At 43.0% G+C, this 45,270-nt stretch carries 39 protein-coding genes; 9 read left to right on the top strand and 30 right to left on the bottom strand.

Annotated features, from left to right (window positions below; translation table 11 throughout):
- Positions 1-404: 404 nt before the first annotated feature.
- The 5 genes from guaA to LFUMFP_RS00465 form a co-directional block, all read right to left on the bottom strand.
- Positions 405-1,958, bottom strand: coding sequence for a glutamine-hydrolyzing GMP synthase (guaA, locus tag LFUMFP_RS00485; RefSeq protein ID WP_106482821.1), 1,554 nt, complete (start codon positions 1,956-1,958; stop codon positions 405-407).
- A 134-nt stretch (positions 1,959-2,092) separates the two neighbouring features.
- On the bottom strand, positions 2,093-3,022 hold the full coding sequence (gene coaA, locus LFUMFP_RS00480; RefSeq protein WP_025083007.1) for a type I pantothenate kinase: 930 nt from the start codon (positions 3,020-3,022) through the stop codon (positions 2,093-2,095).
- A gap of 184 nt (positions 3,023-3,206) precedes the next feature.
- Positions 3,207-5,501 carry an RNA polymerase recycling motor HelD gene (helD, locus tag LFUMFP_RS00475; RefSeq protein WP_106482820.1) on the bottom strand — a complete coding sequence of 765 codons (2,295 nt, stop codon included), beginning with the start codon at positions 5,499-5,501 and terminating at the stop codon, positions 3,207-3,209.
- Positions 5,502-5,582: 81 nt separating this feature from the next.
- Positions 5,583-5,936 carry a fluoride efflux transporter FluC gene (locus tag LFUMFP_RS00470; protein WP_025083009.1) on the bottom strand — a complete coding sequence of 118 codons (354 nt, stop codon included), beginning with the start codon at positions 5,934-5,936 and terminating at the stop codon, positions 5,583-5,585.
- Positions 5,933-6,340 (bottom strand): fluoride efflux transporter FluC, encoded by a 408-nt coding sequence (locus LFUMFP_RS00465; RefSeq protein ID WP_106482819.1) that lies wholly within the window; start codon positions 6,338-6,340, stop codon positions 5,933-5,935. The genes LFUMFP_RS00470 and LFUMFP_RS00465 overlap by 4 nt, the downstream gene beginning before the upstream one ends.
- Positions 6,341-6,713: 373 nt before the next feature.
- Here LFUMFP_RS00465 and LFUMFP_RS00460 point away from each other — a divergent pair, with 373 nt between their 5' ends.
- Positions 6,714-7,616, top strand: a complete 903-nt coding sequence (locus LFUMFP_RS00460; RefSeq protein WP_106482818.1) for a proline-specific peptidase family protein — start codon at positions 6,714-6,716, stop codon at positions 7,614-7,616.
- A gap of 436 nt (positions 7,617-8,052) precedes the next feature.
- Here LFUMFP_RS00460 and LFUMFP_RS00455 read toward each other — a convergent pair whose 3' ends face one another.
- Positions 8,053-8,502, bottom strand: a complete 450-nt coding sequence (locus tag LFUMFP_RS00455; protein WP_106482817.1) for a MarR family winged helix-turn-helix transcriptional regulator — start codon at positions 8,500-8,502, stop codon at positions 8,053-8,055.
- A 259-nt stretch (positions 8,503-8,761) separates the two neighbouring features.
- Here LFUMFP_RS00455 and LFUMFP_RS00450 point away from each other — a divergent pair, with 259 nt between their 5' ends.
- Positions 8,762-9,418 (top strand): histidine phosphatase family protein, encoded by a 657-nt coding sequence (locus LFUMFP_RS00450; RefSeq protein WP_106482816.1) that lies wholly within the window; start codon positions 8,762-8,764, stop codon positions 9,416-9,418.
- Between the two features lie 60 nt (positions 9,419-9,478).
- Here LFUMFP_RS00450 and LFUMFP_RS00445 read toward each other — a convergent pair whose 3' ends face one another.
- Positions 9,479-11,302: an FtsX-like permease family protein gene (locus LFUMFP_RS00445; protein ID WP_106482815.1), complete on the bottom strand. Its 1,824-nt coding sequence runs from the start codon at positions 11,300-11,302 to the stop codon at positions 9,479-9,481.
- 14 nt (positions 11,303-11,316) lie between these two features.
- On the bottom strand, positions 11,317-12,075 hold the full coding sequence (locus tag LFUMFP_RS00440; protein WP_025083014.1) for an ABC transporter ATP-binding protein: 759 nt from the start codon (positions 12,073-12,075) through the stop codon (positions 11,317-11,319).
- Positions 12,076-12,299: 224 nt separating this feature from the next.
- On the opposite strand from LFUMFP_RS00440, the gene LFUMFP_RS00435 reads away from it, so the two are divergent.
- Positions 12,300-13,736, top strand: a complete 1,437-nt coding sequence (locus tag LFUMFP_RS00435; protein ID WP_025083015.1) for an APC family permease — start codon at positions 12,300-12,302, stop codon at positions 13,734-13,736.
- A 39-nt stretch (positions 13,737-13,775) separates the two neighbouring features.
- On the opposite strand, the gene pgmB is transcribed toward LFUMFP_RS00435, so the two are convergent.
- The 11 genes from pgmB to LFUMFP_RS00380 all read right to left on the bottom strand — a co-directional run bounded on the left by pgmB (position 13,776) and on the right by LFUMFP_RS00380 (position 29,313).
- Complete coding sequence (pgmB, locus tag LFUMFP_RS00430) at positions 13,776-14,447, bottom strand: beta-phosphoglucomutase (RefSeq protein ID WP_025083016.1); 672 nt, start codon at positions 14,445-14,447, stop codon at positions 13,776-13,778.
- Between the two features lie 22 nt (positions 14,448-14,469).
- Positions 14,470-16,713, bottom strand: coding sequence for a glycoside hydrolase family 65 protein (locus LFUMFP_RS00425; RefSeq protein WP_106482814.1), 2,244 nt, complete (start codon positions 16,711-16,713; stop codon positions 14,470-14,472).
- 347 nt (positions 16,714-17,060) lie between these two features.
- Entirely contained in the window at positions 17,061-18,692 is a 1,632-nt protein-coding gene (locus LFUMFP_RS00420; RefSeq protein WP_106482813.1) for a glycoside hydrolase family 13 protein, read from the bottom strand.
- Positions 18,682-20,322, bottom strand: coding sequence for a glycoside hydrolase family 13 protein (locus tag LFUMFP_RS00415; RefSeq protein ID WP_106482812.1), 1,641 nt, complete (start codon positions 20,320-20,322; stop codon positions 18,682-18,684). Before LFUMFP_RS00415 ends, LFUMFP_RS00420 begins: the two co-directional genes overlap by 11 nt.
- A 14-nt stretch (positions 20,323-20,336) precedes the next feature.
- The gene (locus LFUMFP_RS00410; RefSeq protein ID WP_106482811.1) at positions 20,337-22,082 is read right to left on the bottom strand and encodes a glycoside hydrolase family 13 protein; all 1,746 of its coding nucleotides are present in this window, start codon (positions 22,080-22,082) and stop codon (positions 20,337-20,339) included.
- Between the two features lie 115 nt (positions 22,083-22,197).
- Positions 22,198-23,067, bottom strand: coding sequence for a sugar ABC transporter permease (locus LFUMFP_RS00405; protein WP_106482810.1), 870 nt, complete (start codon positions 23,065-23,067; stop codon positions 22,198-22,200).
- A 3-nt stretch (positions 23,068-23,070) separates the two neighbouring features.
- Complete coding sequence (locus tag LFUMFP_RS00400) at positions 23,071-24,420, bottom strand: carbohydrate ABC transporter permease (RefSeq protein WP_025083019.1); 1,350 nt, start codon at positions 24,418-24,420, stop codon at positions 23,071-23,073.
- A 34-nt stretch (positions 24,421-24,454) separates the two neighbouring features.
- On the bottom strand, positions 24,455-25,705 hold the full coding sequence (locus tag LFUMFP_RS00395; RefSeq protein ID WP_025083020.1) for an extracellular solute-binding protein: 1,251 nt from the start codon (positions 25,703-25,705) through the stop codon (positions 24,455-24,457).
- Positions 25,706-25,867: 162 nt separating this feature from the next.
- The gene (locus LFUMFP_RS00390; RefSeq protein WP_106482809.1) at positions 25,868-26,815 is read right to left on the bottom strand and encodes a LacI family DNA-binding transcriptional regulator; all 948 of its coding nucleotides are present in this window, start codon (positions 26,813-26,815) and stop codon (positions 25,868-25,870) included.
- Between the two features lie 200 nt (positions 26,816-27,015).
- Entirely contained in the window at positions 27,016-28,353 is a 1,338-nt protein-coding gene (locus LFUMFP_RS00385; RefSeq protein ID WP_408609863.1) for an APC family permease, read from the bottom strand.
- Positions 28,354-28,428: 75 nt separating this feature from the next.
- A complete protein-coding gene (locus tag LFUMFP_RS00380; RefSeq protein WP_056950011.1) occupies positions 28,429-29,313 on the bottom strand; it encodes an ROK family protein in 885 nt (294 codons plus the stop codon).
- 191 nt (positions 29,314-29,504) lie between these two features.
- Between LFUMFP_RS00380 and LFUMFP_RS00375 the strand changes: the two genes are divergently transcribed.
- The gene (locus LFUMFP_RS00375; protein ID WP_056950009.1) at positions 29,505-30,674 is read left to right on the top strand and encodes an iron-containing alcohol dehydrogenase; all 1,170 of its coding nucleotides are present in this window, start codon (positions 29,505-29,507) and stop codon (positions 30,672-30,674) included.
- Between the two features lie 476 nt (positions 30,675-31,150).
- Positions 31,151-32,431: a GTPase HflX gene (gene hflX / locus LFUMFP_RS00370; protein ID WP_025082739.1), complete on the top strand. Its 1,281-nt coding sequence runs from the start codon at positions 31,151-31,153 to the stop codon at positions 32,429-32,431.
- Positions 32,432-32,496: 65 nt separating this feature from the next.
- On the opposite strand, the gene LFUMFP_RS00365 is transcribed toward hflX, so the two are convergent.
- The 7 genes from LFUMFP_RS00365 to LFUMFP_RS00335 all read right to left on the bottom strand — a co-directional run bounded on the left by LFUMFP_RS00365 (position 32,497) and on the right by LFUMFP_RS00335 (position 40,402).
- Positions 32,497-32,934: a hypothetical protein gene (locus LFUMFP_RS00365; protein WP_025082740.1), complete on the bottom strand. Its 438-nt coding sequence runs from the start codon at positions 32,932-32,934 to the stop codon at positions 32,497-32,499.
- A gap of 114 nt (positions 32,935-33,048) precedes the next feature.
- Entirely contained in the window at positions 33,049-36,507 is a 3,459-nt protein-coding gene (locus LFUMFP_RS00360; protein ID WP_025082741.1) for a SpaA isopeptide-forming pilin-related protein, read from the bottom strand.
- Between the two features lie 29 nt (positions 36,508-36,536).
- A complete protein-coding gene (locus LFUMFP_RS10040; RefSeq protein WP_025082742.1) occupies positions 36,537-37,217 on the bottom strand; it encodes a hypothetical protein in 681 nt (226 codons plus the stop codon).
- Positions 37,214-38,665, bottom strand: a complete 1,452-nt coding sequence (locus tag LFUMFP_RS00350; protein WP_025082743.1) for a helix-turn-helix domain-containing protein — start codon at positions 38,663-38,665, stop codon at positions 37,214-37,216. Before LFUMFP_RS00350 ends, LFUMFP_RS10040 begins: the two co-directional genes overlap by 4 nt.
- A gap of 19 nt (positions 38,666-38,684) precedes the next feature.
- The gene (locus LFUMFP_RS00345) at positions 38,685-39,503 is read right to left on the bottom strand and encodes a DUF6681 family protein (RefSeq protein WP_025082744.1); all 819 of its coding nucleotides are present in this window, start codon (positions 39,501-39,503) and stop codon (positions 38,685-38,687) included.
- A 20-nt stretch (positions 39,504-39,523) separates the two neighbouring features.
- Positions 39,524-39,955, bottom strand: coding sequence for a hypothetical protein (locus LFUMFP_RS00340; protein WP_025082745.1), 432 nt, complete (start codon positions 39,953-39,955; stop codon positions 39,524-39,526).
- A gap of 21 nt (positions 39,956-39,976) precedes the next feature.
- Positions 39,977-40,402, bottom strand: coding sequence for a Fur family transcriptional regulator (locus tag LFUMFP_RS00335; RefSeq protein ID WP_025082746.1), 426 nt, complete (start codon positions 40,400-40,402; stop codon positions 39,977-39,979).
- Positions 40,403-40,707: 305 nt separating this feature from the next.
- Here LFUMFP_RS00335 and LFUMFP_RS00330 point away from each other — a divergent pair, with 305 nt between their 5' ends.
- Positions 40,708-40,893, top strand: a complete 186-nt coding sequence (locus LFUMFP_RS00330) for a hypothetical protein (protein ID WP_025082747.1) — start codon at positions 40,708-40,710, stop codon at positions 40,891-40,893.
- A 60-nt stretch (positions 40,894-40,953) separates the two neighbouring features.
- Here the strand turns inward: LFUMFP_RS00330 and LFUMFP_RS00325 are convergent, their stop codons facing one another.
- The 3 genes from LFUMFP_RS00325 to LFUMFP_RS00315 form a co-directional block, all read right to left on the bottom strand.
- On the bottom strand, positions 40,954-41,508 hold the full coding sequence (locus tag LFUMFP_RS00325) for a guanylate kinase (protein WP_025082748.1): 555 nt from the start codon (positions 41,506-41,508) through the stop codon (positions 40,954-40,956).
- An 83-nt stretch (positions 41,509-41,591) separates the two neighbouring features.
- Positions 41,592-42,779, bottom strand: coding sequence for a C40 family peptidase (locus LFUMFP_RS00320; protein WP_199190545.1), 1,188 nt, complete (start codon positions 42,777-42,779; stop codon positions 41,592-41,594).
- 134 nt (positions 42,780-42,913) lie between these two features.
- On the bottom strand, positions 42,914-43,093 hold the full coding sequence (locus tag LFUMFP_RS00315) for a type II toxin-antitoxin system Phd/YefM family antitoxin (protein ID WP_025082750.1): 180 nt from the start codon (positions 43,091-43,093) through the stop codon (positions 42,914-42,916).
- Between the two features lie 103 nt (positions 43,094-43,196).
- Between LFUMFP_RS00315 and tpx the strand changes: the two genes are divergently transcribed.
- The 3 genes from tpx to LFUMFP_RS00300 all read left to right on the top strand — a co-directional run bounded on the left by tpx (position 43,197) and on the right by LFUMFP_RS00300 (position 44,482).
- Complete coding sequence (tpx, locus tag LFUMFP_RS00310) at positions 43,197-43,691, top strand: thiol peroxidase (protein WP_025082751.1); 495 nt, start codon at positions 43,197-43,199, stop codon at positions 43,689-43,691.
- Between the two features lie 110 nt (positions 43,692-43,801).
- Entirely contained in the window at positions 43,802-44,284 is a 483-nt protein-coding gene (locus LFUMFP_RS00305; protein ID WP_106482806.1) for a MarR family winged helix-turn-helix transcriptional regulator, read from the top strand.
- Positions 44,285-44,305: 21 nt separating this feature from the next.
- Positions 44,306-44,482, top strand: a complete 177-nt coding sequence (locus tag LFUMFP_RS00300) for a VanZ family protein (protein ID WP_233210601.1) — start codon at positions 44,306-44,308, stop codon at positions 44,480-44,482.
- A 34-nt stretch (positions 44,483-44,516) separates the two neighbouring features.
- On the opposite strand, the gene LFUMFP_RS00295 is transcribed toward LFUMFP_RS00300, so the two are convergent.
- Complete coding sequence (locus LFUMFP_RS00295; protein ID WP_106482805.1) at positions 44,517-44,942, bottom strand: PPC domain-containing DNA-binding protein; 426 nt, start codon at positions 44,940-44,942, stop codon at positions 44,517-44,519.
- Between the last annotated feature and the right edge of the window lie 328 nt (positions 44,943-45,270).

Raw genomic sequence — 45,270 nt, 5'->3', positions numbered from 1 at the left:
TCCTTGTCTATTGAAAGTTAGTGGTAACTTCAATATAACATGAAATTCACGTGGCGTTTTTTAGTTAGCGGTGGCTAACTTCATTATAAAATTCACCGAAAATTTATAAATCAAAAATTTTAAATCCTGTAATAACTTTAAATTTGTTTGTATTTTGTTTTCCATCATGTATCTCCCCCTTAAAATCTGTATAGACTTTAATTCTAAGCAAAATAAAAAACCTATCAAAATTAAATTAATTTTGATAGGTTTTTTGGCAACATTTTGGCAACAAACAAAAAATTAAGATGCGTTTTGGTCACATTTTGGCAACAAATGAGGTCCTTTTTCGTTAATTTTGAGTAGGGTTCATTCACGTAAATGCTGTTAAATCGGCATTCGTCAATTAAGCACCCTCATCTGTTTTATTCCCACTCTACCGTTGCAGGTGGCTTGCTCGTAATGTCGTACACGATGCGGTTAACGTGATCGACTTCGTTGACGATGCGGACTGAGACTTTTTGTAAGACGTCCCAAGGTAATCTTGAGAAGTCCGCGGTCATGCCGTCAATTGAGTTGACAGCGCGAATGCCGACGGTGTAATCGTAAGTGCGGCCATCACCCATGACGCCGACACTGCGGATGCCAGGTAAGACGGTGAAATATTGCCAAACTTCTTTATCGAGGCCGGCTAAAGCAAATTCTTCGCGGAGAATGAAATCACTGTCGCGGACAATCTTCAACTTGTCTTCAGTGACTGCACCGAGAACCCGAATCCCAAGACCAGGGCCTGGGAATGGTTGGCGCCAAACAAGTGGATGTGGCATGCCCAATTTTTCACCTAATTCACGAACTTCATCTTTAAATAACGTCTTTAAAGGTTCGATTAAGCTAAATTGCATGTCGTCTGGTAAACCACCGACGTTATGATGTGATTTGATGGTCGTGGCAGTACTCGTTCCACTTTCGATGATATCGGTATACAAAGTCCCTTGGGCTAAGAAATCAATCCCGTTTAACTTCGTGGCTTCTTCATCAAAAACTTGGATAAATTCGTTACCGATAATCTTCCGTTTCTTTTCAGGATCAGAAACACCCTCCAATTTAGTCATGAAACGTTCACGCGCATCGACTTGAATGATATTCAAACCGAATTTGCCGCCTAAACTAGTCATGACGTCTTCAACTTCGCCCTTACGGAGTAAACCGTGATCAACGAAGATGCTGACTAATTGGTCACCAATCGCGCGGTGTAACAAGACACCAACGACTGATGAATCAACGCCGCCTGATAAACCAAGCAAGACTTTTTTGTCACCGACCGTTTCGCGAATCTGAGCGATTTGCATGTCGATGAAATCAGACATTGTCCAGTTGTTTTCAGCACCACAAACGTTGAAGGCAAAATTCTTAAGAATTTCGTTCCCAAATTGCGTGTTTTGAACTTCAGTATGGAATTGAATGCCGTAAATCTGTTTAGCTCGGTTTTCAATGGCTGTAAATGGCGTGTTATCACTTTCAGCAACGGTGACGAAACCGGCTGGAATTGACGTTACTTTATCGCCATGACTCATCCAAACGGTTTGTTTTTCAGGAAGGCCCTTGAACAAATCGCTGTCTTTGTCGGTCACGGTGATTTCAGCTTTACCGTATTCACGTTCAGTTGACGCTTCAACGCTGCCGCCATTTTTATAACTGATCAATTGCATCCCGTAACAAATTCCGAGAATTGGAATCCCTAATTCAAAAATTTCAGGATCCACTGAAAAAGCACCATCATCATAGACGCTCATTGGGCCGCCTGAGAAAATAATCCCTTTAGGGGCGATCTTCTTGATTTCTGCTGCGGTTGTCGTATTAGGCATCAATTCTGAGAAGATACCAAATTCACGAATCCGACGGGTAATCAGTTGATTATACTGACTACCGTAATCCAAGACGATAATTTTATCAAAATCTTGCATGTCTGTTTGGGCCAAACCACTCACTCCTTTTTTATAAAAGCTGCATACTACTAACGCTAATTAATTATTTATATTGTATTTATTTTACTGATAGTTTATGAAAACGTCAATGGATTGACAGCATTACTTTGAAAAATCTCATTCTAAGATCAATATTTCCGTAGAAATACCTTGTCAATCACGTGATGTTTCGTTTTATGCAAAATAACATCGGCCCGATTGCGGGTCGGTAAAATATAATCGTTCAGATTACGCAGGTTAATATCGCGCCAAACCCGTCGCGCCATTTTAAAGGCGCTGGCCCGGTCACTAATCGCGTACGGATAATAATAATTGGTCGGATCATCCTTGGCCAAATCGAGTAACAAATCAAAGCGTTCCAAAAACCACTTTTCAATCAACGTCGGTTGCGCATCGACGTAGACCGAGAAATCGAAGAAATCACTGATGTAAATTTGTTCCGTCGACGGTAGCTGTAAAACGTTGATGCCTTCGACAATCAGGATATCCGGATCATCAATCACGTCGAATTCATCGGGCACGATATCGTAAATCTGGTGTGAATATTGGGGTGCTTTGACCGGCCCGATATTATTTTTGACTTCATTCATGAAATTAATCAGTTTTGGCATATCATAACTTTCGGGGAAGCCTTTTTTATCCAGAATCCCCTTTTGTTTGAGAACGGTGGTTGGGTACAAGAAGCCATCGGTCGTAATCATCTGGACCTTTTTATCCGGATAGACCCGGCTCAATAGTAATTGTAGTAAACGGGCCGTCGTACTCTTGCCGACAGCGACACTGCCGGCAATCCCGATGACAAAGGGTGTCTTGTGTGATTGAATATTCAGAAATGTTGATTTCTGGGTTTGTTGTTGTTGGAATTGATCAAAATTAATTTGTAATAAATGACGGAGTGGAATGTAGATATCGCTGACATCGGCCAGTGAGATCCGATCGTTCAAACCACTGATCTGTTGCAATTCGGCAGCGGTCACGTCGGTAAATTCTTGGCCGTGACCATGAAACGTCTGCCATTCATCCCGCGAGATTTCGTAATAATTCATCTCGTTTTTCATGCTGGTTATCCTCCTGGAAATTAACTAGGTGCTAAACGTTTTCATTCTACCATAGTTCGGCCAAAATCAACGCGAAAATCCCGAAAAAACAACGATTTGTCACTTTTATCTGTAAAAAGACAAGCGTTGGCGCGCGTTCAATAAAAACGGCCCGCATCCTTAATCGGATTTGCGGGCCGTTCGTCTAATCACGATTCACGGTGTATAAATCAGCACTAACCGTTTCTAAGAGTGGTGATAGTTCATCAGTTGCGAGCAACGTTAAGCGATGCATCGCGCGTGAACAAATCGTATAGAGCAATTGACGTTGGTCTTCGTGATTGTAATTAGCGGCACTAATTTGCCAACCAATAATCGCATCGAATTCCAAGCCTTTCGCTAAGAAGCTAGGGACAACCAAGGTGCCAGCCGCTAAGCGTTGATTTTCGGAACGAATCAACGTGACTTGCGTGCCGGCCGCCTTGAGTTGTTCAGTCAACGCCTGGGCTTGTTCCAAGGTCTTGGCGATAATTGCCGTCGTCAACTGTTCAGCCGTGTTGGCCGCTACTTGGCGTTGCACGTCCGCCACTAAATCAGCTTCTTGTTGACGCACAATTAAGTTTGGTTTGTCGCCAACCCGGTTGAAGGCTTCGATTTTTTGACCACCCTTTAGGAGGCCCTTGGTGAAGTCGGTGACTTGTTGCGTCGAACGGTATGAACGGGTCAATTGAACGACTTTCGTATTTTGCGCGTCGAATAATTGTTGGACCTGTTGTAAGAGATTCGAACTATTGCCTTTGGTGAAAATGGCTTGGTTTAAATCCCCTAATAGGGTGAATCGCGCCTTAGGAAAGTGGAGTTTTAAGAACGCCAATTCGTACGGCGTATAATCTTGAATTTCATCGATAAAGACGAAACGCATGTCGCGTTCGCCGTGTTTACCGGTCATTAAATCGTAGAGATGGAGATAAGGTGTGACGTCAGCCAAGGTGATCTTTTTGGCCTTTAATTGGGCCACAAAATTGGTGACGTGAGCTTGCCAATCGGCTTCAGTTAAACCGAAATCAGCTAACTTAACTAACTGGGGCACGACCCGCATAAATTGGACGTATTGGGCTTGAATACTCAAGAAACGGTTGCGTTGAATTGATTTTTGTAACGGTTTGAAGGCCTTTAAAACGATTTGCTTGGCGATGTATTGGTTCTCATCCCCACCGGTTTTAAAGTCCTTGCCAGCCATCAATTCGCGTAATTCTTCATCGCTGAGATTTTCAGCCCGTTCAGCCACCCACTCAGCCTTGGTTTCATGACTCATCTTGTGGCTCAAACTCCGCAATAGTTTTTCTTTGGTACCGTCTAATCGATTGCCGAGATGGTAATTCTCGTTGAAGCTATAGTAAACTTCGGCAATTTTTTCTTTCGTAATGATTGGCCGATCGCCAACTTTCAAATCCCGGAAGCGCATGCCTTCGGTTTCCAAAAAACGCGCGTATTTCTTGACGGCTTTGTAGAAGACTAAGCTTTCTTTCAAACGGCTAATCCGACCGTCCGTTTCTGAAATCGGTGTTTCGAATTGATCAAATAAACTTTGTACGTCGAGATTCGGCAAACGCCGCGCGACGTACTGGAAATAGGTCATCTGAATCATATTTTGTTCGCCTAATTCAGGTAATACATCGGCGATATAATCGTTAAATAATTGGTTCGGTGAGAACATGATGACTTGGCTTGAATCCAAGTTACCGCGATACCGGTATAACAAGAAGGCAATTCGTTGGAGAATCGCAGACGTTTTCCCGGAACCGGCGGCGCCTTGAACAAATAAGAGATCGGCATCAGTATTACGGATAATCTGATTTTGTTCGCGTTGAATCGTGGTCACGATCGTCTTCATCTGCGTATCGGACTTTTCACCGAGGACTTCGAGCAACATTTGATCGCCAATCGTTTCTTGCGTATCAAATAACGCCTTAATCTGGCCGTCTTCGATTAAGAATTGGCGTTTCAACGAAATATTGACGTCTTGCGGACCATCTGGTGTTTGGTAAGTGACATCGCCCGTCCGACCTTCATAATAAATCGATGAAATCGGCGCCCGCCAATCATAGATTAAGAAATGATCGTCGCTATCCGTAAATGAACCCAAACCGATGTAGATTGATTCCGATTTTGGTTCGCCTTTTTCTTTAAAATCAATCCGCGCGAAATAAGGCGTCTTTTCCATTTTCTGTAAAGTCGCTAATTGGCGAGAAGATTGTTGCCAAGAATGATTTCGTTCTTGTAGCATTTGCCGTTGTTGTTCAATTGAGACGGCAGTTTCAGTCATCGCTGAATCGTTATTAAAATTAAGGCGAACATCATTAAAGAAGTTTTCGTTAATTTCTTGTTCTTCCGATTTAGCGCGTTTAACCGCACCCTCAAAATGCTTTTCAGCCGTTTTGACCAGGGCCACAATTTCGTTTAAACGGCTTTGTTCTAATGATTTTTGTACGTCAGTCAAAGCAAATGCCTCCAAATTTCTAAATAAACAGTTTAAATAGTTTAACACTTATTTCACAAGAGTGCGAGTAAAATCACTCGTTTATGGTTGGCCGATTAAATAGCCTGCCGCGGCGACCAAAATCCCTAGCCCGTAAGTTAATCCTAAATAGCCAAAGAAAATATGATATCGCTGGCGGAACCACAATTGACTCAACTCGCTATTGAACGTGGAAAACGTCGTATAGCCGCCGAGCATGCCGGCCCCGAAAAAGGTCGTTAATGGTGAACCGAGTTGGGCCGCGGTCAACCAACCGAGTGCAAAGCTCCCGGTTAAGTTAATCAAAAACGTAATTAATGGAAATTCGCTAGCAATCTGAGTGCCGACTCTAGTTAATTGATAGCGTAGAATCGCCCCAATTGCCGCACCACAGCCGACTAGTAGAATCGTTATCATTTGACCACCTGCGCTTCGCCGTGCTTAGCAAGCAGCTTAACGGCCCAATAATCGGCTAATAAACTGCACGCGACCCCGCCAATCAGACTAATACCGAGATACCAACCAAAAGCAGCCAGTTGATGACTCTGTAATAACCGCAACGCATCGACGCTAAACGATGAAAAAGTCGTAAAGGCGCCGAAAAAACCGGTCCCGATTGCTAAAGCCAATTGGTCGTTCAAATGATAATGGCCGATGATGTAGCGCATTAAAAACGGCAGACAAAACGCGCCGATTAAATTGACCGCTAACGTCCCGTACGGAAAACCACCGCTGGCATTGAAGCCTAAGCCGATTAAATAGCGGCTAATGCCACCCAAAAAAGCAAATAACCCAACGGCACAACTTTCTTTAATTTTCATCTAACCGACCCCGTTTTCCAAAATATCGTACCTTCCATTTTAGCATGTTAATTTCATTTGTAAATTGACCCAAAGGATGACCTTTAATTTCTCAACTAACTAGTATATGCCTCCAAACAACTTATTAGGTGTCGAAAGGCTTTTGAACATGGCAAACCGCGCATGAGTCATCGTCTTAATCACACCACGTGGGACACCCAAATTCAGCTCAACGATCATTTAATTTTGACTGGTAATAACCAAGCGATTCCGACCGTTCGTCAATAACTTGAAAAACAGAATTAAATGCTTGTGATACTTTGCGCTTTTGGCCTAGCACATCACTCATAATAGGTTTATAATAGAACCATCATGATTAAAGGATGGTGCAGATATGAAACAAGGAACAACAATCCTCACATTGGATAACGGTTATCATTTATGGACTAATACCCAAGGAACTGGCGACATTCACTTATTATGCCTACACGGCGGCCCTGGTGGCAATCACGAATACTGGGAAAACTTTGGTGAAGAATTAGCTGACCTTGGCGTGCAAGTTCATATGTATGATCAACTTGGTTCGTTTTATTCTGATCAACCTGATTATTCAAAACCAGGCAATGACCAGTTATTAACTTATGATTATTTCTTAGATGAAATTGAAGAAGTCCGTCAAAAACTCGGCATCGACAATTTCTATTTAATCGGCCAATCATGGGGTGGCGCTTTAGTTCAAATGTACGCTGCTAAATATGGCCAACATTTAAAGGGTGCGATCATCTCAAGTATGGTTGATGAAATCGACGAATACGTAACAAACATCAACAAGATTCGTGAAGACATCATGACCCCTGAACAATTAAAATTCATGCAAGACTGTGAAGCTAAAAATGATTACGACAACGACCAATACCAAGCATTAGTTGATAAATTAAACGCTGGCTACGTCGATCGCAAACAACCTTTAGCCATTTCACATTTAATCTCAACGATGGCCACAGACGTTTACGGCGTCTTCCAAGGCGACAACGAATTCGTTGTGACTGGTAAATTGAAGGATTGGCATTTCCGTGACCAACTCCACAAGATTACCGTTCCAACGTTAATCACATTTGGCGAACACGAAACAATGCCAATTGCGACTGCTAAAATCATGGCTGAAAAGATTCCACATTCACGTTTGGTCACAACACCAAACGGTGGCCATCATCATATGATCGACAACGCACCAGTCTACTTCGATCACTTGAAGACCTTCATCAAGGACGTTGAAAGTAATAATTTCAAAGATTAAGAGTGCTGACTCAGCCGTTTAGCTTCTGAGTATAGCCTAAAATGGCGAATTATGACGATTTTAGTCATGATTCGCCATTTGTAGCTAGACGGAAGAAGCTGGCTGGGAAGCACGTCTAGAGTGGTGACTCGAGTTGCTCAGGCTTTGAGGATTAACCTAAAAACAGGCATTATGGGAGCGTTCTTAACCCATAATGCCTGTTTTGTAGTTAACCGGAAAAGACTACTCGAGAAGCACGTTTTAATTAAGAGTGCTTTTCGTTGCGAGTAGCAACTGAGCATTAATAAAAATAGCGTATTATGACGATTTTCAGTCATAATACGCTATTTTAGATTAAGCGGAAGTTATTGCAACAAAAAAACCACTTCACCCGCCGGAACTAGCCGGTTGTTGAAGTGGTTTTTTAGTATGCACTTGTTGATCAGAACGACCTGACCTAGTCCATCTTTTGGATTTCTTTTGCCAAAAAGCTTTCTAATTGCTTCGTTTCATCGAATAATTGGCCTAAATCCGTGTGATGTTGCTGTTGGTAAGCCCGCAACAGCTCGTCTAACTGCGCGGTTAATCGCCGGGTGACCTGCTGACCGGTTTCACTCAACGCAATAAAAACTTTCCGTTGATCGGACTCGTCTTTGCGTTCCTTAGTAATCAGTTTCTTGCCATATAAAACGTTCACCTTGCGTGAAATAGCCGGATTACTGACCGCCAAAATCTGCGCTAACTTCATCACTTCAATTGCGTTATCCTGGGAGACTTTCTTCAAAATTAAATACTGTTCGTAATTCAATCCATAGCTTTCCGTTAATTGATTAATTGCATGGTAAATTCGGATCACTTGAATGTACCATTCTTCAAATGATTGCTGTTCATTTTCAACTTGTATCATCTTCTCTAATCCCTCATCTATATCAAATATTTAATAATCGAATATTATTGATTTAATTAATAAAGTAGCATATTTTCAGTTAAATTAAAAGGATGATTAACCACCTTCTATATCAAATTATGGAAATATTTTTCTACGATATTGCTTATTAGCTATACCAATTACCCCACATCCCTTCAATTCTCTTAATTTCCGCTAATATTAAAGCGCTATCTATGCTAAAATAGGGTTAATAACTAATTTAGTTGGAGGTCGTTATATGAAACGTATTACTGTTTATTTAGTCCGTCATGGCCAAACTTTTTTTAACCGGTATAACCGGATGCAAGGTTGGTCGGATAGTCCATTAACGCCTAAAGGCATTGCCGATGCTGAATTAGCCGGTAAAGAACTGTCTAAAATCAATTTTGCCCAAGCTTACTCAAGCGATCGTAGTCGAGCGATGGACACTGCCCGCATCATTTTAGGCAAAAGCTTCTATTTAGATACCCCTTACACGATTACCCCCCATTTCCGTGAAGAATTTTACGGTTATTTTGAAGGTGAAGATTCCCATAAGGCTTGGTACATGACTGGTGCTAGTCACGATGCCCAAACTTTTAAAGAAATTATTACCAAATACTCGCTCGATGCTTCTAAAGACTTTATGAAGGCTGCTGATCCGTTTCACGATGCTGAAAACGCCGTTGAATATTGGGCGCGGCTTGGTAAAGGCTTTAAACAACTCCGAGCTGAATGTACCGATGGCGACAAAGTTCTGATGGTCAGTCATGGCACGACCATTCGCAGCATCGTCGGTAAATTTGGTCAAGGCCAATTCGATGTCAGCGTTAGCCCGATGAATGGGAGCATCACCAAAATCGTCTTGACCGATGAAGGCGTTGATGTTCTGACTTACAACGAAACAACCCTCTAAAGTCCAAAAAGCTCAGCAAATTGCCCAATCGCGGCGTTTGCTGAGCTTTTTTATATAGATTTAATCTCGCTTCTTCAAAACAATCCCTTGGTACAACCAAGTGGTTAATACGTAATACAAACCGTACAAAACAATGAAAATCCCAAACGGTAACCATAGATTATGGTATGGATCGAGCATGATGGTCTTAAAGAGTTGTAATCCAAATAACACGTGAATCACACCGACAATTCCTGGTAAAAGAAATAAAACCCCAATTTCTTTGGCAATTGATTGGCGCAATAATCCTTGGCGCGTTCCAATTTTATCCAACATGGTATACCGTTTAACGTCGCTAGCAGCACCGGAAAGAATTTTAAACATTAAGCAACTCGCTAACATCGCTAAGAAGGCAATCCCGAGGAAGAAGCCCATGAATTCAAAGCCGCTGAAGAGCCCGTTGAGCATCGTATACCCCGCATATTTACCACTGTTTAATTCTGGATTTTTTTGCAAACTAGGATTAGCCGCAATTTGTAATCGATCTAACTGTTTAATCAATGGTAAGTTCGCGGCAAAATCAGCCACTCGGTAAACTTGAACCGTTTTAGTCGTTCCTTGTAATTGGTCGAAGGTCGTTTCTGAAACCAATTTCGCTTGTTTCGCGAATTGATCCGGTACTTGTAAACTCCGAACCGTATAACCGTCGCCAATTTGTTTTGTTAATTCAGCGATACTCATCTCTTCAGTCTTAGGTAACTTCATCGATAAGCCACCGTTCGATTTAGAGTAGACCTGTTTCAACAAGGGTTCTTCAACGAATTCAGCTTGTTGATAATAAATCGTTTGACCAATTTCTTTGGTGTGATAAGTCGCTTGAACTTCAATCCCCGTCAACTGAGCCGCTTTCTTTTGCGCAGCCTTGGTGGGTTGATTCAAAACGACGTCGTAGGCGCTGGTGGCTGAGGCCATCTTTGGAATCTCACTTTGATAGCCAATCCCAACGGTAATCGAGCCCAATGCTAAAGCGAATAACATCGCCACTAACGCTAATATTCTGGTATAGTCTTTAATCCGAAAACCAAGTTGGGCTAATGTAAAATTGTTCAACCCGCGATTGGTTAACCAGCTACTCTTCTTCAACATTTTGATTAACCAACCAAAGAAGGCGTTAAAGAGCATGTAGGTCCCAGAGGTAATCGTGAATAACGCCACAACTAATCCCGGCAATAAGAAGCTGGCAAATTTAATCATCATTAAATAGCCAATCGCAATAAAACTGAGGCCTAAAATGATTTGAATCGCTGTCCACCACGGATTATTGCGCACTCGATTAGGTTGTTGATCATCATGTAATAACCGCAAAACTGGCGTCTTCAATAGTTGGAATTGATTGACGACCGCAGCGATAATAAATAAGACAATGAAGAAAACGAGTGTCACTAAGACGGCTGGCCAATAAAGTGGTGAGAAATGGGTCACAACAGCATCTAACCGTTTAATTAAAAATTGACTGACAACTTGGGTTAAACCAACCCCAAGCACCGTTCCAACAAGGGTTGCCAATGTGCCAATCACAATCGTTTCGGTCGCAATTAATTGCGCAATCTTACGGCCCTTAGCCCCGAGCATCATAAACATCCCGTAATCACGCCGACGCATAGTCATCAAGAAACTATTCGCGTACATCACGTACACTAAGGCAATCATCCCTAGCAAGACTGAACCGATTTGAAAAATAATCGCCGCCATACCAACGGGTGAATTTCCGGACACAAAGTCCTTATTCATCGCCATCGCTTCAAACATGTAAAAAATAGCGCTGGCCATAATCAGCCCAGAGAATAGAACGAAATAATCTTTAAAGCGTCCTTTGATTCCGGTTAATGATAATTTCCATAACATCGCAAGTCGCCCCCTTATTGATTAAATGTCCCTAAGACACCTAGAATTTCTTGATAAAAGGCTTCGCGACTCTTATCACCATGCACTAATTCTTGACCGATTTGACCATCTTTGATGAACAAGATGCGTTGACAATAACTGGCCGACAAAGGATCATGCGTTACCAAGAGAATTGATACACGTTGTTCTTCGTTGAGTTCGGCCATGGTATCCAATAATTCTTTGGCACTCGTTGAATCGAGTGCGCCAGTCGGTTCATCGCCGAATAGAATCGCTGGATTATGAACAAGCGCCCGAGCAGCGGCGACCCGTTGCTTTTGGCCGCCGGATAATTCCGTCGGATAGTGATCTAAGATATGGTCGATTGACAGCGTCTGTGCGATTTTAGTCACGGCCACTTTAATCTTTTTGCTGCTGACATTTTGGAGCGTTAATGGTAAGGCCATGTTTTCATAAGCCGTTAAGTTTTCAAGTAAGTTGAAATCTTGGAACATAAAACCAATTTCTTTGGCGCGGAAATCAGCCAAAGCGTTGCCCTTTAAATGATCGATGGCTTGGCCGTTGATTGCGACTTGGCCGGTTGTTGGTCGATCAAGGGTTGATAGAATGTTTAATAGGGTCGTTTTACCTGAACCTGAAGCGCCCATGATGCCGACAAATTCGCCGCGTTCGACCTCAAACGAAATATTTTTTAATGCGGTATACTGTTTTTCATTCGGTTTACCGTACGTTTTTTGAACATCTTTGACACTGACTACGATTGGTGTATCCATCACAAATGCCTCCAAATTTAATTTATAACCTAATTGTACTGAAAAACAAACGCAAGCGCCCGCTATTTAAATGACAGTTTATGAGATTCAAATGACAAGTTTGTAAGTTCCGTCTGGCGACTTTTAAAATTTCATGTGAAACATTCGAAATGTTTTGTCATCTCTAGTCGCTTTGATTATAATTAAAAACTGTTAAGTTTTCAGAAAAAAGGAGTCTTTCTATCATGGATGAAATTGAACCCAAAAAGAAATACATTACGTGGCAAGTCTTAGCTCTAATGGATTTTGTCACCGTAATTGGTTTTGACGATATTATTTATAATTTCCAAAATCAAGGCATGGCCGTCGTATTCTCTTGGATCGTGCTATTATTCGCCTATGTCTTACCCTATGAATTGATGGTCGGTCATCTCGGTTCGGCTTTCAGCGAAGATGGTGGCGGGCTTTCCTCTTGGATGCGCCATACCAGTGGCGACGTTTGGGGTTACCTGACCGCTTGGTGTTACTGGGTCGCCAGTCTCCCTTACTTAGTGGATGTCGCTAATTCGATGGTTGTTTCGTTTTTCTGGATCATTACCGGTAACGGCAATCTGGAAGACCATTTATCGCGGGCGAGTTTCGCGTTACTAACCGCTGCGATTACGATCCTATTCATCTTTTTTCAACATAAATTCACCGCATCGCTGCAAGTTCTCAGCATTGTCGGGGGTGGCGCGATGTTCATCATGACGATGCTATTTGTCATCATGACCTTTGCCGGTTTGTTCAACGGCGCGCACATCGCGACACAACCGATGAACTTGCACACCTTTATTCCGAAGTTTGATTTACATTATTTCTCAACCATCGGGTTATTAATTTTCGCGATGAACGGCGCCGAATTAGTCGCACCGTACGTCAGCGAAATGAAGGATGGTAAAAAGGACTTTCCAAAAGCCATGATGGCCTTAGCGTTAATGACCGCCTTTCTGACCATTTTCGGCTCCTTTGCGATTGGCGTCTTCTTCGATGCCAACCATTTACCCAACGATTTGAAAATGAATGGTTCCTATTACGCCTTCCTAGCGTTGGGCAAACAATTCCATATGGGCAAAATCCTGCTCTACACATTTGCCGTGACTCAAGCGATTTACATGGGTGCCCAACTCGCCATGTTATTAGACGGTGGTACCCGGATTTTCTTATCCGATACTGCGAAGAAGTTTTTACCGAAAGCTTTAACCAAAACTAACAAACAAGGCCTGCCAATCAACGGCTACTGGCTGACGACTGGCATTTGTACCTTCGTCCTGGCCTCAAGTGCCTTCTTACCCGGTATCAACGATATTTTCAATTGGTTATTGAATATCAACGGGATTGTCTCACCGTTTGTCACCTGTTTCATCTTCGTCGCATTCTTACGGGTCCGTTTCAATCCCGAGAAGTTCCCGTCTGAATACACCTACATCAAAAATAAACCGTGGGCGATCATCGTCGGGTTCTGGTGTCTGTTAATTACCGCTTTGGGGACCATCTTCAGTATCTTCCCCCAAGACGCGACACCGGGGACGTCTAAATACACCCACGAATTAATCTTAAACGTGGTCGTCTCAGCCGCCTTAATGGGCTTAGGCGTCATCTTACCGTTAATTGCGAAATACCAACGCAAACGTGTTGCCTAAATCAAAAAGGATTCGACTTATTTTAGTCGAATCCTTTTTTTACTTTAATTGTTGTCGAATATTTGCCAACGTTAATTCAGCTGTCGTCTCAAAACGAATTTGAGCCGCCGCTAACACGTCTTTGGCCCCAATCCCAACTGAGACTGCACCGGACGCGTTAATCGCTTGAATCCCCGCTTGCGCGTCTTCAATGCCAAGACATTCAGCGGGTTGTAGCCCCAATAATGCAACACAACGGCTAAAAATTTCGGGATCTGGTTTGCCCTTACGCAACGTCGCGGGATCGACCCGTGCTTGGAAATAGTCGCTGAGACCCAACCGTTCTAATACAAACGGCGCATTTTTAGAAGCTGAAGCTAACCCGATTCGATAATTTTGCGCCTTTAATGCCGTTAAGAATGCCGTCATGCCGGGGGCGATTGCTGCCGGACTTAACTGTTGCAACAAGGCCAAATAGCGGTCGTTTTTCTCAGTCGCAAACTGCGCTTTTTGTTCAGCAGAATAATCATTCGGATGACCAGTCGCGTTCAACAATACGGCTAGAGATGCTTCACGGCTAACCCCTTTTAACTGTTCCGCAAACGCCGGTTGCCAGTCAATCTGCAACTGATCTGCTAGTTCGTGCCACGCTTGTTCATGGTAAACCGACGTGTCGGTGATCACACCGTCCAAATCGAATAAAACCCCTTTAATCGTTTCAAATTTAGGCATCATTGCGCCCCTTTCAGCCTACTTAATTTAATAACTGTTGGCGACCGTTGAGTTCAATCGTCAACGGTTGACCTTCAATCAATTTCACTTGCGTCCCGTTTTGATCAACGGTGATTTCAATAATCCGGCCACGGAAAACTTGGCGGAACGAATAACGTTGCCATTTCTTCGGTAGGAATGGTTTGTAACTCAACGTGCCATCGTCGTGAACCCGCATGCCAGCAAAGCCGTGAACAATCGCTAACCAGCCACCGGTCATCGCAGTGATGTGCAAACCATCTTCGGTATCATTGTTGTAATTATCTAAATCTAGGCGGGCCGTTCGTTCGTAAAGTTCAACGGCCTTGTCTTCGTAGTTCAAATCAGCGGCAATAATCGAATAAACCGCAGGTGATAAACTTGATTCGTGAACCGTTAACGGTTCGTAGAAATCAAAGTTACGTTTCTTTTCGGCTTCTGAAAAATCATCGATAAAGTTCCAAATACCTTGAATCACGTCGCCTTGTTTAATGTACGGTGACCGTAAAATTTTATCCCACGACCAGTTTTGATTAATCGGCCGTTGATCCGCTGGAATTTCGCTAGCCGGCGTTAAATCCTTGTCCAAGAAACCGTCGTGTTGTTCAAAAATCCCCAGTTCGGTATCGTAAGGCAAATACATTTGATCGACAATTGCTTGCCAATGCGCCCGTTCTGCTTCCGAAATGGCCAATTTGGCTGCTTGTTCGGGGGCGACTTGCGCCGTCATTTCCAACGTATATTCAAGTGTCCAACGTGCTAAATAATTGGTGTACCAATTATTGTCGACATTATTTTCATATTCGTCCGGACCCGTCACCCCGTGAATCATGTATTGACCCTTGCGTTGACTATAATGAACGCGGTCGGCCCAGAAACGGGCGATTTCGGTTAAGACTTCGCTACCTTCATGCAACACGTAATCGGTCTCGCCGGTATAGCGCGTGTAATTATAAATCGCAAAAGCAACATCGCTATTACGATGAATTTCTTCAAACGTGATTTCCCATTCGTTGTGGCATTCAATCCCGTTAAACGTGACCATTGGGTACAACGCGCCTTTCGAACCTTGTTGCTTGGCATTGACGAAGGCCCCATCTAATTGTTTGTAGCGGTACAATAATAGATTCTTCGTGATTTCCGGTTTCGTAATACCAAGGTAAACCGGCACACAGAATGCTTCGGTATCCCAATAAGTCGCGCCACCGTATTTTTCACCGGTGAAGCCTTTGGGACCAAAGTTTAACCGGGCATCATCCCCATAATAGGTGGTGAAAAGCCCGAATAAATTAAACCGCATCCCTTGTTGCGCCAACACATCGCCGTCGATTTGAACATCCGATTGTGCCCAACGCTCCGCCCAGATGGCTTGGTGGGCCGCCAATAAATCTGCGTACGATTGTGGCGCGACTTTAGCCATCAATTGGGTCATCGCCGTCGTTAACGCGGCTTGGTCGGCATAATCGCGTGATGTCACGACCACCACCCGTTTTTCAATCGTGGCTTGCGCTTGTGGTTTCAAATGCGCCACGAAGGTCTGTTGAATCTCGGTCGCCGTAGTTGTTTCAGCCACTTGGGCTAACGTCGTCACGTGGGCGACTTGCATTCCAGTCATAAATTGCGGCGTGCCAAATTGATTGGCCTTAGTTTGCGCGATTAAATGGTCCGGCGTAATCGCCAAAACTTGCCAGAAGTGTTCATCGTAATTCGCATCTTCATTTTGAACGTTACTATCGACCGCCGAAATCACGGTCACGTCAACGGTTTGCTGACCCAAATTCTGGAACGTTACTCGTTGCAACGACAATTCTTTTTGTGCAACGCTTAAGAACCGCTCGAACTTGAATTGTACTTTAGCAGCCCCTTTAGTCACCACGAATGAACGGGTTAAGGTCGCCGTCTTTAAATCGAGATTCAATTCGAATTGGTCAAATCGATCAGTGGCCAAATCGAGTTTTTCACCGTTAATGATGAAATTCATTTTAATAAAATTAATCGCGTTGATGACTTTCCCGAAATATTCCGGATAACCATTCTTCCACCAACCAACGCGCGTCTTATCGGGGTACCAAACGCCACCCAAATAGATACCGGGTAAGCTGTCGCCCGAGTAATCTTCTTCAAAAAAGCCACGCATCCCCATATAACCGTTGCCCAGACTCGTCATCGATTCCTGGAGGCGTTTATCAGCCGGTTTAAATTCATGTGTCACAATCTGCCACGGTTGTGCTTCAAATATTCTCTTCATCTAAAATACACTCCATTTACATAATTGACTTAAATAATTGTGATGCCAGTTTCAACATCGAAGTAGTGTGCTTTGGACATTTCAAAAGCTAAATCAACTTGACTACTATTTAAAATAATTGCTCTTGATATCTTTTATTATTCGCTATCGATTCCATTTTAGCAATCGCTTTCATCTTGTTACCGATAACAGATTATAACGAACCGTTAATTAAAAACGGGGCTGTGACAGAACTCATCAATTGCCGTTCAAATCAAAAAATCGTCTATCCTCAGTTTTCTGGATAAACGACTTTTTTAACTTGATAGGCAATTGATAACGTGCCAACAGTCACCGCTTGGTCGTTGTCACTTTTGTTCAAATAGATAGGCATCATAAGCGGCGAGTCTAAAGCGTTGGGTGATTGTTTGAGAGGTCGTATTACTCAAGCGACATTGCCAGTCCTGTTGCCAGACACGGCGGGGTAACGTGATGGTTTTAGCTTGTGAACTTAAATTAACAAGCACTAAGCATGTTTGTTGCTGTGCACGGCGGACATACGCAAAGACGGTCGGGTCATTTTTCAACAATAGTTCAAAATCACCGTCGATCAAAGCGCCTTCTTGATGGCGAATGGCAATCAATTGCTGATAGAAATGCCAAGGCGATTGCGGATTTTGAACGGCCGCCGTCGCATTAATCGTTTGTATGTTCTGATTAACCACTAGCCAAGGTTGCCCGGTAGTAAAGCCCCCATTAGCCGCTGCAGTCCACTGCATAGGTGTTCGCGAATGATCGCGACTCCAACGCGTCAGTTGTGCAAGCGCCACACTGGGCGCTACCTGTTGGCTGACTAGCGCTGTATATTGCCGCCGTAGTTCTTCAGCATCGACTTGTTCAATACTGGTAAACGGGAAATTGGTCATGCCTAATTCCTGACCTTGATAAATAAACGGCGTCCCTTTCAACCCGAGATACATCAAAGCAATCGCTTTGGCTGATTTAGCCGTTTCGTCGCCCAGTATGCTGTTAATTCGTGGATTATCATGATTCTCGACATACAGCGCATTCCAACCATGCTGGCCTAAATCAGTCTGCCACCGGGCCAAGACCTTTTTAAGGCCTAATACATCTAAGCGCGGTTGGCCCGTATCGGCTTGCCGGACATTGTGTTCAAGCTCAAAAATCATATTCAGATAGCCGGCCTGCGCCGGATCCGTCCAACTGACCGCCTTTTTACTCGTGACCCCACTGGCTTCACCAACGGTCATAATCTGATATTCATTAAACAAATCCCGTAATTCGGCCATATAAACTTCGATGCCGGCCACGTTCATAAACGGCGCCCACGGATTATCGCGAATCTTGAAATCCCACGGCGCCTTTTGAATGTGACTGATGGCGTCTAACCGGAAACCATCAATCCCAAGGTCTAACCACCACCGAATCATCTGGTAAATCGCTTGGCGGACTGCGGGATTTCGCCAATTTAAATCGGGTTGTTCTTTGGCGAAAACGTGGAAATAAGCCTGTTTGGTTTGCGCATCGTAAGTCCAGGTTGATCCCCCAAAGAAACTTTGCCAATTATTCGGCATTTTATCCGGGGTCGCGTCGGCCCATAAATAATAGTCGCGATACGGATTATCCTTGGATTTTTGACTTTCGATAAACCACGGGTGCTGGTCACTGGTGTGATTAACGACTAAATCTAGAATCACTTTGATCCCAATTGCGTGAGCCGCTTGCAAAAGCGTTTTGAAATCCGCCAGCGTCCCAAATTCGGGTTGAATCGCTTGATAATCTGAAATATCGTAACCATTATCAACATTCGGCGATTGGTAAATCGGATTAATCCAGATAAAATCGATGCCCAATGATTTAAGATACGGTAACTTTTCGATAATCCCAGAAATATCACCAATCCCATCGCCGTTAGAATCGTTGAAACTCCGCGGATAAATTTGATACCCGACAGCATTTTGCCACCATTTAGTTGTCATCTGATTCAGCCACCTTTACCACGAAGGATTGCCAAGGCGTCAATTGCAAATTGGCCAACGAAGTCAGTTCAGTCTCGTCATTTTGAATAATCACCGTTTCGACTTTTTCGGCCGGTAAATCAATCTGTTGCGGTTCGTTTGAAAAATTATTGACGACTAACCAGGTTTCATTTTGATAACGACGTTTGTACGCAAAAACCGACTCCGCGGTCGCTAATAATTCAAAACTGCCCCACACCATAATTGGATTATTTTGGCGTAACCGAATTAATTTTTGATAAGTATAAAAGAGTGAATCGGGATCCACCAAAGCGGCCGCCACGTTGATCGTCGCATAATTAGGATTAACCGCTAACCAAGGTTGACCGGTTGTAAAACCGGCTTGCTCAGTCGCATCCCATTGCATCGGCGTCCGCGCGTTATCGCGGCCTTTAACATTAATTGAATGCAAAATATCGGCCGGCGAATAGCCGTTTGCTAGACGTTCAGCATACATCCGCCGACTTTCGACATCCGCAACTTCACTAATATCATGCACCACCCGATTCGTCATGCCAATTTCTTCACCTTGATAAATATATGGTGTCCCTTTAAGCATGTGTAATAGAATCGCAAGCATCTTACCACTTTTAACACGATACTGACCATCATTACCCCAACGCGAAATAATGCGCGGTAAATCGTGGTTATTCCAAAATAACGAATTCCAACCTTGGTCGCCTAATTCAGTTTGCCATTTAGCAAAAACCCGTTTCAACTCACTAATGCGTAACGCCTGTAAATCCCATTTAGATTTGCCAGGTTGTTCGTCTAAGCCAACGTGTTCGAATTGAAAAACCATTGATAATTCGTGACGTTCCGGCGCCGAATACAGTTTTGCAATGGCCGGGGTCGCGCCCCAAGTCTCGCCAACCGTCAATAAGTCCCGATTACCAAAAGTGGCTTGATTCATCTCTTGCAAATAATGATGTAATTCCGGCCCATTACCGGTAATGCCTTGTGCTGGTTGTTTGCCGATTAAATCAATCACGTCTAAGCGAAAACCACCGATTCCTTTATCAATCCAGAAATTCATCATGTCGTAAATCGCTTGGCGCATCTGCGGATTCTGCCAGTTTAAATCGGGTTGTTTCTGACTAAATAAGTGTAAATAATATTGTTGGCTAGTGTCGTCATATTGCCAGGCTGAACCAGAAAAAGTCGATTGCAATTGATTCGGCACACCGCCATCGGCTGCCGGATCCGCCCACACATAATAATCCCGATACGGATTAGCTTTCGATTGCCGCGCTTCGACAAACCAAGCGTGTTCATCCGAGGTATGATTGACCACTAAATCCATGATAATCCGGATTCCGCGCTGCTTAGCTTCAGCAATCAGCCGTTCTAAATCAGCCATATCACCAAATTCGGCCATGACTGCTTGATAATCTGAAATATCATAACCGTTATCTTCATTAGGTGATTGATAAACGGGCGATAACCAGATTGCGCCAATCCCCAATTCCTGTAAATAATCTAATTTTTCAATAATTCCCGGCAAATCACCAATCCCATCCCGATTAGTATCGTTAAAACTCCGCGGATAAACTTGGTAAACGACGGTTGATTGCCACCAATATTGTTGCATAATCAATCTCCTCTTTAATATAGAATAAAGCCGTTCGGTGCCATTTGAACTTGTTGCTCTTGAAGCGTTATCTGCTGACTTAAAATAACGGGTTGGGTTTGCGTTAAACTAACCGTTGTTTGTCCCGTGTTAAAAATCGCCGTCAACTTTTTGTTACCTAAAATTCTCGTCATTTTTAGCACATCTGGTGCGCTCTCTTTAATCGACCATTTCAGTTGGCCTTCCGATAAAATCGGTTGGTACTGTTTCCGAACAGCGATCAAAGCTTTAACAAACTGATAGAGTTCTAAATCTTGTTGATCCGCATCCCAAACGAGACACTTCCGGCAATCCGGATCATTGCCCCCAGTCATCCCGTATTCATCACCATAATACAAACAAGGCACACCTGGTTGGAGATACGTGAAGGCCATGACTTGGCGCATTAAATCGCGATTACCTTGCGCTGCGGTCAACAGACGGGCCGTGTCATGCGAATCTAAAACGTTAAATTGAACTTGATTGGTTTGATCCCGGTATAACATCAATTGGTTATTGAGTTCAGAAACCATCTTATTGAGTGGGATTTCCTTTTTAACGAAATAGTCTAGAATCGCATCCGTATAGGCATAGTTCATTACGGCGCTAAATTCATCCCCATTTAACCAGCTTTGAGAAGAATGCCAAATTTCGCCTAGAATGTAAAAATCAGGCTTCGCGGCGTCGCAGACTTGGCGAAATTTTTTCCAGAAATGATGATCGACTTCGTTGGCAACATCTAACCGCCACGCATCAATATCAAATTCTTCAATCCAGTAACGCGCCACTTTTAAGAGATAATCCTGTACTTCGGGATTGGCCGTATTTAATTTCGGCATGTGGGGCGTCGTTGCGAAAACTTCGTAAGTCAAATCAGTCGCATCTTCAAAATTACGACCGGCTTGGTAGCTCACTGGAAATTCATGAATGTGGAACCAATCCGCGTATTGTGAAGCGGCCCCTTTTTGCAACACGTCTTGCCATTGTGGTGATTGATCACCCAAATGATTGAACACCGCATCCAACATAACCTTAATCCCGCGTTGATGACATTCAGCGACTAACTTACGGAATAACGCTTTGTCGCCAAAACTAGGATCAATTTCTAAATAATCAATTGTGTCGTATTTATGGTTTGAATGGGCCTTAAAAATCGGGCAGAAATACAAGCCATTGATGCCTAAATCCACTAAATCGTCTAGATGGTCCAGCACCCCTTGTAAGTCGCCACCATAGAAATCTTGGGCCTTAGGTGATTGGGCTGACCAGGGTAAACTGCCTTCCGGATCGTTGCTGGGATCCCCATTGGCAAATCGTTCTGGGAATATTTGATACCAAACCGTTTGCTTAACCCATTCTGGCGCCTTAAAGCGATCGATTTCGTGTAGATAAGGCATTTTAAAATAACTTTTCTTAGCTTGTGCTACTGGATAACAACCTTGGTCGCCGTAGAAGATCTGGGTGCCATCGACGCCGGTAATTTGGAAACCATACGCCAACCGATTATGGGTGGTGGTGACTTCCGCCGTCCAAAAATCATATAAATCCGTTGATAAGCCCCGGTGCATCGCCACCGGTTTTTGGTCCCATTTTTCACTGTCCATTAAATAGGGATCACCGGCCAATAAGCTGACTTTGGCAATATCCGCATGGGCTGTTCGTAACCGTAGATGCATGACACCGGCCTGATAGAGATAAGCAAATTCACTATCCGGGCGATGATAAATTGCTGCTGTATTCATTAAAATGACCATCCTTGTTTTAAATTTTTCAATTAAAAAAGCTGTACAGCAAACCAATTCAAGTTTTACCGAGTTGATTGTTTGTACAGCCTTTCTATTTAGATTACTGTTCTGACTATTTAACCGAACCCGATGTAATCCCTTCTACATAATATTTCTGCATGTAGATAAATAATAACGTAATTGGAATCGCAATCAGGACACACCCCGCTGTAAATGACATGAACAAGGAGTTCGCGGTGGTTTTATTCATCATCGAATATAGTCCGATGGCCACCGTATAGTTCTTGACGTCATCGCCCATGATGACCTTGGCAAAAATGAAATCCATCCAAGGCCCCATAAAGGCCATCAAAGCGGTATAAACAATGATTGGTTTTGATAAGGGAATCGTAATCTTCGTAAAGATTTCCCACTTATTGGCCCCATCAATCATCGCTGATTCATCTAACGCCATTGGAATCGTATCGAAGAACCCCTTAGCGACGTAAAAGCCTAACGCTGCACCTGCTGAGTAGATTAGAATTAAAGCAAATAGACTTTGCGTTAAATCGAGTGCCTTCAAAATATAATAAACGGCAATCATACTCATGAAACCGGGGAACATATTCAATACTAATGCAACTTTTAAAAAGGGTCTTCTGAGTTTAAACCGTAGTCGCGATAATGAATACGCCATTGCAATCGTGATGAATGTTGATAAGATACAACTACAAATTGCGACAAACAACGTATTTAAGAACCAGCGGACAAACGGATAACTCCCCGTCGCATCAGCGATTAATTTTGTATAATTCGACAGCGTGAAACTTTTAGGCATGATGTACGGCACAAAAGCGCCGCCTTCTTTTCTAAAACTGGTTAAAACAATCCAGACAATTGGGAATAACCAAATCACAGCCATGATAATTAGGATGGCGTAAATCAGGTAACGCGTATTTCTCTGTTTTGCTCGATAATTTTTTGATTTCATTTGCGCTGCCATTTTTTACGCCTCCTTATAAGAATTAGTCCGGGTGTAAGCCCATAAACTAAAGACTGCTGATAAGATAAAGATCAAAATCCCGATGACGGATGCTAAATTATAATCCATCGTATTGACCGTCAAATTATAGAGCCAAGTGACCAATAGATCGGTTGAACCCGCACCGTAATAATTTGAATTTGATGGGCCACCACCCGTTAAGAGGTAAATGACGTTGAAGTTATTGATGTTCCCAATAAATTGTTGAATTAACGCGGGCATCATCACAAATAGAATTTGCGGGAACGTAATGGCTCTAAAAATTTGGAATTTATTAGCCCCATCGATTCTGGCTGCTTCAATTTGTTCCTGATCGAGATTTTGAATAATCCCAGTTGAAATCAACATCGTCGTCGGAATCCCAATCCACATATTCACCATGATAATCGATATTTTGGCTAAGGTGGGATCGGTTAAAAACGGAATCGACTGCGTAATTAATCCCATGTTCTTTAAAATCGCATTGATTGGACCCGCATCGTTTAATAAATTATGCATCGTCAACAATGACACAAACTGTGGGACTGCGATCGTGACCACAAAGATGGTCCGCCACATCTTCTTAAACCGAATCCCTTTAGTATTGATTAATAATGCTAAAATAATGCCAAAAAAGAAACAAGTGATTGTCGCAAATATCGCCCAGATCAGCGTCCAGCTTAAGACTGGAAAGAAGGTCGAAGCCATATCACCCGTAATCACATTAGAAAAGTTCTTTAACCCGACCCAAGTGAATAAATTCTTAGGGGGTAAATGCGTGTGATCATAGTTTGTAAAGGCAATTGAAACCATATACAGTAACGGTAAGATTGTAAAAAACAATACCCCTAATAGCGGAATGGTCATCAATGTCATGTGGAATCGTTCATTGACTAGACTATTTAAATCCTGTTTTAAAGTCGGTACTGGATCCCCAGCTTGCTTTAATTCATAGATATGCCGTGCACTTTTTAAATTAACAATGTATAAAATAATGATGACAATGCAGACCAACAATGCTGAAATACCGAATAGCAACAGGAGCATTGAATTATCACCCTTTTGTAACACGTCAATTCCTAAATCAGCGCTGTACACCAAGCCTTGTTTCTTAGTGCCTAATGTTTGTAACATTGCTAATGCGTGGATTCCATTTCCCACAAACCAAGCAAGAAAGCCAACTTCGGCCGCTAAAAATAGCAACCCTTTTACAAATTGGCGATTGGCTAAATTGGCAGCACCCATGACGACAAACGCTAATTTAGTGGCAAAATCACCGTCTTTAAATAGTGTTCTAAATGGTATATGTTGTTCCTTGTATGCCTTTTTAAACATATCATCGCACCTTTTCTTTCATTTCAAGCAAAAATTACTTGGTCTTCTTAGCGTTATCTGTTACAAATTTGTCTAGTTTTTCTTGATATTGTGTTGATTTGATTTTACCTTTATAAACATCGTTAATTAATGAATCCATTGGTGGCCAGAAAGTTGTCATTTCAGGTAATTTAGGCATAACAACTGAATGTTTCGTATCTGACATTTCCATGACTGATTTAGCAACCACGTCCGTTTTAACCTTAGTGGTTTGTTGTGCTTGTTTATTAGATGGGACAACCCCGTTTTTATTAAATTCAACTTCTTGCGTTTTTTCATTGCTGAGGTAATCTGCCAAAGCCATTGCAGCTAATGGTGACTTCGTTTGTTGGTTAACGCCGTAGACCTTAACGCCTAAGAAAGCCTTCATTTGTTTGTCGCCACTACCGAAATTGACCGTTGGGTAAGCAGCCACACCCATCTTATCGCCTAAAGCCTTTTTAACATCGTTTTTAGACCAAGGACCTGATAAGAAGGCATCAATTTTGCCTGATTGAAGGTTTGCTAAAGCCGCTGCGTTGGTTTGAACGACGCCTGGATTTGATTTTTGTTTAGCAATCCAAGAAAGGACTTCGACCCCTTTTTGGTTATTGAAATTAGTGCCATCCAGATTTTCACCGTTTTGACCGTATAAGACATCACCATTACTCATAAACAATGGTGCAAAAATGTAATTAGTCCCATTTTCAGCAAAATTGGTTCCTAACTTGCCGGCTTTCGTTAAGCCGTCCCAAGTTTTAACATCATTTGCAGATAACTTACTCTTATTATAGTAAAGGACTTGTGATTCAATCCCGTATGGATAGCCGTAAACTTTATTCTTCCAAGTGACCCCTTGAACTGCAGAATCAACATTGTTCTTCTTAATCGTTGTAACTTGTTTCTTACCAATTGGATAGAGTAGACCCGCTTCAGCCATTTGGCCAATTTGATCATGCGGCATCATAAAGACATCCGCTGCTTTGTCGGGATCTTTAGAAACATCTTTCAAAGCATCCGCAGAAGAACCCGCTTTAACTTTGACATTCACATCAGGGTTCGCTTTTTCGAATTTGGCCACTTGCCCTTTAATCGCCGCAATATGGTCAGTATCAACCCATAACTTAACGTCGCCCTTCACTTTCGAGCTACTTGCTTCCGAACTAGTCGATTGATCACTACTCTTATTACCACACCCTGCTAAAGTAACAGCCGATATTCCTAACACGAGACCGCCGAGCCAAACTCGTTTCCAACTATTCTTCATCTTGAACTCCTCCTAGAACTTTAATCGTTTTGTTTTCTAGTACAGTTTCAGTATTAAACATTTATCGGCTCGTTGCAATCGTTTTCAATTTGTTACCGATAACAGCTTTTTACGCTGTCTACTCGTTAAATTAGTATCGCCGTTTAACTAATCGCCATTCTTTTAAACGCGCAATGTCCCACCAATTTCAATCTGCGGTTCAAAAATTAACGAGCCTTGGCTGCCCTTTTGGCTAATCTTTTCCAAGACTTTCTCGCCACAAGCACTGCCCATTTCGATGACGGCCTGTTTAATCGTGGTAATCTTAGGCGAGGCCACTTGATTCAAAAAGACACCATCAAAACCGGTAATGCCGTAATCTAGTGGAATATTGCCACCGCGTTTGGTAATGGCCCGCTCGACACCAATCGCTAAACGATCTGTCGCGCACACAAAAACGGTATTCCGGTTGAATTGGGCCCAGTGTTCGTCCACAAAAACTTCAGTTAACCGACTATGATTTTTAAAATGATACATTTCTGGAATCAACTTACTGTCTTGCATCTGTTGCAAATAACCCGCTTCACGCGACTTCTCGAACGATTCTTGGCTATTCATCCCAATATAGACAAGGTGTTGGTACCCTTTGGCTAACGCCAATTGCGCAATCAACTGGATGCCTTTTTTATTATTGGTGTCGACGTAATCAAAACCGTAACGGTTCTCACCAAAAACAACGAACGGTTTCGTCAACTTCTGAATCCATTCGACATCTGGTTGGCGCAAACCAGTGATGATGTAACCATCACAATTCCCGATATCGATATTGCGGCGCGTCACAAGTTGTAAGGAGTACTGGTGAGCATCCAACGCTTTGGCAACCCCAACCATTAAATTCATGTAATAAGGTTCCGTCACATCGATATCTTCTAAAATACATAACTTAATAATCCGGGTACTATTGCTGACGAGTGCCTTAGCAATAATATTCGGCCGATAATCGAGTTCGTTCATCGCTTGATACACGAGCTGCTTGAGTTCATCCGTCACTTGTTCAGGATGATTAATCACTCGTGAAACGGTCATTTTCGAAACATTCGCTAGTTTAGCGACATCCATTAAGGTTGCCATCTGTTTAACCCCTCTACCCATTATTAAAACTTAATGACAATTATAGCATTTATACCAATCGAGATTCATTAATAGCCTTTTTTATGCAAATCACGATTTAAGTTGACAACCCCAGTCACCTTCAATTTTAAATAAACAAAAACAGTCATACACCAATTTTTAAATTGATGTATGACTGCTCACTATTGCTCATTTTCACACTAATGGTATTTTCGCTCTAAATAATAGTAAATCGGCAAGCCCGCCAACGTGATTCCTAAGCCAATCAACGCTAACACCGTTTGGGTCATCAACGTGTTGATCACAATGTAGATACCGCCCAAAATGGCAATCAACGGCACAATCGGGTACAAAATCGTCCGATAGGGCCGCGGCATCGTCGGTTCGCGATGGCGTAAAATAATGACCGCCACAAAGGTTAGCACGTAAAAAATCCAAATCACAAAAATTAACATGTCGGTCAAGGTGTTAAAGCCCCCGACGAAAATCATCCCAATCGCAATCACTAATTGAATCAGGCCACAGATAAAGGGGACCCCGGTCCGCGATAGTTTTTTGAGTTGGCGACTGAACGGTAAGCGTTGGTCGAGCGCCATCGCGTACGGAATCCGCATACCGGTCATCGTGTAACCGTTAATCGCCCCGTAAACCGAAATTAGAATCCCGATTGTGACGATTTTACCGCCGAACGGGCCAAACAAAGCTTGCGCGACATCGGCGGCCGCGTTACCGTTCCCCGCAATTTGACCGAGGGGCAGCACTAACAAGAAGACCGCGTTAATCAGTAGGTAAACGACCATCGTCCCCGATAGTCCGAGTAGAATCGCTTTGGGTAAATCGCGTTCTGGCTGGCGTAATTCGCCGGCGATATTGCCGACATGGATCCAACCATCATACGCAAACAACGTGGCGAGCACGCCGTTGCCGAGTGCGGCTAAAACGTTGTTTGACTGACCGTGTGGTGTCACGCTAAATAACGAGACTTGAGGTGCGCCAGCCTGAGTGTGTAAAAGTCCCCAGATGATAATCACGGCTAATGGAATCAATTTAAAAACCATCGTGAACGCTTGAAAAGCGCCGCCGACACGACCACCCAAGAAATTCAAGAGCGTTAAACTGGTGGCAACGATAATCGCAATTGGAATCTGCCATTGTGCTGACCACCCAAATAAATTCAAACATTGCGTTGCAAAAATAATCGCCAGCGCCGCGATGCTCGCTGGGAAATAAACAACCGTTTCGGCCCAACCTAGTAAGAAGGCCGCGACACTGCCATAGGCCCGTTCAATGTAGCGCATCATCCCACCGGTTTCCGGAATCGCCGCCGCTAATTCAGCAACGGTTAAACCGGCACAAATGGTAATTAAACCCCCGATTAACCAGGCTAAAAGGCTTAAACCGGTGGCACCAGTCACTTCAGCGACCGGCGCTGCTTTGAAGAAGACCCCCGCGCCAATCACGGTGCCCATCACAGTGGATAAGGCGGCGGTGAAACCAATCGATCGATTTAATGTCGGTTGCTTTTTAATCACAATCACTACTTTCTATCCAAAATAAAAAAACACTTGTCCTAGTATTTTAAACTAAAACAAGTGTCGGATAAAGTTTTTTATTTAAATTAAGTCTGGATAGGTTTGTTTGAAATCAACCATCGCCCCAATTAAATTAGCATCGTTATGGTACTGACACGTCACTAACTTCGGCGTCACCGCTGCAATTTCAACCTGATTGAGAATTTTTTGGATTGCTTTTTCTAAGGCGGGAATTAAGAAGTCAGCCTGCGACACCCCACCACCGATAATAATCGCTTCGGGATCAAAACTGTATTGTAAATTATAGATGGCTTGCGCCAAACTATCATACATGACTTGGGCTTCTTTTTGCGCTAAAGCATCCCCTTGTTGGGCCAACGCAAACACTTCTTGTCCAGTATAATCCGTCTGAGCTTGTTGATTATACCGTTCCGCCATTCGGACTGCAGTCCCGACGTTACTCAAAATTGACCCATCAGCCGTTAACATATACCCAAACTCGCCACCGAGTAGATGTGCGCCGTGTTGGACTTGGCCATTTTGGACGACCGCCCCACCAACGCCGGTGCCTAACACGAGTAATAAAACGTTGGCCAAGCCTTGCGCAGCGCCGTTGCCGATTTCGGCTAATGCGGCACAATTCGCATCGTTTTCCATCACCACTGGTAAGCCAAAACGCGTTTCAAACTCACTTTGAATATCAAAATAATGAATGTAAGGTAACGCGCTCGAACCTTCAATCATCCCAGTGGCCTTATTGACCGCGCCGGGCGTACTCATCGCAACGCCGACCACTTGATCACTGGTTTTAAAAGCCGTGACAATCTCAGTCAACGCGGTATAGTAGGCGTTTAACGATTTAGGCGTCGGTATTTGACCCTTTTTGGTCAATTCTTGGTTGGCGCCATCCCATAAACCGTACTTAATGGTCGTGCCACCGACATCAATTAATGCTAAATTTTTCATGTGCTATAATCCCCACTTATTTTCAAACTTATGCCTTTTTATGTAACGCTTTCATTTTAGCACAATCGCGATAACTTACCTAATTGGGTTTCAGCGGACAGTTAATTTTAATTGTCCGCTGATTTTTAGACCTGTAAGCGTTATGATACAGTTGTATAATAATTCACATAGAAAAGGAAGTTGTGCTTATCATGAAAACTAATTTTGACTTTTTAATGCCTAGCGTTAACTTTTTTGGCCCCGGAGTCATCGAAAAAATCGGTGATCGGACTAAAATGCTCACTATTAAGAAACCGTTGGTGGTCACGGATACTTTCTTGGAATCCGTTCCAAACGGCCCTGTTGCGCAAACCTTAGCTTCATTAGACCAAGCTGGGATTGATTACGCGATTTTTAACGGCGTGGAACCCAATCCGAAAGTGCGCAACATCAAAGCTGGTAAAGCCGCTTATCTAGCCGCTAACTGTGACGGGATTATCACTGTCGGCGGTGGTTCAGCCCATGATTGTGGTAAAGGGATCGGGATTTTATTAACCAACGGTGATGACATCACCCAATTGGCCGGCATTGAAACCCTCGAAAACGCCTTGCCACCATTGTTAGCCGTTAACACCACAGCTGGTACGGGTTCTGAATTAACCCGCCACTGTGTGATTACTAACGAAGAAACTCATTTGAAATTCGTCGTTGTTTCATGGCGCAATATCCCGCTCGTGTCATTCAATGATCCGATGTTGATGTTAGACGTTCCCGCTAAATTAACGGCCGCTACTGGGATGGACGCTTTCGTTCAAGCTATCGAACCTTACGTCTCAACTAACCGCAATGCGATTACGGATGGTCAATGTTTACAAGCAATTAAGCTGATTGAAACGAGCTTGCGCGAAGCCGTCGCCAACGGTCACAACATCGATGCTCGGACTAAGATGTGTGAAGCCGAGATGTTAGCCGGAATGGCCTTTAATAACGCCGACCTCGGTTACGTCCACGCGATGGCCCATCAACTCGGTGGCCAATACGACGCGCCGCACGGTGTCTGCTGTGCCCTTCTCTTACCAATCGTCGAAGAATTCAACATCGTTGCATGTCCTGATCGGTTTGCCGAATTGGCTGAAGCGATGGGTGAAAATATTTCAGGCCTATCAACCCGCGATGCCGCTGAACTCTCGATTAAAGCGATGCGTCAAATGGCGACTGATGTTGGTATTCCAACCAGCATTAAAGCCATCGGTGCTAAACCTGAAGACTTCGAATTGATGGCTGAAAACGCCTTGAAAGACGGCAACGCCTTCTCCAATCCACGCAAAGCGACTAAAGAACAAATCGTCGCACTCTTCCAAAAAGCGTACGACGCAGAATAAACTGTGACAGAACTTGGTTATCAATTGAGTACCAAGTTGAAAAAACGATTATCCGTACTAAGGATAGTCGTTTTTTTGATTTGAACGGAAATTGATCAGTTTTGTCACGCGTCAACGAAACCTATTTGTTTAATATCAGAATACTGAGCCTTCTAATACTGCTTTTTCTATCTCGTTTTCGGCACCTAATTAGTCTTTTAAACCGTTTCATGGTACACTTAATGGATAAATGGCTGACCATTCGCCAATTAACAAAGGAGCGTCAACGACATGTCAATTCAACTACGTTTAACACTGACAACTAAATAAACGTTTGACCCACTCGTGGTCGCTTCTGTTGACATCCGCTTTTTAAATTCGATTATCAATCGTAAGAAGCTGCCCAAACAGCTTCTTTTTTAATACCTTTATTTATCAATCAGCACGGATTTGCAGTCGTGGCCCATTCGGTCAAGTCAACCTTAAAGGAGTTATATATGAAAGACACAACACCACAACCTAAAAGAGTATTAGTGACCGGCGTTAGTAAACGCCAAGACAATTTCGATTACACCATGATTGAACTTGGTGAATTAGCGAAAGCCAACAACCTGAACGTCGTTGGTGAAGTTCGCCAAAACGTCGATCAAGCCAACCATGCCACTTATTTTGGCAAGGGTAAGGTTCAAGAAATTAAAGAACAAGCCATCGCGGATGATGTCGATATTATTCTCATCAACGACGAACTCTCCCCTTCCCAAATTCGGAACCTCGAAAAAGAACTCGGCATCAGCATCCTCGATCGCACGCAACTGATTCTAGAAATCTTCGCCAACCGTGCGCAAACCAAAGAAGCCCAATTGCAAGTCGCGATTGCTGAGGCAAAATATCAATTACCTCGTTTGCACCCTTCTGACAACAAACTCGATCAACAAAATGGTGGCGGCGGTGGCACTAACCGTGGGACCGGTGAAACCCAACTTGAATTGGACCGTCGTTTAATCGACAAACGGATTACCAAGCTCAAGGGTGAACTCGCCAAAATTGACCAACAACAAGCGACACAACGCCAACAACGTGATAAAAATCCCGTCCCAGTTGTAGCCCTCGTTGGTTATACGAATGCCGGTAAATCAACAACGATGAACCGGATTTTACAACGTCTAAGCCCTGATACACCTGAAAAACAAGTCTTTGAAAAAAATATGTTATTTGCGACCCTCGATACGAGTGTCCGCGAAATCACCTTACCTAACCAACAAAAGTTCCTGTTGAGTGATACCGTTGGTTTCGTCAGCAAATTACCGCATCATTTAGTCCAAGCCTTCAAAGCCACCTTAGCGGAAGCAGCTGGGGCCGACTTATTAATCCACGTGGTCGATTATTCTGATCCAAATTACTTGAACATGATGCAAACGACGCAAGAAACGTTAGAATCATTAGGAATTAAGGATATTCCGATGATTGAAGCTTACAATAAAGCGGATTTAAAACCAGATACGCGTTATCCTGAAATCGACGGCACGCAATTGGTGTTCTCGGCCCGTGATGAAGTCTCTATTGATGCTTTGATTGACTTAATCGATAAACAACTATTTGGTCAATACCCGATCATCGATTTTCTGATTCCGTATACAGAAGGCCAAGCAGTGACTTATTTAAGCGATCACGTCAACATTCTTGAACAAAGTTATGAAGAGGACGGCACCCATATTAAAGCCCAAATCAATCCTGATTTACTGGGACCCGTTCAAAAATATACGATGACCACTGACTAAACAATCAAAAAACGACGCAACTTTCAATTGAAAGTTGCGTCGTTTTTATTAGCGCTAATAGCTATTTATTGATATTTTTGGAATACTTTACTAGCAGCAGCCATCATTTCTTCAACGTCAGCAATATTGACCTTAGGCACGGAGACAACGTCATTGTCGTACGTTGCAGCAATGGCCTGTAAGCCGTTGATTGTTTTGGGCGTCAACATAATGTAATCCTTAGCGTGTTCTGTATCACGCATCCCCATCAATAATCCGGCTTTTTTAAACGTCATGATTTGTTCAATTGAATAACCAGCTGCTTCGACGGTCGTTAATTCGACATACCGACCAGCGGCCATTTCTTTAATTCGTTGTAAGACAATCGCATCGTCTAAACTGAAGCCGATTTGATCACAAATGGCATCCATTTTTTCAAAATATTGTAAACTAGCAACACTTGCTCGTACACTATCGACGATTTCATTGACTGCTGGTTTTTTTTCGAGATAATAGATTGCCATTTTGTTAGCCCCACTTTTAGAATTAGTTGTCGTTCTTGAATAACCTAATTCTATAATATTCAATGGGGCTTAAAACGCGGGCTTTTTTAAGTTTGAATAAAAAGCGCGAAAAAATTATTTTAACCGGACGTCACTGCCGGTAATTCTGAAAACAACCGGCTTTTCAATTAAGCCATAACCTTCAGGTGCCGTGACTTCTACTAATTGATAAACGGCCGGCGTCAAATAACTCATAATTACTTGCCCCCGACTGTCACTCTTTAAATTCGTGATTAACACGTTGCCGAGTCGATCTTGCAATTCAAATTTAGCACCCGCTAACGGTTGATTCGTATTGCCGTCCACTTGGTTGACAATCACTGAACCCGGCCGTTGCTCGTTAGTCACTGTGACTTTCGTCATTTGATTCGCCGTGATTTCAAACGTTTGCGTTGGGGCAATTTGATAAGCCGTCGCGGCCGTTGTTTGAATCAAACGATATTGACCAGCTACTAACTTAGGCATCACCGCCTGGCCATTTTGATCAATCACGACTTGTTTTTTAACCGTTTGACCGGTCGCCGTTTCAATTCTAAAAGTCGCGCCAACTAAGGCTGTTTTGAGTTTAGCATCACTATTGCTCAACACTAAAATACCGGTTTCGGTCGTCGTTGCTTGTTTCTGATCGATGACGTTCAATTTGGTCGTTGTCTGGTCTGTTACGGTGATTTTAAAAGTCTTCGCATTCAATTGATAGCCGTCTGCCACTTGCGTTTCTTGAACCGTATACGTTCCTGGCGTTAATTCTGCGACCTTTAATTGACCCTCCGCATCCGTTTTGTAATTCCCAATAAACTGACCTAATTGATCTTTAAGGTCAAATTGAGCACCCGTTAAGCGGTCACCCGCTTGATTCGTATTGATCACCGTCAACTGACCGGCTTCGGGCGTATCTTGAATGCGTAACTGTTGATCCATTTTGCCATTAATCGTGATTTGATGGCTGGTTGCATCTAATCGATAACCCGTTGGGGCCACCACTTCTTGCACGCGATATTGGCCGGTAGCTAAATTAGCGGCGGTTGCAATCCCATGTTGATTCGTCGTCACTTTTTGAGTTTGACCAGTCTGCACAGATTCAACCATAAACGTTGCGCCCGCCAATCGTTGTTCTTGCAAATCAGTTTTCACAATCCGCAAGTCGTGGGGCACAATCGTTGATTCGTGGCTGATTGACAATTGATTATAGCCATAAGTCGTCACATGCAACCGGTAGACGGTTGCGTTCAATTGGTAGCCTTTAGGGGCTTTAATTTCGGTAATTCGATATTGACCGGTGACCGCGTTTGGTAGGACAATTAAACCATTTTGATCAGCCGTTAATACCCAAGTATCTTGACCTTGGTCATCCGCTTGATTGGTGGTGACTTTAAAAACGGCTCCCGCCACTGATTGCCCATCAGTATTGGTCGTCTGAATCGTCAATGGATTCGTAGGTGCAACGGTTGTCCGTTGATCCGCGAAATTCACCACATGATTTTGCCGTTGTCGTGGATCTACCGTCACGGTTTTCGTCTCGGTCGCTAATTGATAGCCAGCCGGCGCCTTGGTTTCTTGAATCTGATATTGACCGGCAGCTAGTCCGGTAAAGCGGACTTGACCCGCTTGTGTTGTCTGAACTTGCGTTGTGCCGTCGGTTAGGTTAGTGAGCTTAAACTGGGCCTGATCGAGGCTAAAACCTTGCATATCGGTTTTATTGACCGTAATCTGGCCGGTTGTCACTGGTTGTACCGCTTGATTGGTCAAAATAAACTGTTGACCCTCAGTTCCGAGCGTTGCGCCATGAATCTGGCTATCCACCACGTAATTTTCCGCGGTCGTCACTTGTTGATACGTCAGTTTACCAACGGGCACGCGATTAACGGTCACTAAACCATTACTATCAGTCTTACCTGACAAGAACGTCGTCTGACCAGTACCGCTAGCAACTACCGTTTTAATTTTAACGCGCGCACCGGCTAACGGATGACGCGTTGTTTGATCAACCACTTTAAACGTGACCGGTCCAACAGCCCGTTTCAAGCGTTGCGTAAACTCGTTGACACTTTGATTATCGATCGTGACCGTTCGCGCCGTTGGGGCTACTTGGTACCCCTCTGGTGCGGCTACTTGTGTAATCCGATATTGCCCCACCGGTAAGTTCGCTAAGGTTACGGCGCCATTCGCACCGGTCGTCACATTTTTAACAACTGATTCAACCGAATCGATTAACTCAACTTTAAATTGAACACCACTTAACGCTTTTCCTTGGTAATCCGTCGCTTGTAAAACGCATTTGTGGCGCGTATCCGTTTTAACGACTCGGTGTTTAAACGTGACCGTTTGCGTTGTCTGATCCGTTAACGTCACATGTTGCGTTTGACTGGTTAATTGATAACCCGCCGGCACACTCTTTTCAGTCACCCGATAACGTCCAATGCGAAGATCATTGACCGTTGCTTGCCCATTGGCATCCGTTTTGACATCCTGACTCGTGCTACCGTCAGTCGCTTCAATGCGGTAGTCAACATTCGGAATAGGTTGCCCGCTCGCTGAAATACTCGATAAGTGCAAGCCACTGGTCTGTTCATAAGCTAGAAAAAGATTTTCAGTCGTTTTTTGCGCCGTCACTGTCACCTTTTGACTGGCCGGAACGGTCGCTGAATAACCTGCGATTTGACCCGCGGGCTGGATTTGGTACTCGCCAATCGGCAAGTTTGACCAACTAACTTGGCCATTTTCGTCTGTCGTCCCCGTGACCGTTTGTTGGTCATTTTGCAATGCAATTGCTTCAAACTGAGCACCTGCAATTGGTTTTTGAGTGCTCTGATCTTTTAAGGTTGTTTGAATAGCCCCCACTTGTTGTTCAAACTGAATAGCCTGACTAACCGGTGTTTCTTCAGTCACGGCCATGGTTTGCATCGTGGTTTTCAATTGATAGCCTTGCGCAGTATTAACCTGAATTTGATATTGTCCAACTGGTAACGCCATCGTTGTTTGGCCATCAACACCGGTGACCGGTAATTGATAACTTTTGTTAGTTGTTTGATTAGTGGCCGTCATCAAAATATCCGCCAGCGGTTGCTTAGCCTGATCGGTCGCCGTTAAGGTTAACTTGCCGGTCGGATTGGTATCAACATACGTCACTTGACCGCTGTTGAGATCATTTTCGGCAACCTCAATGATTTGCGCACTAAGTTCTAATTGGTAACCAGTCGGCGATGTGTCGGCGGTTAATTGATACCGTCCCGGGTTAATATGGGTTGCCGGTTGTTTAGCAGTCACATCATATGCGGTCGTAAAATTTCCTTGATCGTCAGCGGTTAAATTGTACTTCACTCTTTGACCGGATAATGCGACAATCTGAACCGTCGCATTCGGCACCGATTGGCCTTTCTTATCGACCGCTTGGTAATGCATATTATCGATACCACTCGTCGCTGGTGTCGTGTCCGTTGCAAACGCAGCGATTGGCACACTAAAAACGTTCACCAATAAACCCAATATGGCAAACACGACGATTAACTTTTGAAATAGATGTTGATTTTTAATCAAATTGGTAGTCCTCATTTCTAGTCCACTGACTAATCATTCCGAACTGCAAATAAACTACGGCCAGCTAACTCCCCGAAAATAACGCCCACATGTGTACTTGCACCACCACTCCCGCCAGGCGCTGGTGAACCAGAACCCCCTTGGAAAGCGACAATGTCTTTTTCGACTTGCGCATGATGTTTCTTAAAATCACGACGTTGTTTCGTTTTAGCAGTTGTTGATTCAGACGTTGCCTGCTGACTGCTCATCGTTGGTTTTTGTTGTAACTTTGATTTTGGCGCCGCTTGACCGTTCGTTGTGCCCGCCAAAATAGCCGCCGGTTGGGCGGTTTGTTTCGATTCTTGATTAGTGGCTGAATTAGGCGCCACTGGGGCTGCCGGTTGAATCACCGTTGTTCGCTTAGTCGATTCAGTCGTCGTCTGACCGAATTGTTGTCCAGCGGGTTCTTGCGTTGTCGGACTCGATTGTTCCGATTCGCTTGAATCACTCGATTCATCCGGTGTCGTGGGTTTAATAGTCGTAGCCTTCGGATAGCTCTTGACGGTAATGTTGATTTCCCCACCCGTAATCGGAACTGATTGAACCGGCTGACCAACAGCGACCGTTGCCGCCGTTACCTGTTGCACTTGTTGGCGTAAAAAGCCCTGTGAAAAACGATAAACCCCTAGGCTTAAAATAGTTAATGAAAGTAAAGTCGTCCCCTTTTTCATAACTTCTCCTTCTTAAGCGCCACCACAATATCCCCAAATTGTTGCCAATTATGCACGGTTGGCGGATTTTTCCAAATTAATTGTTCGCAAGTTAAGGCACTAGAATAAAAATCCGATAGATACAAATCAGTTTGTTCATTAATGGTGGTTTGTAGTTCAATGTTTAAATTGTTAAAGTAGTTGACCATCTTGCGCATATATTGATTATATAGTTTACCTTGCGAGAAATCCACGCAAATATAAACACGATCCTTCAAAATTCTCAACGGGATATCTTCAATACACGCAAACATGTAGTCATAGTACAAGCTAGCCTGTTTTCGCCAAGCCAATGTTTTTTGTTGATTCATAAAATCTTGAATAATTTGATGGAAAAGTGGATTGGATTCAGCAAAATAGGCCAGTTGATTTTCATCAATAAACGTCGTGGGTTCAACGTAAAAAGTCAGCATCCGCATATGAATTTGATCCAAATGACCTTTCAATCGGTCTAACGCTTCGTCAAATTCTGCCGATTGGATTGGTCGCCGCTCTAATCCCAAACGAACTTGGTTTAAAAATTGTTCACTTTTTTCTAAAATTTGAGTTTGTAAGCCCGCATCCAGATAATTAGTCGTTAACGTTAAATAGCCTTCCGCAAATAAGAACGTCAACAAACTTTCTGCTTCCGCTTCAAGTGGCACGTTCAATAGTTGATAATGTTCGGTTAAAATCGTTAGCATGGTCTGCCAAACAACCGGTTGGGTCTCTTTAAAATCAACCGCCAACAGACGACCATCTACACTTGCCTTGCCCCGCATTCGTAAATATTGAACTTTTACGAAGATTTCGAGTTTGGTATCCGTTGTGGGTAACAATTCAATTTGATATTGCTGACCAATCGCGGTTACGATTTGATCAACAGTCTCTTGGAGCATTTCAAATGGTTTTTCAATCCCGTTAAAATAACTATAATAAACTTCAAAAATAAATTGCCGAATTTGATTTTCTGGTCCAACAATCTGATTCTTACTAAATTCAAGACCAAACTGGCTCGTCACTTCAACCATTTCTTTACGCAATTCGTAAAATTTCGTTTTACCTATGAATAAGGCATCACAAAAATCGGCCGTTTCCGTTTGTTTCGGATTCATTAAACTAAATTCCAATAACTTAAATAAGGTGGAATCCTTCAAATAAGCTAACCGAATCTTACGGACAACCGCTTCATTAATCTGCTGGCTCTCAAACATCCCGTCCCCATTAATTACGAGATGACTTTCGGGACTAATCGTGGCGAGATCCACGTTGATATTTTCGACGTATTGACTAATTTTAAACTTAGACAAACCGAGAATCTTCATTGCTTTGGCCGTCGTCAAATAGTAGTCGCCATTATCGGCCACTAATTCTAATAAATAATATTGATAGCGATAGTTTAACTCTAAAAATTCATTATGGATTTCCAACAGTTTTCCTCCAACCAGTTTAGCTGCGTTTTTGGTACGCAATCTGGACCATGAGTTGGTAAGGATCGTGACCCTCAACAACGCCGCTACGACCCGCTATTTTATGTGGGCCCCCGACCAACCACGTGTGGGCAACGGCTAATTGATAATCAGTGGCCAATTGTTGGACCGGTGTTAATCCCACCGTCTTAATCGTTGCCAATGGTTCCTTAGCGATCGCGTTAATCCCACCATATAAGAGCCATTGCTGATCAACTTGTTTTAATTCGTAAAATGGAATCGCCACTTTATCGCCGATTGCATAAATCGGCCGTTGAAATTTTTGCGCTTGTTGATAGATATCTTGGTCGTCTAAACCTGAATAGTTCAAACTGATGTAGCCTGATTCAATTAATTGATTGACTAACGTCGTTAATTTTTCAGTCTGCTCCGCGGTCATCGTCAATTCAGTAGGCAATAAATCTTGTTCTTCAAAAAGACCCGTTGCCGGTTGAATTTGGGAGATGACTTTCGGTTTAGCACTCAACCCGTTTAACGGATGGGGTGCATTCGGATCGCCACCCAACGCCTTTTCAACGTAAGGTGAGACGTCAACTATCGCATTCTTGCCACGGTAATAGAAATACAGATTCATGAGGGCAAAATAGAGTAATATCAAGAAAACAAGTAAATTTAGAACGCCCCGGCCAATTGCCGCCGCTCTAAAATAGTAGATGCTCTTATACAATAGATAAAAATCGCCGAGTAAACAAACCACCGAAAAAATGCGGTTTTTTACGCGACCGTTAATATTTAAATAACCAAAATAATGATTAACAATATCAAGTAATGATAACATTGTCGCACACCTCCTTCATGCTATTGGGTTGTTGTTTGTCCGGTAGTCGTTTGCGTCGTTGTAGTATCCGTGCTGCTAGAATCCGTACTACTTGCGGCATCCGCCGTTGTGTCATCTTGCGTTGAAGAAGACGTTGAAGTCGTTACACTTGAAGTATTCTCATCTTCATCCGTCGTTGCACTACTATCACTACTTGTACTGACCTCTTCAGCCGAACTCGTTGACTGACTGACGGATTCACTAGATTGACTCGATTCTGAAACGGATTCCGAGCTTGGTTTCGATTGACTACTGCTTGTGACTGATGCACTGCTACTTGAACTCGATACTTTTTCCGTTTTAACGGACTGGACCGGTTTCACGGTGTTGACCACCACGTTGGTGGCACTCATCGCGATAATCAACGAAATAATGGCCGCTGGCGGAATAATCGGCGGGGTATGATAAGCCATAATATTTTCATCCTTTCAAAACTAATTCGTCTGACAATCGTCACAGAGACCGTATAGTTCAAAACGGTGGCCTTCAATCTGACAATTGGGTAATTGTTCACTAAAAAAGTCGAGTGGGCACATCTTCAATTCGATGACTTTCCCACATTGTCGACAGATAAAATGGTGATGATGACGATGTTCAAAATCACACTGGTACTTAACGTGGGCTTGTTCACCATGAATCTGTTGTTCAATTAGGCCCAGCTGTTCGAAATCTTTGATATTCCGATAAATCGTATTATGACTCATTCCCGGAAAAATCGACCGCATATGCTCGTCGATTTGAGTCACTGGAATATAATGATTTTCATATTCAGCCAAATATTGCAACATTTCACGGCGTTGTTTCGTAATCTTAAACCCATTGGCTTTTAGAACGGCTAAAGCCGTCGTCATCTCACTCATTTGATTGATTCCCTTCTCAATTGGTACACTAGCAGAAATCTTATTTTAGCATACTACTATTTCAATTCTGCAACTAACTGATTGCTTAAGTTTAACAAAGTTTTAGCAATCACGCATCAAGTGTCATCATTACCATTTATTATACCCGTTCTCTTCTCAGATGGTTTAAAAATAGATCAATTTAAAACTTATTAGTTGCATTTTAAAAAACTTAGCGTTATGATAATGTACAAATGATTTTATAGAAAACGGCTTCATTGGTCTTCTACCAGTGTTTCATTCGTTTTTCGAAGGGAGACTTTACTATGCAATTCCAAGAACAAACTACTAATTGGTACCACGTTTCACTTGATACACAAACGCAAAAATTTATCGCGACTAGTACTGCTGACGAATCAATCAGTGCTAGCGGGATTACAATTGAACAAGCCATTCAAAAATTAGCCTTTAAAGTGAAACCAACCAAGCAAACCACTAAACAATTCGCTTAGTGGTGATAATAAAAAGACGTTAGTGCAAAACAACCTGTTTTGCGCTGACGCCTTTTTATTTTACTTTAATTGGGCAATCAGATCGGCTAACGTTTGTTTCGTAAGCGCCCAATCATCATTAACAATCACTTTCGCATGTTGATTCAGTTCACTAGGCACCATTAGATCCCGTTTAAACTCGGCACTGGCCAAGCGTTTCTCAATCGCTTCCGGTGAATCGCGTCGTTTTTGCAAACGAGTCACTAACGAATCCGGTGCAGAAACCGTCAAGAATAACACCATCACTTCTTGGGGGAACGTCTTTAAATACGTTTTGGCCCCTTGGGTATCAACCACCAAACTAATCAATGGCGATTGTTGCCACGCTAATTCTAAAGCTTCATACGACGAGCCATATTGATAACCTGAATAAGTCACCGATTCAATCAAGTGCTTGGCTTGCATCGATTCCGGCGTCTCAAAATAATAATCGACCCCCGCCACTTCATTATGGCGTTTCGGCCGCGTGGTATGGGTCACGACTTGTGGAATTGCGTAGGCTTCTTTTAAATAGTGACTGACCGTTGTTTTACCGCTACCCGTCGCACCGGTAATGATTAATAATTTTTTATCCATTGTTAATTAACCACACTTTATCTATTAAAAAAGCTTGACCGGCAATGTGCCCAATCAAACTTTCTAATCGTTATTTTTTTAGCTTACAAACGACGACCAAAGTCTGGTTTGTAATATTGCATTGACATGGTTGTTACGCTTTGACCAGGTGCTGGTGCGTGGACGTATGAACCGCCACCGATGTAAATCCCAACGTGGTAAGCTGAACCAACGCCACCCCAGAAGACCAAATCGCCTGGTTGTAATGCTGATAATGAGACTTGTGTGCCTAATTGACTTTGAGCTTGTGATGTCCGTGGTAAGTTCATCCCTGCTAATTTACCAGCGTAATAAACTAAACCTGAACAATCAAAACCACCAGGTGCTGCGCCACCCCATGCATATGGTGTGCCAACAAATTGTAACGCGTTACCGACAAGTGAACCCGTATTAGCAGATGATTTAGGTGCTTCAGTCGTTGCTTTAGGCGCATCTTTTTGGATATTATTAGTCGTTGTTGGCGCAACCGTTGTCGTTGGTGCTTTAGTTTCAGTTGCTGTTTGAGCAGCTTCAACAGCGGCTTTCGTTTGAGCATCTAATTGTGTTTGTAAGGTTGCTAATTGTGTTTGGTGACCGTCAACTTCTTCTTGGAAGTCAGCTTGTTGCTTTTCGGCATCAGTTTTTAAAGTCACTAATTGCGTTTTATCTGATTCTAAAGTTGTTTTAGTTGTTTCTAAAGTGGCTTTTTTAGTGACTTGTTCAGTCTTTAAATCAGCTAATTTCGTTTCTGAATCCGTGACAGATGTCATGGCTTCTTTATTGGCTTCGTTTAACTTACCGATCACTGAAGCGCGACCAATCATGTCTGAGAAATTATCGCTATTGACGATGAAGTCAACATAGATATTCCCAGAAACACTGTTGCCCGTTTGCTTTTGCAAAGCAACAACTTGTTCTTTTAAGACTGCTTTACGCGCTTTAACTTCAGCTTGCGTCTTAACGATGTCTTGGCTAATGGTCGAAATCTTAGCGTTAGTCGCTGTAATATTAGTTTGGGCGTCATCAATTGCAATGACTTTATCAGAAACTTTGTTATTAATCTCAGACACTTTGTTTTGTGCTGTGTTTAATTTCGTCAAAAGGGCTGCATTTTCACTGCTAGCAGTGCTGATTGCAGTTTTGGTATCTGTCACGGTATCGGCGCTAACGGCCCCAACACTGACAGCTACCGTTGCACTCATTGATAATACGGCTAAAGCACTAAATACTAATTGACTAACTTTTTTCACCATGTCCACTCCATTTAAATTTATTAACCCACTTAGTTTCTAAGTCGGTCCCCAGTCTTTCAAACAGTAATTAGTGTACCACGTCACTATTACAAAAATGTTACAACTAAATTACTATATTAAGACTAAAGGCCGATTTACTTTTTCTGGGCTAAAAGTGATTGATACTGTTGCCAATCTTGATAGCTAATTAATACCGCTTGTGCTCGATGATTTGCATCCACAATTTCATACGTGATCGGTTTCACCGCCACTTCTTTAATCAATTGATTAAACATCTTTTTAGCGTAGCGTGCTTGAATTTGAGTGGTTGTCATTGGTTTCCTCCATTGTTGGTTTAATAAGCCTGTTTAATTGTATTATTGATTGAATCCCTTTACAATTAACTTAATCTTTTAATACAGAAATGAGGTTATTCAGATGCAAATTACCCGTCATGACCAACCAATCGAAACCATTGGAACGCCGCCTTCAATTGGTGAGCAACTCCCTGATTTCAAACTGGTAACAGCACAACACAAAACAGTATCGCGCGATGACTTAATCGGCCAATTAACGTTGATTAGTATTGTTCCCGACATTAACACCCGCGTCTGCAGCATTCAGACCAAACATTTTAATACGACCGTCGATCAATTCGACGATATTCATTTTTACACCATTTCGACCAACACGGTTGCCCAACAACAAGACTGGTGTGCCGCTGAAGGGGTTCATAACATGCAACTCCTTTCCGATGAACAACTCAGCTTCGGCAAAGCCATGAACCTTTATGTCCCAAGTAATAATACATTACAACGTTCGATCTTCATCGTCGATGCGACCGGCAAGATTGGTTATCAAGAATTGGTTGTTGAACAAACGCAAGAACCAGACTATCAAGCAGCGATTACCTTTTTAGAAAACGCTCGTTAAACGATTGAAAAACGCCGTCAGGGTGTACTATTCCCTGACGGCGTTTCTTGCTTACCAAGCTTTTTTGGCGTATGATACCACTATTAATTTAGACTTAAAAAGGAGTCGCCATGACTGAACTGAGTAACGATTTGTTCCAAACTTTTAATAAAGTGATTCACCTGTATCGCCATTATTATGGCATGCAATTTTCGTCACACCATCGTTCGGTCAGTCAAATTCGAATTCTTAAACTACTTAATCGCGAGAACGGCCAAATGCAAGGGCAACTTGCTGACACCTTAGATATTCGGCCGTCATCACTCACCGAATGTTTGAAAAAGTTGGAGGCCAAACACTATATCCAACGTCAATCTGACCATTACGATAAACGAATTACCCACGTTTTCATCACTAACCAAGGCCGTTCAATCATTAAAGAAGCCTTAGATGGTCGCAACGAGTTTACTGAGACCCTTTTTAGCAGTCTCACGGCTGATGAACAGCAACTACTCAGTAAGCTCTTAAACAAGCTTGAAATGACCTTAGATGACAAACAAAATTTCGATTTCATGGCCGAATTTACAGAACGGCTTCACCAAGCTAAATTATAAAAAAATCCGAGGATCAACGTTATGAAACAGACGATTGCGATTGCGGGCTTCACGATTTTAGGGATTGAAATCCTGCAATATGCCTTTTATCTTGGCACATTTGCCGTTAGCGACATCCTACTCAACGGCCTAGGCTGTTTGATTGGTTTTTACCTTGCGACACGTCTCGAAAAAAGAGTCAATATAAAAAGCAGCTGAGATTTTTCAGCTGCTTTTTTGATCAACAATTTGATTAGCTTTGAATATCCAACACTTGTAACTTCGTTTGATGATCTTCAGTGCGGCCTAAAACGACCGGCACTAAATCAATCACTAATTCACCGGTCCGGGAAATCACCGCTCGTTCTAAATGGCCGCCAAAAACGCTCGTATCTAACCGGGCAAACGTACTGTGTAGATGGACCGCAATTTTACCCGCGGCGTTTTCCACATTACCATTTAAACTCAATAGTTCAACTTGCTCTTGGGACCGAGTGGCCACGTACTCGTCACGACTCGTCGAATAGATACTCACTGTCACGTCATCACAAGCGCCAATACCCGAAATCGCGCCAAACTGATCCGGAATCGTGGCTGCCAGATATTTTAATTCAGTGATAATTTCATCGCCGACCTCTAATCGACAAATAATTTGCTGGTCTTTTTGAACAGTTTGCATCTAAAAAAGCCTCCTTAAACATGGTTGTTTAGTATCATACGACATCGCGCCGCTAAAACCAATCATTATGCTTAACTAATTATTATTTCCCGAGAAATAATAACCAAATGGCCATCCTTTTAGATATTGATACCGTCAAAAAAGCCCTCAAGATTAGCTATCTTGAGGGCTTTTTTATGCACGGAACTAGGCTAATGCTCAGTTGCTAACCGCAACTCAACACACTTCTTTTCTTAACGTGCTTCTGAGCTAACTTCTTCCGTCTAGCTACAACTAGCAACTTATGACTAAGCCCGTCATAAATTGCTAGTTTAGGCTATACTCAGAA

This window comes from Latilactobacillus fuchuensis (assembly GCF_900258455.1).
GTDB classification, from domain to species: Bacteria; Bacillota; Bacilli; order Lactobacillales; family Lactobacillaceae; genus Latilactobacillus; species Latilactobacillus fuchuensis.
This window is presented reverse-complemented; position numbering and strand designations above follow the sequence as displayed.

Bases quoted from the DNA above. Each gene is read 5' to 3' on its own strand.
- tpx (WP_025082751.1), top strand. From the start codon at position 43,197: ATGCAAATTACCCGTCATGACCAACCAATCGAAACCATTGGAACGCCG.
- LFUMFP_RS00345 (WP_025082744.1), bottom strand. From the start codon at position 39,503: ATGTTATCATTACTTGATATTGTTAATCATTATTTTGGTTATTTAAAT.
- LFUMFP_RS00450 (WP_106482816.1), top strand. From the start codon at position 8,762: ATGAAACGTATTACTGTTTATTTAGTCCGTCATGGCCAAACTTTTTTT.
- LFUMFP_RS00435 (WP_025083015.1), top strand. From the start codon at position 12,300: ATGGATGAAATTGAACCCAAAAAGAAATACATTACGTGGCAAGTCTTA.
- LFUMFP_RS00470 (WP_025083009.1), bottom strand. From the start codon at position 5,936: ATGATAACGATTCTACTAGTCGGCTGTGGTGCGGCAATTGGGGCGATT.
- LFUMFP_RS00440 (WP_025083014.1), bottom strand. From the start codon at position 12,075: ATGGATACACCAATCGTAGTCAGTGTCAAAGATGTTCAAAAAACGTAC.
- LFUMFP_RS00405 (WP_106482810.1), bottom strand. From the start codon at position 23,067: ATGGCAGCGCAAATGAAATCAAAAAATTATCGAGCAAAACAGAGAAAT.
- LFUMFP_RS00335 (WP_025082746.1), bottom strand. From the start codon at position 40,402: ATGAGTGAGATGACGACGGCTTTAGCCGTTCTAAAAGCCAATGGGTTT.
- LFUMFP_RS00455 (WP_106482817.1), bottom strand. From the start codon at position 8,502: ATGATACAAGTTGAAAATGAACAGCAATCATTTGAAGAATGGTACATT.
- LFUMFP_RS00395 (WP_025083020.1), bottom strand. From the start codon at position 25,705: ATGAAGAATAGTTGGAAACGAGTTTGGCTCGGCGGTCTCGTGTTAGGA.
- LFUMFP_RS00320 (WP_199190545.1), bottom strand. From the start codon at position 42,779: ATGGTGAAAAAAGTTAGTCAATTAGTATTTAGTGCTTTAGCCGTATTA.
- LFUMFP_RS00305 (WP_106482806.1), top strand. From the start codon at position 43,802: ATGACTGAACTGAGTAACGATTTGTTCCAAACTTTTAATAAAGTGATT.
- LFUMFP_RS00460 (WP_106482818.1), top strand. From the start codon at position 6,714: ATGAAACAAGGAACAACAATCCTCACATTGGATAACGGTTATCATTTA.
- LFUMFP_RS10040 (WP_025082742.1), bottom strand. From the start codon at position 37,217: ATGAAAAAGGGGACGACTTTACTTTCATTAACTATTTTAAGCCTAGGG.
- LFUMFP_RS00445 (WP_106482815.1), bottom strand. From the start codon at position 11,302: ATGTTATGGAAATTATCATTAACCGGAATCAAAGGACGCTTTAAAGAT.
- LFUMFP_RS00420 (WP_106482813.1), bottom strand. From the start codon at position 18,692: ATGACAACTAAATGGTGGCAAAATGCTGTCGGGTATCAAATTTATCCG.
- pgmB (WP_025083016.1), bottom strand. From the start codon at position 14,447: ATGCCTAAATTTGAAACGATTAAAGGGGTTTTATTCGATTTGGACGGT.
- coaA (WP_025083007.1), bottom strand. From the start codon at position 3,022: ATGAAAAACGAGATGAATTATTACGAAATCTCGCGGGATGAATGGCAG.
- hflX (WP_025082739.1), top strand. From the start codon at position 31,151: ATGAAAGACACAACACCACAACCTAAAAGAGTATTAGTGACCGGCGTT.
- LFUMFP_RS00340 (WP_025082745.1), bottom strand. From the start codon at position 39,955: ATGGCTTATCATACCCCGCCGATTATTCCGCCAGCGGCCATTATTTCG.
- LFUMFP_RS00295 (WP_106482805.1), bottom strand. From the start codon at position 44,942: ATGCAAACTGTTCAAAAAGACCAGCAAATTATTTGTCGATTAGAGGTC.
- LFUMFP_RS00300 (WP_233210601.1), top strand. From the start codon at position 44,306: ATGAAACAGACGATTGCGATTGCGGGCTTCACGATTTTAGGGATTGAA.
- LFUMFP_RS00465 (WP_106482819.1), bottom strand. From the start codon at position 6,340: ATGAAAATTAAAGAAAGTTGTGCCGTTGGGTTATTTGCTTTTTTGGGT.
- LFUMFP_RS00400 (WP_025083019.1), bottom strand. From the start codon at position 24,420: ATGTTTAAAAAGGCATACAAGGAACAACATATACCATTTAGAACACTA.
- LFUMFP_RS00325 (WP_025082748.1), bottom strand. From the start codon at position 41,508: ATGGATAAAAAATTATTAATCATTACCGGTGCGACGGGTAGCGGTAAA.
- LFUMFP_RS00410 (WP_106482811.1), bottom strand. From the start codon at position 22,082: ATGAATACAGCAGCAATTTATCATCGCCCGGATAGTGAATTTGCTTAT.
- LFUMFP_RS00415 (WP_106482812.1), bottom strand. From the start codon at position 20,322: ATGCAACAATATTGGTGGCAATCAACCGTCGTTTACCAAGTTTATCCG.
- LFUMFP_RS00380 (WP_056950011.1), bottom strand. From the start codon at position 29,313: ATGAAAAATTTAGCATTAATTGATGTCGGTGGCACGACCATTAAGTAC.
- LFUMFP_RS00390 (WP_106482809.1), bottom strand. From the start codon at position 26,815: ATGGCAACCTTAATGGATGTCGCTAAACTAGCGAATGTTTCGAAAATG.
- LFUMFP_RS00315 (WP_025082750.1), bottom strand. From the start codon at position 43,093: ATGACAACCACTCAAATTCAAGCACGCTACGCTAAAAAGATGTTTAAT.
- LFUMFP_RS00365 (WP_025082740.1), bottom strand. From the start codon at position 32,934: ATGGCAATCTATTATCTCGAAAAAAAACCAGCAGTCAATGAAATCGTC.
- LFUMFP_RS00425 (WP_106482814.1), bottom strand. From the start codon at position 16,713: ATGAAGAGAATATTTGAAGCACAACCGTGGCAGATTGTGACACATGAA.
- LFUMFP_RS00375 (WP_056950009.1), top strand. From the start codon at position 29,505: ATGAAAACTAATTTTGACTTTTTAATGCCTAGCGTTAACTTTTTTGGC.
- LFUMFP_RS00330 (WP_025082747.1), top strand. From the start codon at position 40,708: ATGCAATTCCAAGAACAAACTACTAATTGGTACCACGTTTCACTTGAT.